Source organism: Litoreibacter ponti (genome assembly GCF_003054285.1).
GTDB lineage: Bacteria > Pseudomonadota > Alphaproteobacteria > Rhodobacterales > Rhodobacteraceae > Litoreibacter > Litoreibacter ponti.
On record NZ_QBKS01000002.1, the window covers coordinates 442649 to 498554 of the forward strand.

At 64.0% G+C, this 55906-nt stretch carries 56 protein-coding genes (2 of these 56 cut by a window edge); 17 read left to right on the forward strand and 39 right to left on the reverse strand.

Annotated features, from left to right (window positions below):
* The 3 genes in view from coaBC to C8N43_RS16090 are tightly spaced (at most 56 nt apart) and all read right to left on the reverse strand, a layout consistent with a single transcriptional unit that may run on beyond the window.
* Nucleotides 1-105 carry the 5' end (the start) of a bifunctional phosphopantothenoylcysteine decarboxylase/phosphopantothenate--cysteine ligase CoaBC gene (gene coaBC / locus C8N43_RS16080; RefSeq protein WP_107846769.1) on the reverse strand. The gene continues 1092 nt to the left of window position 1, outside the view, so only the first 105 of its 1197 coding nucleotides appear in the window; it begins with the start codon at nucleotides 103-105; its stop codon lies beyond the left edge, outside the window.
* Nucleotides 106-161: 56 nt separating this feature from the next.
* Nucleotides 162-953: a ChaN family lipoprotein gene (locus C8N43_RS16085; protein WP_245913059.1), complete on the reverse strand. Its 792-nt coding sequence runs from the start codon at nucleotides 951-953 to the stop codon at nucleotides 162-164.
* A 13-nt stretch (nucleotides 954-966) separates the two neighbouring features.
* Nucleotides 967-1851: an RNA polymerase factor sigma-32 gene (locus C8N43_RS16090; protein WP_107846771.1), complete on the reverse strand. Its 885-nt coding sequence runs from the start codon at nucleotides 1849-1851 to the stop codon at nucleotides 967-969.
* 95 nt (nucleotides 1852-1946) lie between these two features.
* Between C8N43_RS16090 and cobU the strand changes: the two genes are divergently transcribed.
* From cobU to C8N43_RS16110, 4 genes are read left to right on the forward strand one after another with little or no spacing between them, the layout of a single operon-like run.
* Nucleotides 1947-2504: a bifunctional adenosylcobinamide kinase/adenosylcobinamide-phosphate guanylyltransferase gene (gene cobU / locus C8N43_RS16095; protein WP_107846772.1), complete on the forward strand. Its 558-nt coding sequence runs from the start codon at nucleotides 1947-1949 to the stop codon at nucleotides 2502-2504.
* Complete coding sequence (locus tag C8N43_RS16100) at nucleotides 2501-3076, forward strand: histidine phosphatase family protein (protein ID WP_107846773.1); 576 nt, start codon at nucleotides 2501-2503, stop codon at nucleotides 3074-3076. Before cobU ends, C8N43_RS16100 begins: the two co-directional genes overlap by 4 nt.
* Nucleotides 3077-3136: 60 nt before the next feature.
* Nucleotides 3137-3817, forward strand: a complete 681-nt coding sequence (locus C8N43_RS16105) for a glutathione S-transferase (protein ID WP_107846774.1) — start codon at nucleotides 3137-3139, stop codon at nucleotides 3815-3817.
* Between the two features lie 57 nt (nucleotides 3818-3874).
* On the forward strand, nucleotides 3875-5380 hold the full coding sequence (locus C8N43_RS16110; protein ID WP_107846775.1) for a YifB family Mg chelatase-like AAA ATPase: 1506 nt from the start codon (nucleotides 3875-3877) through the stop codon (nucleotides 5378-5380).
* On the opposite strand, the gene gshB is transcribed toward C8N43_RS16110, so the two are convergent.
* The 3 genes from gshB to rsmI all read right to left on the reverse strand — a co-directional run bounded on the left by gshB (nucleotide 5377) and on the right by rsmI (nucleotide 7646).
* Nucleotides 5377-6318: a glutathione synthase gene (gene gshB, locus C8N43_RS16115; RefSeq protein ID WP_107846776.1), complete on the reverse strand. Its 942-nt coding sequence runs from the start codon at nucleotides 6316-6318 to the stop codon at nucleotides 5377-5379. The genes C8N43_RS16110 and gshB overlap by 4 nt on opposite strands.
* A gap of 105 nt (nucleotides 6319-6423) precedes the next feature.
* Nucleotides 6424-6780 (reverse strand): YraN family protein, encoded by a 357-nt coding sequence (locus tag C8N43_RS16120; protein ID WP_107846777.1) that lies wholly within the window; start codon nucleotides 6778-6780, stop codon nucleotides 6424-6426.
* A complete protein-coding gene (gene rsmI / locus C8N43_RS16125; protein WP_107846778.1) occupies nucleotides 6777-7646 on the reverse strand; it encodes a 16S rRNA (cytidine(1402)-2'-O)-methyltransferase in 870 nt (289 codons plus the stop codon). Before rsmI ends, C8N43_RS16120 begins: the two co-directional genes overlap by 4 nt.
* Nucleotides 7647-7755: 109 nt before the next feature.
* On the opposite strand from rsmI, the gene C8N43_RS16130 reads away from it, so the two are divergent.
* The 3 genes from C8N43_RS16130 to murJ all read left to right on the forward strand — a co-directional run bounded on the left by C8N43_RS16130 (nucleotide 7756) and on the right by murJ (nucleotide 13436).
* Nucleotides 7756-8931, forward strand: coding sequence for a penicillin-binding protein activator (locus C8N43_RS16130; RefSeq protein ID WP_107846779.1), 1176 nt, complete (start codon nucleotides 7756-7758; stop codon nucleotides 8929-8931).
* 7 nt (nucleotides 8932-8938) lie between these two features.
* A complete protein-coding gene (locus tag C8N43_RS16135) occupies nucleotides 8939-11710 on the forward strand; it encodes a [protein-PII] uridylyltransferase (RefSeq protein WP_425437099.1) in 2772 nt (923 codons plus the stop codon).
* Between the two features lie 202 nt (nucleotides 11711-11912).
* Nucleotides 11913-13436, forward strand: a complete 1524-nt coding sequence (murJ, locus tag C8N43_RS16140; protein ID WP_107846780.1) for a murein biosynthesis integral membrane protein MurJ — start codon at nucleotides 11913-11915, stop codon at nucleotides 13434-13436.
* An 18-nt stretch (nucleotides 13437-13454) separates the two neighbouring features.
* On the opposite strand, the gene C8N43_RS16145 is transcribed toward murJ, so the two are convergent.
* The 3 genes from C8N43_RS16145 to C8N43_RS16155 form a co-directional block, all read right to left on the reverse strand.
* Nucleotides 13455-14069, reverse strand: a complete 615-nt coding sequence (locus C8N43_RS16145) for a Hint domain-containing protein (protein ID WP_158269996.1) — start codon at nucleotides 14067-14069, stop codon at nucleotides 13455-13457.
* 112 nt (nucleotides 14070-14181) lie between these two features.
* Nucleotides 14182-14838, reverse strand: a complete 657-nt coding sequence (locus C8N43_RS16150) for a sulfotransferase family 2 domain-containing protein (RefSeq protein ID WP_107846782.1) — start codon at nucleotides 14836-14838, stop codon at nucleotides 14182-14184.
* Nucleotides 14835-15782, reverse strand: a complete 948-nt coding sequence (locus tag C8N43_RS16155) for a DMT family transporter (protein WP_107846783.1) — start codon at nucleotides 15780-15782, stop codon at nucleotides 14835-14837. Before C8N43_RS16155 ends, C8N43_RS16150 begins: the two co-directional genes overlap by 4 nt.
* Nucleotides 15783-15893: 111 nt before the next feature.
* Between C8N43_RS16155 and C8N43_RS16160 the strand changes: the two genes are divergently transcribed.
* Together C8N43_RS16160 and C8N43_RS16165 are read left to right on the forward strand one after the other, a co-directional pair.
* Complete coding sequence (locus C8N43_RS16160; protein WP_107846784.1) at nucleotides 15894-17519, forward strand: AMP-binding protein; 1626 nt, start codon at nucleotides 15894-15896, stop codon at nucleotides 17517-17519.
* A 118-nt stretch (nucleotides 17520-17637) separates the two neighbouring features.
* Nucleotides 17638-18654, forward strand: coding sequence for a hypothetical protein (locus tag C8N43_RS16165; RefSeq protein ID WP_107846785.1), 1017 nt, complete (start codon nucleotides 17638-17640; stop codon nucleotides 18652-18654).
* Nucleotides 18655-18657: 3 nt separating this feature from the next.
* On the opposite strand, the gene C8N43_RS16170 is transcribed toward C8N43_RS16165, so the two are convergent.
* From C8N43_RS16170 to cdd, 6 genes are all read right to left on the reverse strand, one after another.
* Nucleotides 18658-19536, reverse strand: coding sequence for a hypothetical protein (locus C8N43_RS16170; RefSeq protein WP_107846786.1), 879 nt, complete (start codon nucleotides 19534-19536; stop codon nucleotides 18658-18660).
* 68 nt (nucleotides 19537-19604) lie between these two features.
* Nucleotides 19605-20243 carry a uracil phosphoribosyltransferase gene (gene upp, locus C8N43_RS16175; protein WP_107846787.1) on the reverse strand — a complete coding sequence of 213 codons (639 nt, stop codon included), beginning with the start codon at nucleotides 20241-20243 and terminating at the stop codon, nucleotides 19605-19607.
* A complete protein-coding gene (locus C8N43_RS16180) occupies nucleotides 20240-21211 on the reverse strand; it encodes an adenosine deaminase (protein WP_107846788.1) in 972 nt (323 codons plus the stop codon). Before C8N43_RS16180 ends, upp begins: the two co-directional genes overlap by 4 nt.
* Nucleotides 21208-22344: a phosphopentomutase gene (locus C8N43_RS16185; protein WP_107846789.1), complete on the reverse strand. Its 1137-nt coding sequence runs from the start codon at nucleotides 22342-22344 to the stop codon at nucleotides 21208-21210. The genes C8N43_RS16180 and C8N43_RS16185 overlap by 4 nt, the downstream gene beginning before the upstream one ends.
* Complete coding sequence (locus C8N43_RS16190; protein WP_107846790.1) at nucleotides 22341-23651, reverse strand: thymidine phosphorylase; 1311 nt, start codon at nucleotides 23649-23651, stop codon at nucleotides 22341-22343. Before C8N43_RS16190 ends, C8N43_RS16185 begins: the two co-directional genes overlap by 4 nt.
* A 3-nt stretch (nucleotides 23652-23654) precedes the next feature.
* Nucleotides 23655-24044: a cytidine deaminase gene (gene cdd / locus C8N43_RS16195; RefSeq protein WP_107846791.1), complete on the reverse strand. Its 390-nt coding sequence runs from the start codon at nucleotides 24042-24044 to the stop codon at nucleotides 23655-23657.
* A 273-nt stretch (nucleotides 24045-24317) separates the two neighbouring features.
* Between cdd and C8N43_RS16200 the strand changes: the two genes are divergently transcribed.
* Nucleotides 24318-25901: a hypothetical protein gene (locus C8N43_RS16200; RefSeq protein ID WP_211308614.1), complete on the forward strand. Its 1584-nt coding sequence runs from the start codon at nucleotides 24318-24320 to the stop codon at nucleotides 25899-25901.
* Here the strand turns inward: C8N43_RS16200 and C8N43_RS16205 are convergent.
* The 11 genes from C8N43_RS16205 to C8N43_RS16255 form a co-directional block, all read right to left on the reverse strand.
* Nucleotides 25894-27786 carry a propionyl-CoA synthetase gene (locus C8N43_RS16205; protein ID WP_107846793.1) on the reverse strand — a complete coding sequence of 631 codons (1893 nt, stop codon included), beginning with the start codon at nucleotides 27784-27786 and terminating at the stop codon, nucleotides 25894-25896. The genes C8N43_RS16200 and C8N43_RS16205 overlap by 8 nt on opposite strands.
* Before the next feature lie 130 nt (nucleotides 27787-27916).
* Nucleotides 27917-28651, reverse strand: coding sequence for a DUF533 domain-containing protein (locus C8N43_RS16210; protein ID WP_107846794.1), 735 nt, complete (start codon nucleotides 28649-28651; stop codon nucleotides 27917-27919).
* Nucleotides 28652-28720: 69 nt separating this feature from the next.
* Entirely contained in the window at nucleotides 28721-29968 is a 1248-nt protein-coding gene (locus C8N43_RS16215) for a cation:proton antiporter (protein WP_107846795.1), read from the reverse strand.
* A 72-nt stretch (nucleotides 29969-30040) separates the two neighbouring features.
* A complete protein-coding gene (locus C8N43_RS16220) occupies nucleotides 30041-30493 on the reverse strand; it encodes an SRPBCC family protein (protein ID WP_107846796.1) in 453 nt (150 codons plus the stop codon).
* Nucleotides 30494-30643: 150 nt separating this feature from the next.
* Nucleotides 30644-31432: an XdhC family protein gene (locus tag C8N43_RS16225; protein ID WP_107846797.1), complete on the reverse strand. Its 789-nt coding sequence runs from the start codon at nucleotides 31430-31432 to the stop codon at nucleotides 30644-30646.
* Nucleotides 31429-32610 carry a vWA domain-containing protein gene (locus C8N43_RS16230; protein ID WP_107846798.1) on the reverse strand — a complete coding sequence of 394 codons (1182 nt, stop codon included), beginning with the start codon at nucleotides 32608-32610 and terminating at the stop codon, nucleotides 31429-31431. Before C8N43_RS16230 ends, C8N43_RS16225 begins: the two co-directional genes overlap by 4 nt.
* Nucleotides 32607-33482 (reverse strand): AAA family ATPase, encoded by an 876-nt coding sequence (locus C8N43_RS16235; protein WP_107846799.1) that lies wholly within the window; start codon nucleotides 33480-33482, stop codon nucleotides 32607-32609. Before C8N43_RS16235 ends, C8N43_RS16230 begins: the two co-directional genes overlap by 4 nt.
* Before the next feature lie 67 nt (nucleotides 33483-33549).
* Complete coding sequence (locus C8N43_RS16240; protein ID WP_107846800.1) at nucleotides 33550-35979, reverse strand: aerobic carbon-monoxide dehydrogenase large subunit; 2430 nt, start codon at nucleotides 35977-35979, stop codon at nucleotides 33550-33552.
* Nucleotides 35976-36470: a (2Fe-2S)-binding protein gene (locus tag C8N43_RS16245; RefSeq protein WP_107846801.1), complete on the reverse strand. Its 495-nt coding sequence runs from the start codon at nucleotides 36468-36470 to the stop codon at nucleotides 35976-35978. The genes C8N43_RS16240 and C8N43_RS16245 overlap by 4 nt, the downstream gene beginning before the upstream one ends.
* A 12-nt stretch (nucleotides 36471-36482) precedes the next feature.
* A complete protein-coding gene (locus C8N43_RS16250) occupies nucleotides 36483-37337 on the reverse strand; it encodes an FAD binding domain-containing protein (protein WP_107846802.1) in 855 nt (284 codons plus the stop codon).
* Between the two features lie 112 nt (nucleotides 37338-37449).
* Complete coding sequence (locus C8N43_RS16255; protein ID WP_107846803.1) at nucleotides 37450-38586, reverse strand: MHYT domain-containing protein; 1137 nt, start codon at nucleotides 38584-38586, stop codon at nucleotides 37450-37452.
* Between the two features lie 146 nt (nucleotides 38587-38732).
* On the opposite strand from C8N43_RS16255, the gene C8N43_RS16260 reads away from it, so the two are divergent.
* From C8N43_RS16260 to C8N43_RS16270, 3 genes are all read left to right on the forward strand, one after another.
* A complete protein-coding gene (locus tag C8N43_RS16260) occupies nucleotides 38733-39644 on the forward strand; it encodes an MBL fold metallo-hydrolase (protein ID WP_107846804.1) in 912 nt (303 codons plus the stop codon).
* Entirely contained in the window at nucleotides 39641-40585 is a 945-nt protein-coding gene (locus C8N43_RS16265) for an MBL fold metallo-hydrolase (protein ID WP_107846805.1), read from the forward strand. Before C8N43_RS16260 ends, C8N43_RS16265 begins: the two co-directional genes overlap by 4 nt.
* A gap of 88 nt (nucleotides 40586-40673) precedes the next feature.
* Nucleotides 40674-40862 (forward strand): YgaP family membrane protein, encoded by a 189-nt coding sequence (locus C8N43_RS16270; RefSeq protein ID WP_107846806.1) that lies wholly within the window; start codon nucleotides 40674-40676, stop codon nucleotides 40860-40862.
* Nucleotides 40863-40991: 129 nt separating this feature from the next.
* Here the strand turns inward: C8N43_RS16270 and hemA are convergent, their stop codons facing one another.
* The 13 genes from hemA to C8N43_RS16335 form a co-directional block, all read right to left on the reverse strand.
* Nucleotides 40992-42209: a 5-aminolevulinate synthase gene (hemA, locus tag C8N43_RS16275; protein WP_107846807.1), complete on the reverse strand. Its 1218-nt coding sequence runs from the start codon at nucleotides 42207-42209 to the stop codon at nucleotides 40992-40994.
* A complete protein-coding gene (locus C8N43_RS16280; protein ID WP_107846808.1) occupies nucleotides 42209-42646 on the reverse strand; it encodes a DUF302 domain-containing protein in 438 nt (145 codons plus the stop codon). The genes hemA and C8N43_RS16280 overlap by 1 nt, the downstream gene beginning before the upstream one ends.
* Nucleotides 42647-42737: 91 nt before the next feature.
* Nucleotides 42738-44012 carry an NAD(P)/FAD-dependent oxidoreductase gene (locus C8N43_RS16285; protein WP_107846809.1) on the reverse strand — a complete coding sequence of 425 codons (1275 nt, stop codon included), beginning with the start codon at nucleotides 44010-44012 and terminating at the stop codon, nucleotides 42738-42740.
* Between the two features lie 25 nt (nucleotides 44013-44037).
* Entirely contained in the window at nucleotides 44038-44727 is a 690-nt protein-coding gene (locus C8N43_RS16290; RefSeq protein WP_107846810.1) for a c-type cytochrome, read from the reverse strand.
* Between the two features lie 6 nt (nucleotides 44728-44733).
* The gene (locus tag C8N43_RS16295; protein WP_107846811.1) at nucleotides 44734-46065 is read right to left on the reverse strand and encodes a c-type cytochrome; all 1332 of its coding nucleotides are present in this window, start codon (nucleotides 46063-46065) and stop codon (nucleotides 44734-44736) included.
* Entirely contained in the window at nucleotides 46049-47311 is a 1263-nt protein-coding gene (gene soxC / locus C8N43_RS16300; protein WP_107846812.1) for a sulfite dehydrogenase, read from the reverse strand. Before soxC ends, C8N43_RS16295 begins: the two co-directional genes overlap by 17 nt.
* A 21-nt stretch (nucleotides 47312-47332) precedes the next feature.
* A complete protein-coding gene (soxB, locus tag C8N43_RS16305; protein ID WP_107846813.1) occupies nucleotides 47333-49030 on the reverse strand; it encodes a thiosulfohydrolase SoxB in 1698 nt (565 codons plus the stop codon).
* Nucleotides 49031-49123: 93 nt separating this feature from the next.
* Nucleotides 49124-49957, reverse strand: coding sequence for a sulfur oxidation c-type cytochrome SoxA (soxA, locus tag C8N43_RS16310; protein WP_107846814.1), 834 nt, complete (start codon nucleotides 49955-49957; stop codon nucleotides 49124-49126).
* A gap of 32 nt (nucleotides 49958-49989) precedes the next feature.
* Nucleotides 49990-50319, reverse strand: a complete 330-nt coding sequence (gene soxZ / locus C8N43_RS16315) for a thiosulfate oxidation carrier complex protein SoxZ (protein ID WP_107846815.1) — start codon at nucleotides 50317-50319, stop codon at nucleotides 49990-49992.
* A 61-nt stretch (nucleotides 50320-50380) separates the two neighbouring features.
* The gene (gene soxY / locus C8N43_RS16320; RefSeq protein WP_107847314.1) at nucleotides 50381-50803 is read right to left on the reverse strand and encodes a thiosulfate oxidation carrier protein SoxY; all 423 of its coding nucleotides are present in this window, start codon (nucleotides 50801-50803) and stop codon (nucleotides 50381-50383) included.
* Between the two features lie 23 nt (nucleotides 50804-50826).
* Nucleotides 50827-51303 carry a sulfur oxidation c-type cytochrome SoxX gene (soxX, locus tag C8N43_RS16325; RefSeq protein ID WP_107846816.1) on the reverse strand — a complete coding sequence of 159 codons (477 nt, stop codon included), beginning with the start codon at nucleotides 51301-51303 and terminating at the stop codon, nucleotides 50827-50829.
* Nucleotides 51304-51454: 151 nt separating this feature from the next.
* Entirely contained in the window at nucleotides 51455-52015 is a 561-nt protein-coding gene (locus C8N43_RS16330; RefSeq protein ID WP_107846817.1) for a thioredoxin family protein, read from the reverse strand.
* A gap of 19 nt (nucleotides 52016-52034) precedes the next feature.
* Entirely contained in the window at nucleotides 52035-52775 is a 741-nt protein-coding gene (locus tag C8N43_RS16335) for a cytochrome c biogenesis CcdA family protein (RefSeq protein ID WP_107846818.1), read from the reverse strand.
* Between the two features lie 79 nt (nucleotides 52776-52854).
* Between C8N43_RS16335 and C8N43_RS16340 the strand changes: the two genes are divergently transcribed.
* The 4 genes from C8N43_RS16340 to C8N43_RS16355 all read left to right on the forward strand — a co-directional run.
* Complete coding sequence (locus tag C8N43_RS16340; protein ID WP_107846819.1) at nucleotides 52855-53223, forward strand: thioredoxin domain-containing protein; 369 nt, start codon at nucleotides 52855-52857, stop codon at nucleotides 53221-53223.
* An 18-nt stretch (nucleotides 53224-53241) separates the two neighbouring features.
* Nucleotides 53242-53613 (forward strand): ArsR/SmtB family transcription factor, encoded by a 372-nt coding sequence (locus C8N43_RS16345; RefSeq protein WP_245913060.1) that lies wholly within the window; start codon nucleotides 53242-53244, stop codon nucleotides 53611-53613.
* Between the two features lie 38 nt (nucleotides 53614-53651).
* Nucleotides 53652-54704, forward strand: coding sequence for a YeeE/YedE family protein (locus tag C8N43_RS16350; protein ID WP_107846820.1), 1053 nt, complete (start codon nucleotides 53652-53654; stop codon nucleotides 54702-54704).
* A gap of 434 nt (nucleotides 54705-55138) precedes the next feature.
* Nucleotides 55139-55906, forward strand: partial view of a succinylglutamate desuccinylase/aspartoacylase family protein gene (locus C8N43_RS16355; protein WP_107846821.1) — the 5' portion only. 243 nt of this gene lie beyond the right edge of the window; 768 of the gene's 1011 nt are visible here — the first part of the coding sequence; the start codon lies at nucleotides 55139-55141; its stop codon lies beyond the right edge, outside the window.

Sequence of the window (55906 nt, forward strand, 5' to 3'; positions counted from 1 at the left end):
CACCACATCGGCCCCGCGCTCGCGCAGTCTGCGGATCAGGTCGAGCGACTTGAAGGCCGCGATCCCGCCGCCGATGATCAGAAGTATCCGTTTGCCTGCCAGCATCTTAGGCCCTCACATAACGCGCCCACAGTGTTAGGCCAGCGCGCGCGCGGCGGCAATCAGTTGCTTTTAAAGGCGGCGCAGGGATCGCCCGTGCCGGGATCGTAGGCGCCGGTGATAATCCAGCGGTCATAGGGTGGGTCGTCCTGCGCCTCCAGCAACTGGCCTACGGAGATCAGCGACAGCTCCGGCTCGGCGCGTTTGAGGTAACGCGGCATGCCCCAATCAGTGCGCGCGTGGCCGTTGCCGGTGATGACCAGCACCGGGCCGCCGGTCTGCTGCAAGGCATCCAGCGTGGATTGCGCGAAGCTGGCGTCGCGCAGGCGCTGAGCTTCGACCATGCCGCCGAGCATGTCTTCGGGTAGCGCGTTGCAATGGGCCTCGGCCTGTAGGGTTTCGCGGGTGGATTGCTCGTCATTGTCCAGCGGCGATGCCAGATCAAAGGCTTCGGGGCCGTCGAATTGCGCCGCGGCCCCCGTTCCGACAGCGGCACGCACGGTGTCGGGCGGCAGGGCTGCGCCGAAGATTTGCGCGTCGGGCGCGGCTTCGAAGATCGGAAAGTACATCGCGAAATCAGGCCAGGGGCTGTCTGACCAGCCAAGCGCCGCGTCAAGCTGGTCGATTGCGGACCAATCGGCCGCGTTGCCTGCGTCGGCTTGCGCCGGGCTGAGCATTTCGAACACCAGCGCCTTGGGCATGATCGCCGCCGCGATGGCCGCTTGGTTGATGTGGTGGGTCGGGTTGTCGTGCAATTCTCCCGCGATCACCACGTCTGCCCCGCGCAGAACGTCAAATGCCGAGGTCGCGAGGACCTCGGCATTGATGGGGGTCGTGGCAGCGACAGCCGCCACGCATGATATCAGGTTAGTGCGCCAGGAAATGATGCACTTCCTTGCTTTGGCCTTCGAGCGACTTGCGCATCTTGGTGAAGGCAGCGGCTTCCAGCTGGCGCACGCGCTCTTTCGACAGGCCCAGTTCATTGCCGAGGCTTTCCAGCGTGCGGGGCTGGTCGAGCAGCTTGCGCTCGCGGACGATAAACTGCTCGCGGGCGTTCAGCGCGGTCATGGCGGACACAAGCCACTGGCGCAGCGTGTCGATGTCGTGGGAATGCTCGACCAGCTCGGAGGCCTGCGGGCCATCATCTTCCAGAGCGTCGATCCATTCACGGCCCTCGTCCTCGGTCGATTGGGTCGCGTTGAGCGAGTAGTCGGAGCCGGACAGGCGGCCTTCCATCATCTCTACGTCATGCAGCGGCACGCCCACTTCAGTCGAAATCATCTTCCGCAGCTCATGGCGATCGAGGGTCTCGCCACGGGCTGCGGCCTCACGCTCCAGCCGCGCCTGCACCCGGCGCATGTTGAAGAAGAGGGACTTCTGGGAAGAGGTGGAGCCGGTGCGCACCATCGACCAGTTGCGCATCACGTGATCCTGAATGGACGCCTTGATCCACCACACGGCGTATGTCGAGAAGCGCACGCCACGGTCGGGATCGAACTTGTCAGCGGCTTTCATCAGGCCCAGACCGGCCTCCTGAATCAGATCGTTCATCGGAGCGCCGTAGCGCTTGAACTTGGCAGCCATGGAAATGGCAAGGCGCATGTACGCCGTGATCAGCCGGTGCAGGGATTCCTCACAGCGCTCGTCGCGCCACGCATAGGCCAATCTCAACTCGGTTTCCGCATCCAGCAGCTCTGCCTTCATCGCGGTGCGGGACAGTGTGTTGTCGGATGGACGTCCATCAAATGCCATTGGCTTACCCCCGGGTAAATTGTCGATTATGTCTTTGCGCAGACTGGTTCTTTGTGATTGTTACGGGCGGGTCTCAAAATCGGATCATTCTTTCTATGAAAAAAAATGTAGCCCCCCGGTCACAGCCCTTGCCAAGACTGTCGCTGGTGCTAGGCGGTGCTGCGTCGGGCAAGTCGGGCTTTGCGGAGCAGTTGGTCCAATCCGCCCCGGATTTGCGCCGGATCTACCTGGCCAGCGCGCAGGCGTTTGACGACGAGATGCGCGCCAAGATCGCCAGGCATCGCGAGATACGCGCCGCCGATGGGTGGGAGACCGTAGAGGAGCCCCTCGCCGTGGCAGAGGCCCTGAACGCGCGCCACGACGGAGAGATCGTGCTTTTTGACTGCGCGACGCTGTGGCTGACCAACCAGATGATGGCCGAGGCTGATCTTGCCGCCAAAACCGCCGCTTTGGCGAGCGCGCTCGCGACCTGCGCCGCGCCGGTCGTCATCGTCAGCAACGAGCTGGGCCAGGGCGTGGTGCCGGAGCTTGCGATGGCGCGCCGCTTCCGCGAGGCCCATGGGCGCATGAACCAGACACTCGCAGTACAGGCCGATCTGGTGGTCCATGTCATCGCCGGTCTGCCGCAGGTCCTGAAGGGCCAACTGCAGTGACGCGGCTTTGGTGGGTGCGCCATGGCCCGACCCATGAGAAGGCGTTTACCGGGCATCGCGACGTGCCGGCCGATCTGTCCGATGCCGCGAAGATCGCCCGGCTTGATGCGCATCTGCCGTCCGAGGCGGTGCTGATTTCGTCCGACCTGCACCGCGCGCGCGCCACGGCGGACGCCATCGCCGGCCGCCGCCGCCGCCTGCCCCATGATCCCGCGCTTCGGGAACTGGATTTCGGCGTCTGGGACGGCAAGCATTTCTCCGACGTGGCCAAGACGCATCCCGAACTGTCGCGCCAGTATTGGGAACAGCCGGGCGACATCCGCGCCCCCGGTGGCGAAAGCTGGAACGATCTGCACGCCCGGCTGACCCCGGCGGTGGAGCGGCTGATTGCCGACCATATCGGCGATATCGTCATCGTGGCCCATATGGGCGTGATCATGTCCCAGATCGAGCGCGCGATGGGCGTGACCCCCTACAAGGCGATGTCGCACCGGATCGAGCCGCTGTCGGTCACCCGGATCGACGTTGCGCGAACGGGCTGGCGGATCGGGGCGATCAATCACGAGCCGTGACGGCGCAAAACACAAATGTTCATTTCCGTGCGGACGCGCGCGCGGATTAGGCTCGCCCGCATGACCTATGATCTTCTTATCGGCGACCGGGCCTATTCCAGCTGGTCGCTCCGGGGTTGGCTTCTGTTCGCGAAGTTCGGCCTCGATGTGAACCTGTCGACGACCCGCATCTACGGGCCCGACTTCCGCGCTGACCTGGCCGCCTTTGCCCCGGCGCGCAGCGTTCCCGTGATCCGCCTGCCCGAGGGGCCGGTGGTCATGGATACGCTCGCGATTGCCGAGACGCTGGCCGAGCGCCACCCCGACCTGCCGTTCTGGCCCAGGGACCCGGCCGCCCGCGCGCTGGCGCGCGGGATCACCGCAGAGATGCATTCTAGCTTCACCACCCTGCGCAGCACCTGTCCGATGAACATGCGCAACGTCTGGACCGGCATAACCCCGGACGAGGCGCTGAAAGCCGATCTCGACCGGATCGAGATGCTTTGGAGCGCCGCGCGCGCCCATGCGCCGGAGGGCCCGTGGTTGTTTGGCGACTATTCCATCGCCGACGCCTTCTACGCACCGGTCGCGGTGCGCATGGTGGGCTTCAGCCTGCCGGTCAGCGACAAGGCGCGCACCTATTGCGAGACGGTGATCAGCGATCCAACCTTCCTCCAATGGCGGCGTCTGGCCATGAAGGAGGAGCCGCTCACGGTCTACGACCAGCCCTACGACAAGGCGCCTTGGCCCGGGCCGGAGTAACTCGGCGTTAACCAAAAGCGGTGCACCCTCCGGCGCAGCAAGTGAGTCGAGGGTGCCATGGTTGCGCGGACATACACAGTGGCATTCGAAGGGATCGAAGCCCGCCCGGTCGAGGTGCAATGCTCGGTCGCGGCGGGTCTGCCGTCCTTTTCGATTGTGGGGCTCGCAGATAAGGCCGTCAGCGAGGCGCGCGATCGGGTCCGCGCTGCTTTGACGGCGATGTCCATCGCGATGCCCACGAAGCGGATCACGGTGAACCTGTCCCCCGCCGACATGCCCAAGGAGGGCTCCCATTTCGATCTGCCGATCGCACTGGCGTTGCTGTCTGCCTTGGACATCCTGCCCAGCGAAGAGGTCGCAGGCACGGTGGCCTTGGGTGAGCTGTCGCTTGACGGCTCGCTGGTGCCGGTCATCGGCACTTTGCCCGCGGCGCTGACCGCTGCCGCCCAAGACCACACGCTGCTGTGCCCTGCGTCCTGCGGGGCCGAGGCCGCCTGGGTTGATGCGGCGCAGGTGTTCGGCGCACGCTCTTTGATGGAGGTCGTGCAGCACTTCACCGGCCAAAAGCCGCTGGCGGTTGCAGCACCCGGCGAGGTCGCGCGGGCGACACATTCTAAGGATTTGCGCGATGTGAAGGGCCAGGAGCGCGCGAAACGGGCCTTGGAAATCGCCGCGGCGGGCCGGCATCACCTGTTGATGGTCGGCCCGCCGGGATCGGGCAAATCCATGCTGGCCGCGCGCCTGCCGGGCATTCTGCCGCCGCTCTCACCGGAAGAGGCGCTGGAGACCTCGATGATCCATTCGCTGGCCGGGCTCTTGGAGGATGGCGGCATTTCACGCGAGCGGCCCTTTCGCACGCCGCACCACACCGCTTCGATGGCGGCCATTGTCGGCGGCGGGCGCGGCGCGAAGCCGGGGGAGATTTCACTCGCACATAACGGTGTGCTGTTCATGGACGAGTTCCCGGAATACGCGCGGACCGTGCTGGAGACCCTGCGCCAGCCCATCGAGACCGGAGACGTGGTGGTGGCGCGCGCCAATGCCCATGTCCGCTACCCGTGCAAATTCATGCTGGTGGCCGCGGCGAACCCTTGCAAATGCGGCTACATGACCGATCCGGCGCAGGCCTGCGCGCGGGTGCCCCATTGCGGCGAGGATTATCTGGGCCGCATTTCGGGCCCGTTGATGGACCGGTTCGATTTACGTCTCGACGTGCCACCCGTGGCCTTCACCGACCTCGACCTGCCCGCTTCCGGCGATACGTCCGAGCAGGTCGCGGCACGGGTGACGGCGGCGCGTGAAGTGCAGCTTGAGCGGCTGCGTGGGCATCCGGGGCTACGGTCCAATGCGGATGTCGAAGGCGAGGTGCTGAAGGAGATTGCGACGCCCGATGCGGAAGGCGCGGCCCTGCTGACGCGGGCCGCGGAGCATTACCGGCTGACGGCGCGCAGTTATCACCGCGTTCTGCGGGTCGCCCGCACGATTGCCGATCTCGAGGGCAGCGCGCAGGTTGGCGCGCGCCATATCGGCGAGGCAGTCAGCTACCGGATGCCCGGCGCTTAGGCGCGCTTGGCCTCGATGGCCTCCCAGATCTTGGCGGTGGCGTTGATCCCGTCGAACGCCTCAAGCTCCATCAGGCCCGTGGGCGAGGTTACGTTGATCTCGGTCAGCCAGCCGCCGATGACGTCGATACCCACGAATATCTGGCCGTGATCCTTCAAATCCTGGCCGATGCGGGCACAGATCTCGCGGTCGCGCTCGGTCAGGCCGATCTTCTCGGGCCGCCCGCCGACATGCATGTTCGAGCGGGTCTCGCCCTTTGCGGGCACCCTGTTGATCGCGCCCACCGGCGCGCCGTCGACAAGGATGATCCGCTTGTCGCCCTTGGAGACGTCGGGCAGGAATTTCTGCATGATCAGCGGCTCGCGGTTGATGCCGGAAAACAGCTCGTGGAGCGAGTTGAGGTTGCTGTCGCCGTCACGCAGGCGGAACACCCCGGCCCCGCCATTGCCGTAGAGCGGCTTCAGGATGACGTCCTCGTGGCGCGCCTTGAACGCCTTCAGCGTCTCAAGATCGCGGGCGATCGCGGTGGGCGGGGTCAGGTCGGGGTAGTCGAGGACCTTCAGCTTCTCGGGCCAGTTGCGCACCCATGTTGGGTCATTGACGACAAGAGTGTCGGGGTGCACCCGGTCCAGAAGGTGGGTCGTGGTGATGTAGCCCATGTCGAAGGGCGGGTCCTGGCGTAGCCAGACGACGTCGAACTCCGACAAGGGTTTGCGTGTGAGCGCGCCGAGCTTAAAATGATCGCCTTTAACCCGGCGTACCGTCAGCGGCCAGCCTTCGGCGTAGACCAAGCCCTCCTCGTAGGAGAGCTTGTCGGGGGTGTAGTAGAAAAGGCTATGACCGCGGGCCTGCGCCTCTTCGGCGATGCGAAAGCTCGAATCTCCGTCGATATTGATGCTGTCGATCGGGTCCATCTGGATTGCGACGTTCAGGCCCATGGCTCTTCTCCTGTCAGACGTGCCCGCCTCGGGCTTGGAGCCTTTACATGGGACAGCGCGCGGCGCGGGGCAAGACCAATGAGAGCTGCGGCGGCCACGACAAGGTCAGGCGATCAGTGCATTCTCCAGCACTTCAATCTCGCCATGGGCGTCGACCAGCGCAACGTCGAACCGCATGTCGGTGTCCTGTCCTTTCGGCTCGCCGGAGACGAACCGCGTCGCCGTCTCGAAGATGCGCGCGATCTGGCGGGGGCCAAGCGCGCTGGCCGCTTGCGCATGCGAGACGCTTTTCTTCACTTCGATGAAAATCACTTCGGCACCGCGACGCATGATCAGGTCAATCTCCCCGCGGCCCGCGCGAAAGCGGTGGGCGGCGAAGGTGTAGCCCGCGCGCAGGTAGCGGCGCGCCACAGAGCGTTCCGCTTCCAATCCCGCATGATAATTCACGGCACCGCGGCTCATGGATCGCCTGCCGATTTCGACAGCTCCAGCGCGGCCTGGTAGACTTGCCGTTTTGGCAGCCCCGTTGCCGCGACGACGGAGGCCACGGCATCCTTCACGCTGCTGGTCTTAAGGGCGTCTTTCAAAAGCAGTTGCATGTCACTTTCATCGAAAACCTGTGCATCGCCCCGGGCGATGAGCACGACAATTTCCCCCTTCAGCGTTTCACCTTCCAGCGTCGACACAAGATCCGACAGCGTGCCGCGCCGTACGTCTTCGAATTTCTTGGTCAGCTCCCGCGCCACCACCGCGGCCCGATTCCCGTAAGTATCCAACGCATCTTCTAACATTCGGTGAACGCGCTTCGGGCTCTCATAGAAGACCAGCGTGCCCGGCACCTCGCGCAGCGCCGCGAGAAATGCCCGCCGCGCGCCCTTCGCATTGGGCGCAAAGCCCGCGAAGAAGAACGCATCTGTCGCCAAGCCACCCACTGCCAGCGCCGCCAACAGCGCCGAAGCGCCCGGCGCCGCAGTCACCATCATGCCCGCCTCAGACGCCTCCCGACCGAGCGTATAGCCGGGGTCCGCGATCAGTGGCGTGCCGGCCTCTGACGCGTAAGCCACCGACTTGCCCGCCGCGAGCGCGGCCAGCAATTTGGGCCGGGCCTGCGCGCCGTTATGGTCGTGATAGGCCACCATCGGACGCCCCTCCAGAGCGATTCCATGGATGTCCATCAAGCGGCGCAGCGTGCGGGTATCTTCGGCCGCCAGCACATCCGCCGAGGCCAGAATATCGAGCGCGCGCAGCGTGATATCGCGCGCGGTGCCGATCGGGGTTGCTACAAAATAAAGGCCCGGGGCCAGATTTACGCGGTTTGCGGCTGTCATGGCGCCTGGCCCTCGTCTTCACATTTACTTGACCCGTCAGACCTCGTATTCAGAAGCACAAGTGTGGCTGAGCCGGCGGCCATTGGTGGGGACTTATGGAGTGAAAGACATGTTCAACCTTTTGGGAAGCGCCCGCAAGGGCATCCGCGCCCTCGCGGCGCTGGCAGCGGCGGCCACGCTGGCGGCCTGTGACGTCGACCTGACCGCGATCAATGCGCCCGGCGGCGGCAAGTCGGATGGAGGCGCGACCGAGGTGGCCCTGCTGGTGCCCTACGGATCCGTCACCCCCGGCGACGCGGGGCTGGCCCGCGCGCTGGAGAACGCGGCCCGGCTGGCCGCGGCCGATCTCGGCGAGGGCCGGGTCAACATCACTGTCTACAACACTGCAGGCCAGGCTGGCACGGCCGCAACCCAGGCCCGTGCGGCCGTGGATGCCGGCGCCGACATCATCCTTGGGCCGCTGCGCTCGGATGCGGCTAACGCAGCCGCCGTCGCGGTCTCCGGCTCGGGCACCAATGTCATCTCTTTCTCCAACAACACCTCCATCGCGGGCGGCAACCTTTTTGTGTTGGGCAACACGTTCGACAACATCGCCTCGCGGCTGATGGGGTATGCGGGCGCGCAGGGGCGCAATCGGGTGGTCGTCGTCTATCCGCGCACGCCGGTGGGCCAGATCGCGCGCTCTGCCATTGTGCAGGCCGCCTCCGGCACCAGTGTGCAGATCGTGGGCGACGGCGCGTTCGAATTTTCCGAGCAGGGCATCGTCTCGGCGGTGCCGCAGATCGCCTCGACCATCCAAAGCTCCGGCGCAAATGCCGTGATGCTGACCTCCGACAGCACCGGTGCGCTGCCGCTATTGGCGCAGCTGCTGCCCGAGCAGGGCGTGAGCCCCTCGGTCACCAAGTATATCGGCCTGACCCGCTGGGACGTGCCGCCCCAGACCCTGCAATTGCCGGGCGTCCAGGGCGGCTGGTTCGCCCTGCCCGACCCCGGGCCGGTCGCGCAGTTCAACAATCGCTACAATGGCCGTTATGGCAACGCCCCGCACCCGCTGGCCGGGCTCGCCTATGACGGCATCGCCGCCATCGGCGCCCTGCAGGCCAAGAAGCTGGCCATGAGCAAGGGGAACCTCACGCAAAATTCCGGCTTCAAGGGCGTAAATGGCGTCTTCCGCTTCCGCCCCAACGGCACCATCCAGCGGGCGCTGGCGGTGGCGCAAGTGTCCAACAATCAGGTTCAAATTATTGACCCAGCTCCTAAATCCTTCGGCTTCGGCGGCTTCTGAGCCGCCCCTGCCCGACCCCGAGGAGCTGCTGCCGGATGATCTGATCCTGCCGGCCGCCGATATCTTTGACGAGGCGGGCCTGCGCGCCCGGCTCGAAGAGGCTTTGGCCCCGCAGCGCGACGCGAAAGCGATCCGGGCGACCACGGTAACCTTGCTCAAGGAGGCTCAGCGCGACGGGCGCGCGGCGATTGCGGACGCCTTTGAGGCCAAGCCGATGGCCGCGCGCAGGCTGACGCGGTCCTATACTTTTCTCACCGACGGGCTGGTGCGCGCAGCCTTCCACGTGGCGCGCATGCACTTACACCCGCTGCCTAACCCCACAGAGGCCGAGCGCGTCTCCGTGATCGCTGTGGGCGGCTACGGGCGGGGCGAGATGGCGCCAAGCTCGGATGTAGATCTGCTGTTTCTAACGCCCTACAAGATCACGCCCTGGGCCGAGAGCCTGATCGAATCCATGCTCTACATCCTGTGGGATCTGAAGCTGAAAGTCGGCCACGCTTCACGCACCGTGAAGGATTGCCTGCGGCTTGGGCGCGAAGATTTCACCATCCGCACCGCCCTGCTGGAGCACCGCCTAATCGAAGGCGACGCGGAGCTGGCGCAAGAGCTGGAAGCGCAGCTGTGGGAGAAACTGTTCTCGAAGACCGCATCCGAGTTCGTCGAGGCCAAGCTCGACGAGCGCGCCGATCGGCTGAAAAAACACGGCGGTCAGCGCTACATCGTCGAGCCCAACGTCAAAGAGGGCAAGGGCGGCCTGCGCGACCTGCAATCGCTGTTCTGGATTGCCAAATACGTCAACCGGGTGAAAACCGCGGCCGAGCTGGTGAAGCTGAAGGTCTTTACCCAGGATGAGCTGGAAGACTTCAAGCAGGCCGAGCGGTTCCTGTGGGCCACCCGCGCGCATCTGCACCTGATTGCGGGCCGCGCGCAGGAGCAGCTGACCTTCGACGTGCAGGTGACCGTGGCCGAGCGGCTGGGCTACGTGGATCGCGGCGGCCGCCGCGCGGTCGAGCATTTCATGCAGGATTATTTCCGCCACGCGACCAAGGTGGGCGAGCTGACCCGTATTCTGCTGACCGATCTGGAAGCCCGCCACGTCAAGCAGGAACCGACGCTGTTCGGCTTTCTGCGCAATGCGCGCAAGAAGAAGCTGAAAGAGGGCTACAAGGTCCGGCAGGGCCGTCTGGATGTGCGCGGCCAGAAGAGCTTTCTGAAAGACCCGCTCAATCTGCTGCGTATCTTCGAGGAGGCGCTGCGCACGGGCTACCTGCTGCACCCGGACGTGATGCGGCTGATCTCGGCCAATCTGGACCTGATCCGCGGGCTGGAAGGCAACAAGGACGCGGCGCGGATTTTCCTCGATACGCTCTTGAAGCATGGCAACCCGGAGCGTGCCTTGCGCCGCATGAACGAGCTGGGCGTGCTGGGCGCATTCATCCCCGACTTCCAGACCATCGTCGCGATGATGCAGTTCAACATGTATCACAGCTACACGGTCGATGAGCACATCATCCAATGCATTTCGCATCTCGCCCAGATCGAGCGTGAAGAACTGATCGAAGAGCTGCCGGTGGCCTCCTCGATCCTGAAGCGCGGCGTGAACCGCAAGGTGATTTACGTGGCGCTGCTGCTGCACGACATCGGCAAGGGCCGGGACGAGGATCACTCGATCCTCGGCGCCAAGCTCGCGCGCTTCATCGCGCCGAAACTGGGCCTGAACAAAGACGAATGCGACACGGTCGAGTGGCTGATCCGCTACCACCTGCTGATGTCCGACATGGCCCAGAAGCGCGACATCGCCGACCCGCGCACCGTGCGCGACTTCGCCAAGGCGGTGAAGACCGTGAAGCGGCTGGATCTGCTTTGCGTGTTGACCGTGTGCGACATTCGCGGCGTGGGCCCCGATGTGTGGAACAACTGGAAGGCCTCGCTGATCCGCGCGCTCTACCGCCAGACCAAGCGCGGGCTGCAAGACGGGATGGAGGCGCTCAACCGAGAAGAGCGCGGCTCTGAGGCCAAGAAAAATCTGCGCGCAGCGCTGCCCGACTGGGACAAGAAAGACCTCGCCCGCGAAGTGGCGCGGCACTACCCGCCCTACTGGCAAGGCCTGCATGTCACAGCCCATGTGGATTTCGCCAAATTGCTGCGCGACATCCCCAATGACGAGATCCGCATCGAGCTGACGCCCGACGAGGATCGCGACGCCACCCGCGCCTGCTTTGCCATGGCCGACCACCCCGGCATCTTCGCGCGCATGTGCGGCGCGCTGGCGCTGGTGGGGGCCAATGTGGTCGATGCGCGGACCTACACCTCGAAGGACGGCTTCGCGACCGCCGCCTTCTGGATACAGGACGGCGAGGAAGGCCCCTACGACGTCTCGCGCCTGCCGCGGCTCAAGACGATGATCCACAAGACCCTGATGGGTGAGGTGCTGGCCCGAGAGGCGCTGGCGCCGCGGGACAAGATCAAGAAGCGCGAGGCCAAGTTCCAGGTCCCGACCTCGGTCACCTTCGACAATGATGGCTCCGAGATCTACACGATCATCGAGGTCGACACCCGCGACCGCCCCGGGCTGCTCTATGATCTGTCGCGCACCTTGTCAGAGGCCAACATCCAGATCGCCTCCGCCGTGATCGCGACCTATGGCGCACAAGTGGTCGACACGTTCTACGTGAAGGACATGTTCGGGCTGAAGTTCCATTCGGCCTCAAAGCAGGCGTCGATCGAGCGCAAGCTGCGCGCCGCTATCGCATCGGGGCGCGAACGAGCGCAAGGATGACGGGGCAAAGCCGTTCGAACGGCTTTGTGCGCGCGCCGTGCGGCGCGCGGGAGAAGCGATTTGCAAATCGCTTCAAGAAAGGTGCGTCGACGCACCTTGCGCCAGTTTCGCACACCTGCCCCCTTCTCGGACCGCGCGGAACGCGCTAGGGCTTGGGTCAAAACGAAGGAGCAGCCCGATTTCCAAGCCCGCCCCGATCCGGATGATGCGCGGTTTCGCGACCGTCGGCCTGTGGACCATGCTCAGCCGCATCCTTGGCTTCGTGCGCGATGTGCTGATCGCGGGCTTCCTGGGGTCTGGCCCCGTGGCCGAGGCCTTCCTGATCGCCTTCTCCCTGCCCAACATGTTTCGCCGCTTCTTCGCCGAGGGCGCGTTCAACATGGCGTTTGTGCCGATGTTCTCCAAGAAGGTCGAAAGCGGCGAGCGCCCGTTGGAATTCGCCCGCGATGCCTTTACCGGGCTCGCCACGATCCTGATCGCCTTTACCCTGTTGGCGCAGCTGTTCATGCCCGCGCTGGTGCTCTTGATGGCGTCAGGCTTTGCAGATGACGAAAGGCTGGGGCTCGCCACGCTCTTCGGGCGCATCGCTTTCCCCTATATCCTGTTCATCTCGCTCGCGGCCTTGCTGTCCGGCGTGTTGAACGCCACCGGGCGGTTTGTGGCCGCCGCAGCGGCCCCCGTCCTGCTCAACGTGCTGTTCATCGCGTCGCTGACCGGCGCGTGGTCTTTAGGGTTCGACATCGGCCTTGCGCTGGCCTGGACCGTTCCCGTCGCGGGCATCGCCCAACTGGCGCTGGTCTGGGTCGCGGCGTCGCGCGCGGGCTACAGGCTTGTGCCGCGCCGCCCGCGGCTGACGCCCGAGCTCAAGCGCCTCGCCATCATCGCCGCCCCCGCTGCGCTGGCCGGGGGTGTGGTGCAGGTGAACCTTCTGGTGGGCCGCAATGTGGCCAGCTGGACCGAGGGAGCAATCGCCTGGGTGAATTATGCCGATCGGCTTTACCAACTACCGCTGGGCGTGGTGGCCATCGCCATCGGTGTGGTCTTGCTGCCGGAGCTGTCGCGGCGTCTGCAGGCGGGCGATACCGAAGGCGGGCGCCATGCGCTGAGCCGCGCGGCAGAGGTCGCGCTGGCGCTGACCGTGCCCTGCGCCGTGGCGCTGATGGTGATCCCCGCGCCGATCATTTCGGTCCTGTTTGAGCGTGGGCGCTTCACGGCGGACGACACCGCCGCCACCGCGCTCGCTGTGGCGATCTACGGGCTCGGTCTGCCGGCCTTTGTGCTGCAGAAAATCTACCAGCCGCTCTATTTCGCCCGCGAGGACACCAAGCGCCCGTTCTACTTCGCCCTCGTCGCGATGGTGATCAACGCGGTCGTCGCCGTGGGGCTGTGGTTTTATCTGGATTATCTCGCGGCGGCGCTCGCGACCTCGCTGGCCGGGTGGGCGATGGCGTGGCTGCTGTGGCACTACGCCAGAGGCTTCGGCGATGCGGCGTCGCTCGATGCGAGGTTCCGCAGCCGCGCCCCGATGATCTTGCTGGCGTCGGGCTTGATGGGTGGGTTCCTGTACGGCGCGCATGTGGCGCTGGCCCCGCTGTTCGAGCTGGGCGGCTGGCGCTACGCCGCGCTGGCGTTGCTGCTGATCTCTGGGGGGATTGTCTACGGGCTACTTGGCCGGGTGCTGGGGGCCTTCACGCCGGGCGAACTGAAGGCCAGCCTGCGCCGCTGAATGGCGCGATAACCCGGCTTAGATCCATGCGCTGACCACGGGGCGTGCGCGGTTCTTGCGGTCCGCCTCGCCCATCAGGCGGCTCAGCTGGCGCGCCTGGCGGTCGCTGAGCGGGGTGAAGCGGTGGGTGCCTGTCGGCGATGGCAGGTCGATGTAGACACCGCCCTCGACCACCAGCGTCTCTTCGCCCGCAAGACGGAGGGTCACATGGCTCAGGTCACCGGAAATACGCGCGCGGGCGATGCCGCGATAACCGATCAAGTTTTCGGCGCGCAGGCTGACGCAGGGCTCGCCAAAGAGCGTTGCAGCAGCCTCATCCTCGATCACCAGCCGCATGTCGGGGGAAACCAGCATCGCGCGGGTATTGCCGATTGCGCCCTCGGGCACCAGCAGGGGCCATTGCTTGGCATTGGCGCGGGCCGCGGAGACCGACAGGGAGCGGTGTTCGATCGAGACGATCTCTTGCGCGCCGTGCTCTGCCGTCAACACCGTGTCGCCAACCTGCAGCTCTTCGACCGGGGTCCAAGCATAGTCTGTCGCCAGCCGTGTGCCTGCAAAAATCCCGGCGCTCGGTGCGGTTTCCAGCACCAGCGGCGTGGACTTGGACGTCTTCTTGCTCGATTTGAAAAACATGGTCCCACCCTTCGTTTCAAACTTGATTGGGGTGAGATTGCGCATCCGCCGGGGCAGAGGTTGGACCGCAAAAAGGTCATTTTGCGGCGAATTGTGTTCAAATTGAGAACAATCAGAAGTGGTAGTTGAACCGCGCGATATCCTCGGCGGCGATCTCGGCCACAAGGTCGCGATCCGCGTCGGAGTAGAGATCCCGCGTCGCGCCGCGCTCGGAGCGGTTGTCATGGGGGAACGGCCCGAGCTTGCAGCCGATCAGCGCTTCGAGCTTCGGCAAATCCTCTGAGAGATGCTCGAGACGAACAAAGAGGTCGCACCGCTCCGCCCCGGCCGCGGTGGTCACGTAAGAGCCATAGGGCGCGGCCTGCAGCGAGGCCCGCGTCTGCGGGTGATGCAGGAAGGCGCTGAACTCTAAACCCCGGGCCAGCTTGACCGCCGGGTGCTCAAAGCTCTGGGCGCGCAGCCAGTGGTAGTAGCTCGCGATCCGGTCCCACGGGTTGCGCACGAGGGTGAAAACCCGCGCCGCGTCGATTTGTGACTGCGGCACCAGCCCGACGATGTCGCGCAGGGTTGAATGTTTCCACAGCCGCCCAGTAGCCTCGACGCCTTGCACCCGGCGGCGGCGCTTGCGGGCCTTGGGGGTGTCCCCGATCAGGACGTCATCGGCCTTGGCCCGCGCCTCCAGCGCAAGCGCCATCGAGGTGCCGCCGGTCTTGGGGATGTGCACGAAGATGAAGTTGCGCCCGCGCGGCGCCGGATGCGAGATGATCATGCCGCCCCGCTGCGTTTGATGATGACGACCCCTGCGGCCATGATCGCCACCATGCCCAGCACCGCCAGAGCGTCGGGCACCTGCCCCCACAGCACGTAACCCCAGACGCCCGCGGCGATGAGGAAGGTGTATTCGAACACGGCGACGTGGCTCGCCTCGGCCAACAAGTAGGCGCGGAACAGCGCGCCGATCCCGATCATCGACACCAGCGCCTGCGCGGCGGTCCAGAACAGCGCGGGGCCGGTCCAGGGCTGCCAGCCGCTGGCAAAGAAGCCGTCGATTGCGGGCGGGCTGTCGCTGCCTGAGAGGACGGCCAAGCCCGCCACACCGCACAGACCAATTGCGCCGAAGAAGCCCGCGACCAGCGTCACTTCGCTCTCAGAGGCACAGTATTGCCGGGTGGCAACCGCGGCCGTCGCGTAGAGCGCGCCCGCGCCGACGGGCACGAAGGTCAGGACGGAGACGCCCTCTCCGCCGGGCCGCAGCACCAAAAGCACGCCCCCAAAGCCAAGGATCACCGCCAGCACGCGCCACGGGCCGATCTGCGCGCCGAAAAAGCCCCATGAGATCAGCAGGACGAAGATCGGGGCCGTCAAAAGCCCCGCCGCCACCTGCGCCAGCGGCAGCACCGCGACGGCGGCGAAATAAAGCAGCATCGAGCCCGCCACGAGGCACGAGCGGACCGCGACCGCGCCGATGCTGACCGGGCGGACCCGCCAGCCCAGCACCACTGCGGCGGGCAGAAGGCATGCCAGCACCATCGCAGAGCGGGTCGCGTGGAACTGCCACAGGCCCACATCGCGGGCGATCACCGGGACGAAGCCGTCGATGAAGGACAAAACCACCATGCCGAACACCGCCAGCAGCGCGGCCTGACGCGGGTCGTTCGCGCGGGCCGGTGCCGTCGCGGGGGCCGGTGTGGCTGATGTCAGATCAATTGTCATACATTTCCACCCGGCGCGCCCCGAATACCTCTTTTCATTGGCCCTTGCCTTAGGCACACTCCCGCCCCACATGGGCCAGTTAACTTAAGACTGCATTAGGGGAGGATGACAATGGGTTGGATGTCTGACGAGACCGGGCTGGAGCGCCGCGCCGCCAACTATGTCCCCCTGACGCCGCTGTCGCATCTCAACCGTGCGGCCCAGGTCTTCCCCGACCGCGAGGCGGTGGTCTACGGCACCACCCGGCTCAGCTACACGGACTACCACGCGCGGGTGTCCCGGCTTGCCTCGGCTCTGACGGCGCGCGGTGTCGGCGCGGGCGATGTGGTCGCCACCATCCTGCCCAACATCCCCGCCCAGGCAGAGGCGCATTTCGGCGTGCCCGCCGCGGGCGCGGTGCTGAACACGATCAACACCCGGCTCGACACCGGCACGGTCGCCTACATTTTTGATCATGGCGAGGCGAAGGTTGTGCTGTGCGACACGCAATTCATCGAGCTGGCCGAGGCCGCGAAAGCCGCCTGCGAGGGCGAAGGTCCCGAGATAATTGAGGTCCCGGACGAGCAGGCCGGCTTCCCCGCCACGGGCCGTTTCGAGACCTATGAGGACCTGATCGCGGGCGGCGACCCGAAGGCCAGCTGGAACATGCCTGAGGACGAGTGGGAAAGCCTTGCGCTGAACTACACCTCCGGCACTACGGGCCGCCCCAAGGGCGTCGTCTACCACCACCGCGGCGCGTATTTGATGACGATGGGCACGGTGATCTCTTGGCGGATGCAGCTTTACCCGCGCTTCCTCGCCATTGTGCCGCTGTTTCATTGCAATGGCTGGAACCACACGTGGATGATGCCGCTGTTGGGCGGCTGCGTGCATTGCTGCCGCGACATCACGGCGGAGGCAATTTATACAGCCGTCGCCGACGAGGGCGTCACCCATTTCGGCGGCGCGCCCATCGTCTTGAACATGATCGTCAATGCGCCGGAAAACGCCCGAAAACCGTTCGACCATGTGGTCGAGGTATTCACCGCAGGCGCGCCCCCCGCCCCCGCCACGCTCGAGAAGATCGAGGCTCTCGGCTTCAACATCACTCATGTTTATGGCCTGACCGAGACCTACGGCCATGTCAGCGAATGCCTGTGGAACCCGGATTGGGACGCGCGCCCGGCAGAGGAGCGCCCGGCCCTGAAGTCCCGACAGGGCGTGGCCTTCCCGATGATGGAATACGTCACCGTAGTCGACGAGAAGAACGCGCAAGTTCCGATGGACAAGCAGACCCAGGGCGAGATCGTGATGCGCGGCAACGCGGTGATGAAGGGCTACTACAAGAACCCTAAGGCGACGGAGGAGGCCTTCGAGGGTGGGCATTTCCACTCTGGCGATCTGGCCTTCCAGCACCCCGACGGCCACATCCAGATCGCCGACCGCGCCAAGGACATCATCATCTCCGGCGGCGAGAATATCTCGTCGGTCGAGGTCGAGGGCGTGCTGATGTCCCACCCCGCCGTCTCGCTTTGCGCCGTGGTGGCGAAGCCGGACGAAAAATGGGGCGAGGTGCCCTGTGCGTTCGTGGAACTCAAGGACGGGGCCGAGACGAGCGAGGCCGACCTCATCGCCCACGCCCGCAGTCAGCTGGCAGGCTTCAAGACCCCGAAGACGGTGATCTTCCAGGAGCTGCCGAAAACATCCACCGGCAAGATCCAGAAGTTCGAGCTGCGGACGAAGGCGAAGAGCCTTTAGTCGATACTCGGAAGTCGCAGGCCGAATGCGCCACGCCCGACGCGCAAAGGTGTTGAGCGGTTGCAGCGAAGTCTCTATCGTAGCCGCATACGTATAATGAGCAGGCACGCCGCATCAAATGACGGCATTGAAAGAGTACGAACGGCTGGAATCTTCAGGCATCTGGCGCGAAAGCCCCGATGCCCAAAGGCGTGACGTCACGGTCTCGTTCGGTGACGCGACCCTGATCATCCGCGACCAGACCGACACCGCCCTCGCCCATTGGTCCCTTCCCGCCATCGACCGGATCAACCCCGGCCAGCGCCCCGCCCTGTTTCGCCCCGGCGTGGATGCGGGAGAGATGCTTGAGCTGGAGGACGCGACCCTCATCGACGCCATCGAGAAGGTGCGCCGGACGGTCGCCAGGCGCCGCCCGCATCGCGGCCGGTTGCGGCTTTACATCTTCGCGGGGCTCATCGCGGGGATCGCGGCGCTTGGTGTGTTCTGGCTGCCCGGCGCACTTGTGCGCCACACGGTGCAGGTCGTACCCGACGCCAAGCGCGTGGCAATCGGCACGGCGCTTCTGGGACACATGACGCGGCTGACCGGCGACACCTGCCGCGCGCCATTGGGCACCGCGGCCCTCGCGCGGCTGAAGGCCCGGGTGCTGGGCGACCGGATCCGCAAGGCTTATGTGGTCCCGCAAGGACCGGACGCAGCCCTTGGGCTGCCGGGTGGTCTTCTGATCCTGAACCGTACCTTGGTCGAGGACCACGACGCGCCGGATGTGACCGCGGGCTACATGCTGGCCGCCGTCGAGACGATGCAGACCACCGATCCCTTGCAGACCCTGCTTGAGACCGCGGGCGGCAGGGCGACGCTGCACCTGCTGACCACTGGCCAGGTCGAAGACGATGTTTTGCGCGACTATGCCGAGACCCTGCTCGCCCAGCCTGCGCCAGAGCCCGACACGGAAATACTGATCGACCGCTTCGCCACCGCAAAGGTCGCGCTGAGCCCCTTTGCCTTTGCTGTCGATGTGACCGGAGAGACGACGCTGCCGCTGATCGAGGCGGACCCCTATCGCGGTACCGAGGCGCCGCGCCTGCTGTCAGACGGGGATTGGATCAGCCTGCAGGAAATCTGCGCCGAGTAAGCTCTAGAAGATACCGAGCACCCGCTTGCGCGCCGCCGTTGCCCGCTTGCCGGTCGCAGGATCGATCAGGTAGCGCGGCACAGTATTGGACCACACCAGCCCCATCTGTGCCTTACCCGACGAGGTGCCAACACCGCGAAGGGGGTTCAGACGGCCATCGTCGAATGCGGCCTTGTAGCCCTTGGGCGGTTTGATCGCGGCCTGCTTGATGCGGCGATTGACCCCTTGCGGGCCTTTGAGCTGCTCGCGGCCCACGGTGTTGCGGCTTTGCGGGGAGACCTCTTCGCGCACGATGCTGCGCGAGGGCGTGCCCTGCGGGCCGCAACGCGCGCCTTGGTTGACGAATTGCTGCGAGAAGCTGCTGGCACCCGAGCAGCGTTGCACTGTCCGGACCTGCGCGGTCGCAGCAGGAGCCGTTTGCACCTGACGGCGCACCACACGGGTCTGGGTTTTGGGCGCAGGCGCGGCTTTGCGGACGACCCGGGTGGTCGTTTTCGGCTTGGGTGCGGCCGGAATGACCTTGACCTCGCGCGAGATGACCTTGGCGCCCTTGGGCGGCTTGCCGCGGACAACCTTCGTGGCGGTCGGCTTTGGGGCGGCCTTCGGCGCGGCTTTCGCGGTCTGGGCTCTGGGGGCGACCGAGCTGCGCGCGCCGCAGACCTGCTTGCGGTCCCGGGTCACCCGAGGCACCCAGGTCACGCGCCCGCCATAGCCCGCACGGATGAACACGCAGCCACGGCTATCGACATATTGCTTGCCCTTGAAGGAGGCCGGTGGCTGCTCCGCCGGGCCGTTGGAGCCGCGGAAGCTCTGCGCCTCGGCCTGAAAGGATCCCAGCCCGAGCGCCAGCACCGACACGGATAGCAGTTGCAATAGTCGCATATCAGTCCCCACTAGATATAGCGGTCACAATGCAACAGCACCCCAATCAAGTAAAGCAGGGAAATACCTTATTTTGTGCCGAACATGCGGTCTCCCGCATCCCCTAGCCCCGGGACAATATATCCATTGTCATTCAAGTGGCTATCCACTGCGGCGGTGACAATCGGCACGTCCGGGTGGGCCTCTTTCATGCGCGCGATGCCCTCCGGCGCGGCCAGAAGGCACAAGAATCGGATGTTCGTGGCGCCCGCTTTCTTCAGCAAATCAATCGCCGCGACAGAGGAATTGCCGGTGGCCAGCATCGGGTCCACGGCGATCACCATCCGCTCGTCAAGGAATTCGGGCACCTTGAAATAGTATTGCACCGGCTGAAGCGTCCCTTCATCGCGGTAGAGCCCGACAAAGCCCACCCGCGCGCTCGGAATCAGCTCCAACATCCCGTCCAGCAACCCGTTTCCCGCCCGCAGTATCGAGATCAGCGCAAGCTTGCGGCCTGCCAGCGTCGGCGCGTCCATCGGCTCCATCGGCGTCTCGATCCGCTTCGTCTCCATCGGCAAGTTGCGCGTCACCTCGTAGGCCAGGAACTGGCTGATCTCGCGCAGAAGCTGACGGAACACCGCTGTGGGCGTGTCTTTCTCGCGCATCAGCGTCAGCTTGTGCTGCACCAGCGGGTGATCTACGACGGTCAGATGAGGCGTGTCGGTCATGTGTCTGGCTCCAGTTTTTTCAGCAGTGTCTCGCGGGTCGCGTCATCGCAGAAGGCCGCCTTGGCCGCGGTGACATTGACCTCCCGCACGATCTCGTCTTCCCAGCCGAACGTGTCGGCGAGGCGGTCGTATTCATCGCTCAGCGTGGTGTGGAAGAAGGGCGGATCATCCGTCGAGACCGTCACCGGCACGCCTGCCGCACGCAACCGCTCTATGGGGTGGCTCTTCCAATCTGGGTACACGCCGAGCACGACGTTCGAGCCCGGGCAGACCTCCAGCACGATGCCGTTCTCGGCCAGATGATCGACCAGCCTGGGATCATCAATGGCCTGCACCCCGTGGCCCACACGTTCGACCCGCAGGTCGCGCACCGCTTGCCAGACGCTCTGCGCCCCGCCCCACTCGCCTGCATGGGTGGTCAGGCGCAGCCCGGCCTCGCGCGCCATGTCGAAACTGTAGGCGAAGTCGCCTTGCGTGCCTTGCATCTCGTCGCCGCCCATCCCGAACCCGGTGATGAAATCGCCCACCGTCTCGGCGGCGCAGCGCGCGGCGGTCTTGGCCTGATCGGGGCCGAAATGGCGGATGCAGGTGACGATGCCGCGCATCTCAATGTCGTCGGCGCGGCTGGCGGCTTCCTGCATCGCATGCAGGTATTCGCGCCACGCGCCCAGATCGCCACCGCCACAGAAATCAGGGCTGAGGAAGGCTTCGGTATAGATCACGCCCTGCTCGGCGGATTGTTCCAGCACCGCCGTGGTCAGCCGCCCAAATTCCTCCGGGCCGGTCAGCACCGTGCAGGCGGCCTCGTAGACGCGCAGAAACTGGGTGAAATTCTCGATTCGGTAAGATCTGTCCTCGTTGAACACTCCGTCGAGATTGATACCCTTCTCCTGCGCCAACCCGCGAATAAAGGCGGGCGGCGCCGCGCCTTCGATATGCAGATGCAGCTCGACCTTCGGGATGCTCATAGGAAGCTCCGTCCGGGGCCGGATTGGCTCAGGCCCAAATGATCCGCGACAGAGGCCGCGACGTCTACGAACATCACTTGGCCCACGTCTTTTGGGCCGCCCCCCGCCGCCACAACCGGCACCCGCTCGCGGGTGTGATCGGTGCCCGTCCATGTCGGGTCATTGCCGTGATCGGCGGTGAATACCATCAGATCGCCGGGCCGCAGCTTGGCGAGGACCGGCGCGATTGCCGCGTCGAACCATTCCAGATGGGCGGCATAGCCATGCGGGTCGCGGCGATGGCCGAAATTGGTGTCGAACTCGACAAAGTTGGCGAAGACCAACGCACCGTCCGGGGCCTCGTCCACCAGATCGGACAGGTGGCCCATCAGCTCTGCATCCGGCCCCGTGCGACTTACGCCGACGCCGCGGCCCGAGAAAATGTCGCTGATCTTGCCGATCCCGTAGGTCGCGCGGCCCTCTGCCACGGCCCAGTCCAGCAGCGCCGGTTTCGGCACCTCGATGGCGAAGTCGCGGCGGTTCTTCGTGCGTTTGAAGCTGGCTGCGTCGGTGCCCAGAAACGGCCGCGCGATCACCCGCCCGACTTTCATCGCATGCAGTTGCGGCGCGATATGGCGGCAGAGATCGAGCAGCCTTTGCAGCCCGAACGTCTCTTCATGGGCGGCGATCTGGAAGACACTGTCGACCGAGGTGTAGCAGATCGGCTTGCACGTGCGCAGATGCGCCTCGCCCAACCCTTCGATGATCGCGGTGCCGGAGGCATGGCAATCGCCAAGGATGCCGTCCGTGCCGCAAAACTCCGCTACGGCCTGACTTATCTCCGGCGGAAAGGCGGGCTGCGTATTGGGGAAATAGTGCCACGCCCAGGGCACCGGCACGCCTGCCAGCTCCCAATGACCCGAGGGCGTGTCCTTTCCGACGGAGACCTCTTCGGCCACGCCATGAAGCCCCGTGCCGGCCGGCGCGATCCCCATCGCGGCCCCAAGACCGAGCCCCATCAGATTGGGCATCTTCAGCCCGACCGTCTCGTGGATATGGCCCAACGTGTTCGCGCCCTCGTCGCCGAAGGCGGCCGCGTCCGGGGCGTGGCCGCAGCCGACGGAATCGAGCACGACCAGAAAGGCCCGGCTCACACGGCCACCCTGTCGATGAACAGCTCTGGCGCGGGGACGGCAGCCGCGCCGATCTGGAAAGCCTTGCGCACCGCACGCTCCGCCTTGGCGGCGGCTTCTTCGGTCGCGGCGTGGACCATGGCGAGCGGGGTGGACTTGTCGACCTTCGCGCCGATCCGCGCGAGGCCCGACAGGCCGACGGAGGAGTCGATCCGGTCCATTTCCCGCCTGCGCCCTCCGCCCAGCTCCACCACCGCGACGCCCAGCGCGCGGGTGTCAATGGCGCGGATGTGGCCCGTCGCCAGCGGCAGCACTTCCCGCACGATGTTGGCCTCCGGCAGGCAGAAGCGCCAGCTTTCGTCAAAGTCCGTGGGCCCGCCCAAGGCCGCGACCATCCGGCAGAACTGCTCCATCGCGCGCCCCGAGGTCAGCGCGGTATTGAGCGCGTTCCACGCATTCTCCGTATCGGCCTTGATCTGCTTGTTGTTGCCCAAAAGCTCCGCGCCCAGCGCCAGCGCCACTTCGCGCAGGCGCGATTGGCCGGTGCCGCTGAGTGCTTCCATCACGGCGCGGATTTCGACCGCGTTGCCCGCGGCCGTGGCCAGCGGCTGCGACATGTCGGTGATCAGCGCCGTTGTGGGACAGCCCGCGCCCTTGGCGACCTCCACCAGCGAATAGGCCAAGCGTTTCGCCTGCGCCGGGTCCGCCATGATCGCGCCCGAGCCGGTCTTGACGTCGAGCACCAGCCCCTGCAGTCCGGCTGCGAGCTTCTTGGCGAGGATTGAGGCCGTGATCAGATCGATGCTGTCCACCGTCGCCGTTACATCGCGGATTGCGTAGAGCCGTTTGTCGGATGGCGCCACCGTGCCGGAGGCGCCGACGATGGCGCAGCCCACGTCGCGCGTGACCTGCTGCAGCTTCGATGCCGTTACGGTCGAGGTATAGCCCGGGATCGCGTCGAGCTTGTCGAGCGTGCCGCCCGTGTGGCCCAAGCCCCGGCCCGACACCATCGGCACATAGGCCCCGCAGACCGCCAGCGCGGGCGCGAGCACCATCGAGACCGGATCGCCCACGCCGCCCGTCGAGTGCTTGTCCAGCACCGGGCCGTCAAGCTTCCAGCGCAGCACATCCCCGCTGTCGCGCATCCCTTCGGTCAGGCCAACGCGCCCCTCGGCGCCCAAGCCCTCCATCGCGACAGCCATGGCAAACGCGCCGGCTTGGGCGTCAGAGATCCCGTCGCCCGCAAGCGCGCCGCCAAACCAGCGGCATTCGGCAGCAGTAACCGCCTCGCGGCGGCGAATTTTCCCTATGATCTGGGCAGCATCCATCGGTCAGGCCATATGCCCCGCATCGAAGGCTCCGGGCAAGAGGGCTTTCACCGTCGTCCACTCCATCGCGCCGCCGGTGGTGGCCATGGTAACCGGCACGTCACCTGTGGCAAACTCGGCGATCTTCTGGCGGCAGCCGCCGCAGGGCGGCACCGGCGTGGGCGAGCCCGCGACGACGCAGACCTCCACGATCTCCCGCTCGCCTGCCGCCACCATGGCGGCGATGGCGCCAGCTTCGGCGCAGGTGCCTTCGGGGTAGGCGACATTTTCGACATTGCACCCCACGAAAACCGTGCCCGCCTTGGTCCGGAGCGCGGCACCCACTTCGAAGTTGGAATAGGGCGCATGGGCGTTCTCGCGCACCGACAGCGCCGCGGGCAGCAGATCAGACATGTGGCGGTCCCCCAAAAATCACTCGGGCGATATTGAAGGTCCCTGTCAGGAGATTCAATGCCTGCGATGCGCCGCGATGGCTTCAGCAGGATTTTCCTCCGACATTTTCGTTTTCGCGAGCTCTTCGGGATGCATGTGAGAAAACCGTGAGCCTTATTGGAGGGGCGCAGTCCTGCAGATTAACCTTTTTTGTGAATATTTCTCTGAGGGTTAAGAGTGGGCAACAGATTAAGCATTTCTCTCTTCGGACCATGTGTCGTGCGGGTCAGCGGTATGCGCGGCGCGACACTGAAAAGCCAAAAGCAGCGCGCATTTTTCGCCCTGCTCGCGACAGCGCCCCTTGCACGCAGGACGCGAAACTACCTGCAGCACACTTTGTGGGGCTCTTACAGCTACGACGAGGGCCGCCAAAACCTGCGGCGCATGCTGTCTGACCTGCGACGCATCCTTGGCCCGGATTTTGACCGTTTCTTGACCTGCACCAACAGCGACATTGCCTTGGACCTGACGCGCGTCCGCTTTGAGGGCGGCCCAACGCACGGAAGCTTTCTGAAAGATATCGACCTGCGCGTTCCAAACTTCCAAAACTGGATCGCTTCGATCCGCGCGGATGAAAGCCAGATTGCCGGGCTGTATCGCAAAGCGCCGTGCCCTGGCCTCAGCCCGCCCATGCCCCGCATTGCAGTTCTGCCCTTCCGGCGGATTTGGGGCGACGAGAGTCTTTATGTCCTTGGCGATTGGCTCGCGGAAGAGATCTGCCGATCCTTGTCCCGCTCACGCGCCCTGTTTATCGTCTCGCATCTCTCCAGCCGCGCGGTCGCGTCACCTCAGCCCGATATCGCGGCGATCCGACGGACGCTTGGGGTCGACTACTTCGTCAGCGGGTCCGTTCGCGACATCGGCGGGCGCTGCGCGGTCGACATGGATTTCGTCGATGCGCGGGACGGAAGCATCATCTGGAGCCGGCAGATTTCTGCCTCATCAGCGCAAGGATTTTGTCTCGTCAGGACCGGTCTGGACGACGTGGTCCGTGCCATTGGCCGCTCGATCGCCGATGGATCGATTGCCTATGTGCGGGATCGCCCGCCCTTGGCGCTGGAAGATCACAGGCTGATCGTTGAGGGTGTATCTCTCATGCATCGCCTCGCATTTTGCCAGTTCGCGACCTCGCGCGCTCTGCTGCTGGAGGCCGTGTCCCGCGCGCCCAAGAATGCCGAAACCCATGCCTGGCTCGCCCGCTGGTACATGCTGAACGTGTTCAATGGCTGGACTGCAGACCGCCCGGGCGACACACAACGGGCGCTTGATGCCACGGCGCGGGCCCTTGATCTGGACCCCGAGAGCGCCTTCGCACTGGTGATCGACGGCTGCGTGCGGACCAACCTTTTGCGCAACACGGACGTCGCTCAGGATAGCTACGACGCTGCGCTGAAGATAAATCCGAATGAAAGCCTGTCCTGGCTGCTCAGTGGCGCGCACCTTGCGTTCCGCGATGAAGGGACCGAGGCCATTGCGGCCACCGTGCGAGCGCGCAGCCTGTCGCCTGCGGATCCGTTCAGCTATTATTTCGACAGCCTTTGCAGCTCGGCCTACCTGGCGGCAGAAGACTATGAGAGCGCCTTGGCGCTCGCGCAGGCGTCCTTGGCGAACAATGACAGGCACGTATCCACGCTGCGTGCGAAGATCGTTTCCCTGCATCACCTCGACCGCGGCGCCGAAGCCCGCGCCACCGCCGACCGATTGCGGCGCAGGTGCCCGGGCTTTCGGCTGGAAACCTATCGCAAGACACATCCCGCCGCACATTCCGTTCTTGGAACCAAGGCCGCAGCGGCCTTGGCGGCCTCCGGTCTCAGCTAGCGGGGTATCCCAGCTCCTTCAGCGCCTCGGCAATCTCGTCGAGGATCGCCGGATCATCAATCGTCGCGGGCATCTTGTAGGGCGTGCCGTTGGCGATGTTGACCATCGTGGCGCGCAGAATTTTGCCCGAGCGGGTCTTGGGCAGACGCTCGACCACGCAGGCCAGCTTGAATGCGGCCACGGGGCCGATCTTGTCGCGCACGCGGGCGACGACCTCTTTGACGATCTCCTCGTGCGGCCGGTTGACCCCGCTCGACAGGCACAAGAATCCCAAAGGCAGCTGGCCTTTCAACTGATCCGCCACGCCGATGACCGCGCATTCGGCCACATCCGGGTGGCCCGCCAGCACCTCTTCCATCCCGCCAGTGGACAGGCGATGGCCCGCCACGTTGATCACGTCATCGGTGCGCGCCATGATCCAGAGGTAGCCGTCTTCGTCCTTCATCCCCGCATCGCCGGTCTCGTAATAGCCCGGGAACGTGTCGAGGTAGCTTTTGCGGAACCTTCCTTCGGCATTCCAGAGCGTCGGCAACGTGCCGGGCGGCAGCGGCAGCTTGACCGCAATCGCGCCCAGCTCGCCATCGGGGACGGGGTGGCCGTCATCGCTGAGGATTTGCACATCGTAGCCGGGCATCGCCACCGTGGGCGAGCCGATCTTGATCGGCATCTGCTCGATCCCCCAAGGGTTGCCCGCGATGGTGAAGCCCGTCTCGGTCTGCCACCAATGGTCGATCACGGGCTTGCCAAGCTTATCCTGCATCCACTCAATCGTGTCGGGGTCGGCCCGCTCGCCCGCAAGGAAGATTTGGTCGAGCCCACTGAGGTCGTATTTCGCGATGAACTCGCCCTTGGGATCCACGCGCTTCACGGCACGGAAGGCGGTGGGTGCGGTGAAGAAGCTCTTCACCCCGTGCTCGGAAATCACCCGCCAGAATGTGCCCGCATCCGGCGTGCCGACCGGCTTGCCCTCGAACACGACCGTGGTGCAGCCATGGATGAGCGGCGCGTAGCAGATATAGCTGTGGCCCACGACCCAGCCCACGTCCGAGGCCGCCCAGAACACGTCGCCGGGGCCGACATTATAGATGTTTGGCATGGTCCAGTTCAGCGCCACGAGGTGACCCGCGGTGGGGCGCACAACCCCCTTGGGCTGGCCGGTGGTGCCGGAGGTATAAAGGATATAGGCCGGGTGGTCGCCGGAGACGGGCGTACAGGGGGCGGGCTCGACGCCCTCTTGCGCCTCGACCCAGTCGAAATCGCGCCCTTCGATCATGGAAGCGCGCGCCTCATTGCGCTGGAAGATCAGGCAGAACTCCGGCTTGTGCCCCGCCTCTTCAATCGCGCCGTCGAGCAGGGGCTTGTATTCCACCACGCGCCCCGGCTCGATCCCGCAGGACCCGGCGATGATTGCCTTGGGCGTCGCGTCGTCGATCCGCACAGCCAGCTCGTGGCTGGCAAAGCCGCCGAAGACGACAGAGTGGACCGCCCCAATGCGCGCGCAGGCCAGCATGGCCACGAGCGCCTCTGGCACCATCGGCATGTAGATAATGACGCGGTCGCCCGCCTCGATCCCCTTGGAGGCCAGCACACCCGCAATCGCGGCGACCTGCGATTGCAGCTCTGCGTAGGTAATGGTGCGCTTGGTGTCGGTGACCGGGCTGTCATAGATGATCGCCGCCTGCGCGCCCCGGCCGTTCTCGACATGGCGGTCGACCGCATTGTAGCAGGTGTTGACTTGTGCGTCCTTGAACCATTCGTAGAGCGGCGCGCGGTCGGCAAACAGCGCCTTGGAGGGGGGCGTGTCCCAGTCGATGGCCTGCGCCTGCTCCATCCAGAAGCCTTCGGGGTCGCTCAGCGATCTCTCGTAGATTTCCTTATATGCCATGGACGTCCCTCCTCACCGCATTTGGCGCGACTAAAGCGCCAAGGGCGCGGCGAGGCAAGGCACGTTATGCCACAGTTTGCGCTATCATCACCCGGCCCGGCAAAAGCCAGGCCGCGTGATGCCCGTCCTGTCAGCTGTAGAGCCGCTGCACGCCGAAGCTGTCATGGATCTCGTTGACGGTCGCCTGACCGAGGCCGAGCGAGGTCGCAAGCTCGTGGAGGAACTTCGCCTCCGCCGGGTGGTCGGGCTCGATGGCCATGACTGACATGGAATAGACCTGTGTCTCCATCCCTTTGGGGGTGTCGCGGGCCAGACTGGCTGCGTCGACCGGCTCGCCCATGGCGTCGCGCACAAAGGCCATGTCGGCCTCGGTGGCCTCTTCACCGATGGTGGCCATCAGCGTCTCTTTCTCGATATCGTCGATCTCGCCGTCGCAGCGGGCAGCCATGATCATCGCGCGGATCATCAGACCGGCGGAATCTTCTTCGGGTGGCTCCTCTTTCGGGTTGTCTTGGCTCAGCAGCGCCTCGAGGCTGTCGCCTTCGCCCCCGCGCGCCGTCGCCAGACCGCCGAGCAATCCGCCGATGCCGCCGAGACCACCAGCAAGGCCGCCCGCCCCACCTGCGCCGCCCAACAGCCCACCGAGCCCGCCGCCGCCAGAGCCATCCGCGCCGCCCGCCATGCCGCTGAGCATGCCGCCCAGCCCGCCCGTGCCACCGGGCTGACCGGTGCCACCGGTTCCGCCAGCAGAGCCCTTGAGGCTTTCCATCGCCTTACTCAGACCGCCCGATTGCTGGACCTTCTGCATGCCCTTCGCCACAGCGAAGCCAATCGCGACCTTGGTAACCATTCTCATCAGTGACATCTTGAATTCTCCCTCAGGTGACTTTGGGTCAGGTTGAAGCCTCGCGCCCCGCGCGTCTAGGGGGAAAGCTCACACAAGGTCCGGCTCACGGCCCAAGCGGCGCGATAGGGGGGCCACGGTAAGGCCCTGCACGATGATCGAGAAGATCACGACGACATAGGTCGCGGTCAGGATCAGCGGCTTCCACTCGCCCTCCGGCAAGGACAGCGCCAGCGCGACCGAGATACCGCCCTTCAGCCCGCCCCATGTCATGATCGGGATCACCCCGCGGGAGAACTCCCGGAACGGCTTGAGCAGCAGCACCGGCACCGACACCGCCGCGAGCCTGGCCAGCAAGGACAGCCCGATCGACAGCACACCCGCCGTCAGCCCGTCCATGGTGAAGGCGACCACGAACACCTCGAACCCGATCATCAGGAACAGCACCGCGTTCAGGATTTCGTCGATCAGCTTCCAGAAGCCGTCGACATATTGCCGGGTGGTCTCGGACATGCCGTGCTTGGTACCGATATCGCCGATGAAGAGGCCCGCACAGACCGCCATCACCGGGCCGGACAGATGGAACGCCACAGCCAGCGTGTATCCGCCGACCGCGAGCGCCAGGGTGATCAGCACCTCCAGCGAATAGTCGTCGATCCGGCGCATGACGCGAAAGGTCAGCCAGCCCGCGCCGACGCCAAGGAGCGCGCCGCCGACGGCCTCTTGCAGGAACAGCTGCGCCGCGCCCGACAATCCGCCGCCGTGATCGTCGCCATGGGGGAAGGCGATGCCCACCAGCACCAGAAAAACGACGTAGCCCACGCCATCATTGAACAGGCTCTCGCCCGCGATCTTGGTCTCCATGCTTTTCTTGAGGTTCGCCTGCCGCAAAACCCCCAGCACGGCCACGGGATCGGTGGGCGAGATCAGCGCACCGAAGACCAGCGCGATCATCAGCGGCATACCGGTGATCCAGGAAAAGCCGACGCCCGCAATGACCGTCGACAGCCCGACGCCCAGCGTTGCCATCAGTGCCACGATCCGCCACTCGCCGCGCAGGTCCGACAGCTTGACATGAAGCGCGCCGGCAAAGAGCAAAAGGCCCAGCATGCCTTCCAAGAGCGCCTCGGAGAAATCGACCGAGCTGACCACACCGCGTACGGTCTGCGCCACGCCAAGCCCCGGCGCGATCAGGTCGAGACCCAGTATCCCAAGGGAGGCCGCAAGCGCCACGATCAGGATACCGATGGCGGAGGGAAGCTTCAAAAACAGGTAGTTGATCGTGCCAAAAGCCGCCGCCAGCACCAGCATCAGTGCGGCGATTTGCAGAATGGTCATTGCGGAATTGCCCCTCGGGTTTTCGCCACCCTACCCTAACACACGCCAATGGGAAGAGCGCTTTGCGGGGCGTCACGCGGGCGTTCGTTCCTCCACCACCTCTGCAAAAGACTTGAAGAATTTCGCGGCGAGCTTCTTTGCGGTGCTCTGGATCAACCGGCTGCCCAACTGGGCGAGCTTGCCGCCGATCTCTGCCTTTGCGTCGTAGCGCAGGATCGTCTGATCCCCGTCGGCGGTCAGCGTGACATCGGCCCCGCCTTTCGCGTGGCCCGCCGCGCCGCCATTGCCCTTACCCGTCAGCGAGAACGCGTCCGGGGCGCCTTCGGTATCCAGCACGACATCCCCGCTGAACCGCGCCTTCACGGGGCCGACCTTCAGGACGACCTTCGCCTCAAGTTCGGTGTCGGAGTGCTTGATCAGCTCCTCGCAGCCCGGAATGCACTGTTTCAGAACCTCCGGGTCATTGAGCGCGGCATAGACCTGATCCTTCGGGGCGTTGATGACGATCTCGTCTGCGAGTTCCATTGGGGCATCCTTTTCTTAGCAACAGGGAAATCTGATGTGGTCGGCTTGGTCCGGCGTCAGCGCGGACTTTCCGCAAAGTCGGCGCCGGGCATTGAGCAGCTTTTTCATGCGCCCTGATCCTTGTCTGCGTGCGGCGCGATCCCGGCGATCTCAGGCATGGGCCGCCCCCACATGGGCGCGACGGACTTGGACGAGATCGGCGAGGATCGACAGGGCGATCTCTTCCGGCGTGACAGCGCCCAGATCGAGACCCGCCGGGGCCTTTACGCCGCGGACCAGCCCTGCGTCGGTGCCGCCTTCGATCAGCTTTGTGGCGAGCGTTTCGAATTTGCGGCGGCTCCCGACGAAAGCCACGTGCAGCGCGGGCAGCGCGAGGGATCGTTGCAATGCGTCGATATCGCCCTGCCCTTGCGTCGCGATGACGATGACCCGCTGCTGGTGGGCGGGCGCCTCGTCGTGGTTTGGCAGATCGCGAAGGACCGCCCAGTGAAACTGCACAGCGAGAGCCGCGAGCGCCTCGGCCACGGGCGAGCCGCCGAGGACCACCAGCTGCGGCATCGGCAGGCAAGGCTCGATGAAGATGTCCACGCTGCCCTTGGAGGGGCAACCGTTGCGGGCAAAACGCGTCCCGTCCACCTCGTCCCCGGCAGCGATACCCTTCTCGGCCAGAAGCTCTTCGGGGGCGACTGACACCAGCTGGGGCTGGCCTGTCGCGAAGGCTTCGAGCGCCGCCTTTTTCACCGCACCACGCGTGCAGCCCCCGCCCAGCCAGCCGTGCAGAATGGTGCCGTCGGCCCCCAGCAGCGCCTTGGCCCCGGGCTTGGCGGCGGTTGCGCCCGCCGTGCGCACGATGGTGGCAAAGGCGAAGGGCTCGTCGCGGATGCGCAGGCCTTTGGCCACATCGGCCAGATCTTCGGAGAGAAATTCGGCCGGAGTCATAGCGACGCCACCTCCCGGTCGAGCGCGGCCAGATCGGCCAAAGTATTCGCCGCGCGGAACAGGTCGAGATGCGGCAGTGCCGCCGCCATGCCGTCGGCCACGGGCGCGTAGTCGCGCCAACCTTTGAGCGGGTTAAGCCAGATGATCTTGCAGCCGCGCTTTCGCAGATCGGCCAGAGCCGCATCCATCACCGCGGGCGGTGCGGTGTCATACCCATCCGACAGGATCAGCACGACGCTGCGCCCGTCCACGAAGCGCTTTGCGTAGGTCTTGGCAAACCGCGCGATGGACGGCCCGATCTCTGATCCGCCGCCAAAACCGTCGGCCATCAGCGACATGCGTCCGATGGCGCGCATCGTGTCCTTGTCGCGCAGGGCCTCGGTAATGCGCACGAGGCGGGTGTGAAAGAGATACGCGTCGGCGGTCGGATCGCTGCGCATCAGCCCGGCCAGAAAGGCGAGGAACACCTGCGCGTAGACCGTCATCGACCCCGAAACATCGCAGAGCGCCACGATTTTCTGCGGGCGGTCGGGGCGGTATTTACGCACCAGGCGCAGCGGCTCACCCCCCGTCGCAAGGCTGGCGCGGATCGTTTTGCGAAAATGCAGGCGGTCGCCCTTGCGGGCTGCGATGCGGCGGCGAGAGCGGTGGTCGCGCAAGGCCGCGCCAAGGCGGCGGGCGACCTGCTCTGCCTCGGCGATATCCTCGGGGCGGACCAGATCGCGCAGGTCCTTGCGCATCAGATTGCGCACTTCGGTGGCGATCAGGCGGCCCTCGCCATCGCTTTCCGCCTCGCCGTCGCCGCCATCGGGCGCGTTCGCGGACCCGGACCCGCCTGCGTCCTCGCCCTTGGCGTCGCGCGACGAATGCACGCTGTCATCGCCTTTACTGGGCGGGGTCTGCACGATCTTCTGTTTCACCCGGCCCGCATCCATCCAAAAGCTGTCGAAGAGCGCGTCGAACTGCTCCGCCTCTTCCTTGCAGCCGGTGCAGATCGCCTTGAGGGCCCGGCGGCTTTGCGCGGGCTGGCTGGCGTCGATCTGGCACAGGGCCTCGAGCGCCAATTCGGTTTCCGCCACGCCCAGCCGCAAGCCGTTGTCGCGCAGATGCGCCATGAACCCCGAGACCCGCGCCGCCGGGCCCGGATCACGCGCAGCGAAACGGCTGACGCGGCTCATGCGGCGCGCCCTGCGATGCGGCCCGCGACTTCGGGCGTGATATGGGCGCGGTCGCTTTGGGTTTTCAGCAAGGTGCTGAGCGTGTGCTGCAGCGCCGCCGGATCAGAGGTGAGATCGGCGATACCAAGCCCCATCAGGGCGGCGGCGAAATCGAGCGTCTCGGCAATGCCCGGGACCTTCTCCAGCTCCTCCTCGCGCAGCTTCTGCACGAAGCCCACGATCTGCGCGCCCAGCCGCGCCTCGATCCCGGGGCACCGCGCGTTCAGGATCGCAAGCTCCGTCGCGCGGTCGGGGTAGTCGACGTAAGCATAGAGGCACCGGCGGCGCAGCGCGTCGGACAGATCGCGGGTGCCGTTGGAGGTCAGGATCACGATAGGCGTGGTGGTCGCCGTCACGGTCCCAAGCTCGGGGATCGTGATCTGGAACTCAGAGAGGATTTCCAGCAGGTAGGCCTCGAATTCCTCGTCGGCGCGGTCGATCTCGTCGATCAGCAGCACCGGGGGCGTGTCTTGCGTGATGGCCGCCAGCAGCGGCCGTTCCAGCAGAAAGTCGCGCGAGAAGATGCGCGCCTCGACGCTCTTGCCTGTCTCGCCATCCTCGGCGGCTGCGCGGATCGTCAGAAGCTGGCGTTGGTAGTTCCATTCGTAGATCGCCTGCGCGGCGTCCAGCCCTTCGTAGCATTGCAGGCGGATCAGCCTTGTGTCGCGCAGCGCGGCGAGGCCCGCGGCCAGCTGGGTCTTGCCGACGCCCGCCGCCCCTTCCAACAGCAACGGCCGCTCGAGGGTCAGGGCCAGATGCAATGCGACGGTCAGATCATCTGAGGCCACATATCCATCGGCAGCCAGGTCCGTCTGAAGGTCAGTCCACGTCATTTGATCTTCCCGCACTTTGGGCATCCGGCCAAGGCATAAAGCCCGCCGGATGCCCAAGAAGTGTCACCTAGTCATGCAAGCCCAGCTCATTGGCCGTGCGCCAAATCCGCCAGTGGTCATGGGGCATGTTGGTATGCGTGTTGCCGAACGGGCGGAACGCATCCTGCACCGCGTTCGAGAAGCACGGCACGCCGCCCACATGGGGGCTTTCGCCCACGCCCTTGGCCCCGATCGGGTGGTGCGGGCTGGGAGTGACGGTGAAGTCGGTCTCGTAGTTCGGGACCTCCCACGCGGTGGGCAGGAAGAAGTCCATCAGCGTGCCCGTCTTCACGTTGCCCATGTCGTCATAGGCGATCTCCTGGCCCAGGGCGACGGCCAGCGCCTCCGTCAGACCGCCATGAACCTGCCCTTCGATGATCATCGGGTTGATCCGCGTGCCGCAGTCGTCCAGCGCGTAGAAGCGGCGGATTTCCGTGACGCCCGTGTCCACGTCGATGTCCATCACGCAGACATAGGCCCCGAACGGGTAGGTCATGTTTGGCGGGTCGTAGTAGCTGACCGCCTCCAGCCCCGGCTCGATGCCCGGGATGGCCTGATTGTAGGCGGCGAAGGCGATCTCCTTCATCGTCTTGAACTTCTCCGGCGCGCCTTTGACCACGAAACGGTCCACGTCGAACTCGACGTCATTGTCGTGGACCTCCAGCAGGTAGGCCGCGATCATCTGCGCCTTGGCGCGGATCTTGCGCCCGGCCATCGCCGTCGCCGCCCCCGCCACCGGGGTGGAGCGGGACCCGTAGGTGCCCAAGCCATAGGGTGCGGTGTCGGTGTCCCCCTCTTCGATCGTGATGCTGTCGGCGGGAAGGCCGATCTCACTGGCCAGAATCTGCGCGAAGGTGGTCGCGTGCCCCTGCCCTTGGGAAATCGTACCAAGCCGCGCGATCGCGGAGCCTGTCGGGTGGATGCGGATCTCGCAGCTGTCGAACATGCCGAGGCCGAGGATATCGCAGTTCTTCACGGGGCCCGCGCCCACGATCTCGGTGAAGAAGCTCAGGCCGATCCCCATCAGCTTGCGCGTCTTGCCGGCCTTGAAATCCTCGACCCGCTGCGCCTGCTCGGCGCGCAACCCTTCGTAGTCGACCGCCTTCAGCGCCTTATCCCACGCCGTGTGGTAGTCGCCGCTGTCGTATTCCCAGCCCAGCGCGGCGGTATATGGGAATTGCTCCTTCTTGATGAAGTTGATCCGGCGCAGCTCGGCGGCGTCCATGTCCAGCTTGATGGCCAGAACCTCGATCATGCGTTCGATGAAATACACCGCCTCCGTCACCCGGAAGGAGCAGCGATAGCTGACGCCGCCCGGGGCCTTGTTGGTGTAGACGCCGTCGACCTCCAGGAAGGCGGTCGGGATGTCGTAGGACCCGGTGCAGATGTTCATGAAGCCTGCCGGGAACTTGGTCGGGTCCGCACAGGCGTCGAAACCACCATGGTCGGCGGTCACGTGGCAATGCAGGCCGGTGATCTTGCCGTCCTTGGTGGCGGAGATCTTGCCCGTCATGTGGTAGTCACGGGCAAACGCGGTGGTCATCAGGTTGTCCATCCGGTCTTCGATCCACTTGACTGGCTTGCCTGTCACGATGGAGGCCACGACCGAGCAGACATAGCCCGGATAGGCCCCCACCTTGTTGCCGAAGCCGCCGCCGATGTCCGGCGAGATGACGCGGATGTTGTGCTCTTCGATGCCAGAGATCAGCGAGACCACGGTCCGGATCGCGTGCGGCGCCTGGAAGGTGCCCCAGAGCGTCAGCTTGCCGTTCACCTTGTCCATCGACGCCACGCAGCCGCAGGTCTCCAGCGGGCATGGGTGGGTGCGGTGGTAGTACATCGATTCTTCGGCGACGACTTCGGCGTTTGCGATGACTTCCTCGGTGGGTGCCTTGTCGCCCGCTTCCCATGTGAAGATGTGGTTGTGGTGCTTGCGGGGGCCATGGGCGCCGTCCGGAATGGAGCCGTCTTCGGCCACAAGATCCTCGCGCAGCACGACGTCCGATTGAAGCGCCTCGAACGGATCGACGATGACGGGCAGCTCTTCGTAGTCCACCTCGACCAGCTCGATCCCGTCGGCGGCGGCATAGCGATCCTCGGCCACGACAAAGGCGACCTCCTGGCCCTGGAACAGCACCTTGCCGTCGGCCAGCACCATCTGCTTGTCGCCCGCCAGAGTGGGCATCCAGTGCAGGCCCAGCGGGCGCAGGTCATCGGCGGTCAGCACGGCCAGCACGCCCGGCACTTCCAGTGCCGCGGCCGTATCGATGCTCTTGATCCGCGCGTGGGCGTAGGGGGAGCGCACGAAATCGCCAAAAAGCATCCCGTCGAGCTTAATATCGTCGACATAGTTGCCCTTGCCTTGCGTGAAGCGCGCGTCCTCGACCCGCTTGCGCGAGCAGCCCATGCCCTTGAGATTGGCGACGCGGTCCTCGCGGCTTGTTACTTCGTCCTTCATTCTGCGGCCTCCTTGGCTGCATTCATCTCGGTCGCAGCCGCCTGAATGGATTTCACGATGTTCTGGTAGCCGGTGCATCGGCAGATGTTGCCTGCCATGCCGAACCGGATTTCTTCCTCGGACGGGTTGGGGTTTTCCTCCAGCAGCTTGGCGGCGCGGGTGATCATCCCCGGTGTGCAATAGCCGCACTGAAGCCCGTGGTGCTCCTTGAAGGCCGATTGCAGCGGGTGCAGATCGTCCGGTCCGCCGAGCCCCTCGATGGTGGTGACGGACTTGCCGCTGGCCTGGGCCACGAACATGGTGCAGGCCTTCACCGACTTGCCGTCGATGGTCATGGTGCATGCCCCGCAATGGGAGGTCTCGCAGCCGATATGCGGCCCGGTGATGTTGAGACGCTCGCGCAGCGTGTAGATCAGCAATTCACGTGGTTCAGCGAGGAACTCTTCGTCCTTGCCGTTCACGTTCAGCTTGATGTGCATCTTGTTGGACATGTGATCCCTCCCTTATGCGCGCGACCAGGCGCGCTCGATGGCGCGGCGCAGGATGACGCCAGCCACGTGTTTCTTGAATGCGATGGGGCCGCGGTTGTCTTCGGTCGGGTCAATGTCGCCCAACATTGCGGCCACCGCCACCTTCAACGCAGCATCATCGAGCGAGGTGCCCACCAGAGCCGCCCCGGCGGCGTCCGAGAAGATCGGCGTGTCGCTCAGGTTTGTCATCGCAATCGCCGCACTGGCGCAGCTACCGCCGTCCTTGGTGATTTGCACTGCTGCCGCCGCGGTCGCATAGTCGCCGATCTTGCGCTTTTGCTTCTCGTAGGCGTAGCCGCCCTTCGGCATGGGGATCGTGACGGAGGTCAGAACCTCGTCATCCTCACGCGCAGTCATATAAGCCGCCTCGTAGAACTCGCGGGCCGGAATGTCGCGCTCCCCGTCCGGGCCCACGACCGTGAAGCTCGCATCGAGGCATTGCATCAGGCCGGGCATGTCGTTGCCCGGATCGCCATTGGCGACGTTGCCGCCGACGGTGCCCATGTAGCGCACCTGCGGGTCGGCGATCTGCAACGCGGCCTCGCGCAGGATCGGGGCGGCCTTGGCGAGGCCCTCGTGGTCGATGATGTCGGCTTGCGTGACCAGCGCGCCGATGCGGATGCTGTCGCTGCCGAGCTCGATATCGGACATGCCGCCGACGTCCTGCAGATCAATCAGGTGAGGCACGTCGGCCATGCGCAGTTTCATCATGGGGATCAGGCTGTGCCCACCCGCCATGACGCGCGCATCGTCGCCATGCTCCGCGAGCACGGCGAGGACCCCGTCCATATCCGTGGGTCGATGGTATTCGAATGCCGCTGGAATCATCGGCTCTCCTCCCTAAAAGCGATTATTCTTGCTGAGGCGGAGGCTGGCATGCGTCCGCTTGCGGCCGCTTCCAAAATGTCATGAAATGAAGGGCTTTTGCACGAAATGCGCCTCAGCCTGCATGAATTGCGCCGGGCTGCGCGCTGAGCGCGTCCTGAATCATCTTCAGCTTCGAGCGGCTCACCGGGGCGGGCGGCAGAGCGTCGGAGGCGAAGACGCAGCGTCCCTTGTCCTTTTGCCGCTCGAACCGGGCGACCTTGCCGGGATTGACCAGGTAGCTGCGATGGGTCTGCAAAAACCCGGTCGACACCAGCCGCTTGGCCGCCTCGGTGATGGGCCAGACGCAGAAGAGCCGGTCCTGTTCAGTGTAGACTTGGGTGTAGTGGCCGTCAGCGCGCACGAGCGCGACATCTGCGGGCGAGATGAATATCCGCGCGCCGTCCCGCTCACACGGGATCTGCAAGCCTGAAAGCTGTAGCGGGGCCCCGGTTCGAGGGTCGGGCGCGGGCGCGCCTTCCGCATCAGCTGCGACCGGATCGGCCACGAGATACGTCACGCTGACCCACAGGAATGTACCGAACAACACGAAGCTCGACAGGATCACCCCGAGGGCGAGCACCTCGTTACTCATGGTTGGACCAAACTCGTTCAGGCTTGGCACCGGAACAAAGCCCGTCCCGGCCATTGCGAGGAAATGGACAGAGACCACCGCGACGGCAAAGCAGATCGTGCCCAGAAACACGTTGCGGTTCTCGCGCCGCCCGTAGGCCACCCAGAAGGCCACGATACACAGGCACACCGCCGCAATGGACGAGAAGCTGAGCCCGAATGGCGTGTAGACCGCCCGGCACAGCTGCAGCCCCGCCATGCCGATATAGTGCATCCCCAGAATGCCAAGGCCGACGAGCCCCCCGGCGGTGGTGATCAACAAAGGTGTCCGCTCCACAAAATGCAGGAGAAGCAGCGCGGCACCCACGATCAGGATGGCCGTGAGGGCCGAGACCAAGGTGATCGCCGCGTCGTAGTAGAACAGGACAGGCAGCTCCAGCCCCAGCATCGCGACGAAATGCATCGACCAAATGCCGCCGCCCAGAGCGATTGAGGCGAGGGCTATGGAAATCTGCCTTTGCAACACGGGCTTACGCGACAGATCACGTGTCAAAGACAGCCCCGTAAAGCCCGCAACAAGCGCGACGATGCCGGACATAATGACCAGCAGCGTATCGTGATTTGCCTCAAGCACTTCCATGCGCGTCAAACTGCCCCATAGCGCCAACCTTGGCAAATGGCGCGCGCGATGTCGCTAAAACTTCCCGTGTGCCTGCGACGTTCTGCGCTTGCTTTACTTCGCTTTCTCAATCATATTCACAAAATAGAATTTAATGGGAGGATATCATGTCGCTGACGCGTCGCAGGTTTGTTCAGGGGACCGCTGCATTGCCTTTGGCAGCCGCCATACCCTCCTTCTCGAAAGCAGAGCTGTCCCTGGGGTCGGCCACATTGACGACGGTGAGCGACGGCAGTTTGGTCCTGCCAGGCAGCTTCATCTTCGAGCCGATGCCGAAGGACGAGCTTGCCCCGATCCTGACCGAGTTTGACCTGTCCGAGGAGCGACTGACGCCCGAATGCAACCTCGCACTCTTTCGTGACGGAACAAACACCGTGCTGTTCGACGTGGGCTCCGGTCCTGACTTCATGCCGTCCGCGGGCACCATCGTGGACAGTCTGGAGGCGCTCGATCTGGCGCCAGAGGACATCACCCACGTCATCTTCACCCACGCGCATCCCGATCATATCTGGGGCCTGCTGGACGAATTCGATGATCCGCTGTTCGTTGAGGCGCGCTACATGATGGGCCGCGGTGAATGGGATTACTGGTGGAACCCGGAGACGGTCAACACCATCGGGGACGCCCGCGCGGCCTTCGCCGTTGGCGCGAAACGTCGGATGGAGGCAATCGAAGACGCGGTCGAGCTGTTCGACGCTGGCGACGAGGTCCTGCCCGGCATCGCTGCGGTCTCGACACCGGGACACACGCCAGGGCATATGGCCTTCGAGGTGCGGCAAGGCAGCGAAGCGGTGCTGATCGCGGGCGACGCCATTGGCAACCACCACGTGGCCTTCCGCAAGCCCGGCTGGGAGAGCGGCGCGGATCAGGATGCACCCAAGGCGGCGGAAACGCGCAAGATGCTGTTTGACCGGCTGGTGTCGGAAGACATGGCCCTGATCGGCTTCCACCTGCCACAGGGCGGCATCGGGCGCGTTGATACCAATGGCGACGGATACCGCTTTGTGGAGCAGGGATGATGCGGTGGCTCGTGGCGCTGGCGCTGCTCGCATGGCCGGTCGCGGCCAGCGAGGACATTGCCGACCAATATCCCGGCTCGCCACTGTACTCGAAACCCGTCGAGGTGATCCCACATGTCTGGTCCGCCATCGGCGCGACCGCGCCGCCGACCTACGAGAACTCCGGCCATAACAACAATCTCAGCTTCATCGTCACCGGCGATGGGGTCGTCGTGGTCAACGGCGGGGCCGCCTACATCTTGGCTGAAGCCCTGCATGATGAAATCAAGGCGATCACTGACCAGCCCGTCAAACTGGTGATCGACGAGAACGGCCAGGGCCATGCGATGCTGGGCAATTCCTACTGGGCCGAACAGGGCGTTGCGATCTTGGCCCATGTGGATGCCGCGCATGAGATCGAAGAGAATGGCACCCGCATCCTGGAGGGCATGAAGCGGTATAACCGCGACAAGGCCGAGGGCACGTTCGTGGCCCCGCCGACCGAGACATTCGAGGACAAGCGGGTGATCGAGATGGGCGCGTTTCGCATCGAGGTCCTGCATCTTGGTCCCGCGCACGGGCCGGGCGACACGCAGGTCTGGCTGCCCGAGCAGGGTCTGGTGATCGCGGGCGACATGGCCTTCCACCAGCGCATGCTGCCGATCTTTGAAGACACGATTGTCTATGACTGGATCGAAACGTGGGAGACCGGGTTCGAGGCCCTAGGGGCGACCTACGTCGTCCCCGGTCACGGCACCCCGACCAACATGGCGCAGGTGCGACGATATACGCGGGATTACCTGGTCTATCTGCGCGAGAAAGTCGGCGCGCATCTCGACGGTGGCGGGGGCTTGGCAGAGGCCTACTACGTCGACCAAAGCCCCTTTGCGCATCTCGATACGTTCGAAGAGCTGGCGACCCGCAACGCCGGGCGGGTGTACGAACAGATGGAGTTCGAATAAAGCCCGCGCCGTTATGTGACTCTGTCACTGACGGTGCCATGAAATCGTGATGTGCTGTGCGAGATCGCAAGCACAGGAGCACGTTATCATGACCCGCAACCTTGGACAGTTCGACCGCATCGCCCGCCTCATTCTGGGCGCCGTTCTCATCGCTCTCGCCCTCATGGGCACAATCGGGATTTGGGGATACCTGGGCCTGATCTTCGTCGGTACTGCCGTGGTGAATTTCTGCCCGATCTACCGGATCCTCGGCCTGAAGACGTGCCAGGACTGCTGATACGCAGGCTGCTTTGGGCTCTCGGAGCTCTGGCAGCCGCCACACTCATGTTCATCATCGCCACCGCCGCCGCGTTTGCGGTCCCGGCTCATGGTGTCTGGCTTGCAGACGGACAAGAGCAGGTGTCGATTACTGCGCAGCCATGGGTCGCCGCGCCAGTTGGCACCGTGTCCAGAGATCCTCCAGCGCATCGATCAAAGTGTCGATGTCAGCCGCACTGTGGACCGGCGAGGGCGTGATGCGAAGCCGCTCCGTCCCTTTGGGAACCGTCGGGTAGTTGATCGGCTGGATGTAGATCCCATGCTCCTTGAGCAGCGTGTCCGAGATGAATTTGCACTTCACCGGATCGCCCACCATCACCGGGATGATGTGGCTTGGGTTGTCGATATGTGGTAGGCCAATCGCTTCCAATCGTCTGCGCACGGTCGCCACACGGTCCTGTTGTGCAGAGCGCTCGGCCAAGCTTGTCTTGAGATGCTGGATCGAGGCCGCTGCGCCTGCGGCCACGCACGGCGGTAAGGCCGTCGTAAAGATGAAACCGCTCGCAAAGGAGCGCACGAAATCGCAAAGCTCGGCTGACGCTGCGATGTAGCCGCCCACCACGCCGAAGGCCTTGCCAAGCGTGCCTTCGATCACCGTCAAACGGTCCATGAGACCTTCCCGCTCCGCGATACCGCCGCCGCGCGGGCCGTAGAGCCCCACCGCGTGCACCTCGTCGAGATAGGTCATCGCGCCGTACCGGTCCGCCAGATCACAGATCTCCTTGATCGGGGCGATGTCGCCATCCATGGAATAGACGCTCTCGAAGGCGATCAGCTTTGGCGCGTTTGCGGGCAAGGCTTTCAGCTTTGCTTCGAGATCGGCCAGATCGTTGTGCCTCCAGATCACCTTTTGCGCCTTGGAATGGCGGATGCCTTCGATCATCGACGCGTGATTGAGCGCATCCGACAGCACGACGCAGCCCGGAATGCGCGACGCAAGCGTGCCAAGCGCAGCCCAGTTGGATACATAGCCGGAGGTGAACAACAAAGCGGCTTCCTTGCCATGCAGATCGGCCAGCTCCGCCTCCAAAACCACATGGTCATGGGTCGTGCCAGAGATGTTGCGCGTGCCGCCCGCGCCCGCACCGGAGCGATCGAGCGCAGTGTGCATAGCCTCCAGAACCTTGGGGTGCTGACCCATCCCAAGGTAGTCATTGGAGCACCAGATCGTGACATCCGCAGGGCCGTTGTGGCAGGTCGCAGACGGAAACGCGCCGCGACGGCGTTCCAATTCGGCAAATTCGCGGTAGTTGCCTTCATCCTTCAGGGCGGCAATCTCGCGGGCGAAAAAATCGTTGTAGTTCATTAGTCCTCTACGGCATCCGCCACGATTTCGGCCAAGAGCGTCTCGACCTTCTTCATCTCGCCCTCGGGGTAGGTGCGGTATCCGACAACCACGCCGTCGCCCTGATCGGCCACGAAGATACCGTAGGGGCAGAAAGCGATGTTCATCGGATCGGCCTCCATCACCTCGCGTGACAGAACCGCAGAGCAGAAAACAAAGATATCCGCTGCCTCGAACAAGGCTGCGTCGCTGCCCACATCGGCGCCGGTGCGGTTGAGCATGTCGCCCACATGACTGACGAAGTCGATCACCAAACCACGGTCCACGATCGCGCTTTCAACGGCGAAGGTTGCGTCGTCGAAACTACCGTCGAACGGTACGGTGACCGCCGTCTCGGCCTGGGCTGCAGTGACAAGGGCCGCGGCGGACAGCGCTGTGGCAAGCAAGAGATGTTTCATGTCGGGTCTCCCTTTTGTGGTTGAGACCGGTATAGGCGATCCCTGATCCCGCGGCCTTGAGCGATGTCAAAGCCGCGGGCTTTTTGCGGGCCTAGGCCTTCGCGCCGAACATGTCGGCCGTGATGCCCGAGTACCAGCCTTCGGATTCCTCGTAGGTGGCCTTGCGCAGCTCGGCACTCTCGCCCGTGGCGGAGATGAACCCGTCGACCTTGGCGATCTTCTCGTCGGTCGCCTCGTAGGTCGCGCCCACTTTCACACCGTCATTGGTGTCGATGAGCGACCAGCAGGTGTTGGAAAACTTCGCCGGGAAGACCTTGGAGCCGGTCAGGGCACCGCGCACCGCGTTGGCACAGACCTTCGCCTGGCTGTTGGCGGAGAAGCCGGATTTCGGCATATCGCCCTGCTGCGCGGCGTCGCCAAGCACATAGACATCCGGGTCGGCCTTGGTGGACATATCGACCGCATTGACCGGGGCCCAGTTGCCGTCGGTGACACCGGCCATATCCGCGATCTTTCCCGCCTTCATCGCCGGAATGACGTTGCAGACGTCGACCTTGGTCTCTTCACCATCAATCGTCAGCATCATGGCGTCCGGCTCGACGGAGACATTGCCACCGCCGAACTCTTCGCCGATCCAGTCCACCATGCCGTCATAGTGGTTCGCCCAGCCTTCCTGGAACAACGCCATCTTGGAGAATTTCGGCTTGGGGTCGGCCACGATGATCTTCGCGGACGGATTGTTGTTCTTGAGGAAGTGCGCCACCATCGAGACCCGCTCATACGGCCCGGGAGGGCAGCGATAGGGGTTCGGCGGTGCCACCATGGCAAAGGTGCCGCCCTGGGGCATTGCCATGAGCTTCGCCTTCAGAAGCTCGGTCTGCGAGCCTGCCTTGTAGGCATGCGGCATCGCGTTCTGTGCGGAGATATCCCAGCCCGGAACCGCCATGTCGACGAAGTCGATGCCGGGGCTCAGAATCAGCTTGTCGTATTTCAGCGACGCGCCGCCGGCCAGCGTGACCGTCTTCGTGTCGCGATCAACGCCCACGGCCCAGTCATGCACCACGTTCACGCCATTGGCGGCCATGTTGCCGTAGCTGTGGCCGATATCCTCGATCTCCTTGAAGCCGCCAAGATAGAGGTTCGAGAAGAAGCAGGTGTAGTATGTGCGCGTGGGCTCGATCAGCGTCACGTCGACCGCGCCCTTGCTGTCTTTCGCGATGTAGCGGGCGGCTGTCGCGCCCCCTGCCCCACCGCCAACGACAACTACGCGCGGTTTTGCGTGGCCATCGGCCAGAACCATCGGCGACGCCAGCGCAACGGATGCCGCCACGGATGTGCCGAGGAACGCTCTTCTATTCATCGTCATTATAATTCTCCTCCCAAATGTGGCCTCAGTTTTCGAGGCTCTTAAAATACGCCGCCAAGGCAGCGATTTCGTCATTGGCCAGACGGCCAGTGATCATTTGCATCACGGGATTGTCGCGATGCTTTTCGCGGTAGGCATGTATGGCCGTGACAAAATCAGCGGTCTCCCACCCGGTGATCCCGGGGATACCGTCATTGTCGCCATCGGGTCGGTGGCATGTCGTACATTCCGAGGCGAGGTATTCGCCGTATTCCATGTCGCCTTCGAGCGCGAGCACCTCAGCGGACACGGTAAACCCTTCGTCCACCTGTGCGGCCATGCTGCCCCCCGAGAACGTCGCAAGGTAGGCGATCAGATCGATCCGGTCCTCTGCGCTTTTCAGCCCCCTGAAGGTCATCTTGGTCTTCGGGATCATCGCCTTCGGCGTCTCGAGGAACACGGCCAGCGTGTCCGGCGTCCAGTGCAACCCATCTTCGGCGGCTTTTTTCAGCGCCGTGGAATACTGGAAATCAGCGACCGAGGCCGCGCGCGCCGCCATGATGTTGTTGAGCGGCGGGCCCACACGATTACGCGCATCCGCCCCGATCATATGGCAACTTGCGCATTTCTTGAAGACCTGCCGCCCGCGCTCCGGGTCCCCAACAGAGTCAGCCGCCACGCCCATGGCAACCATGGACGCAGCGACCGACAGGGAGAACTTCAAGAGGTATCGCATGGACGCCTACTCACCGGCAGATTTCAGATATTCCGTGATGGCGACGATATCGGCGTCTTTCTTGAGACCCGAGAACGCCATCTTGGTGCCCTTCATGTAGGATTTCGGCCTTGCCAGAAACTCCGCCAGCGCGGCCTCGTCCCAAACGCGGTCCTCTTCCATCGCAGCCGTGAACACCTTGGAGTAATTGAAGCCATCCGCCGATCCCATGGTCCGGCCGATCAGGCCATTGAGCTGCGGTCCCGACTTGTTTGTGGCACCCGCGCCGACCTGATGGCAGGCCTTGCACTTCTTGAAGACCTTTTCACCGGCCGCGACCAATTCGCCGCCCCCGTCCGCCGCAACTGCGGCAACCGGTTCTTCAACGTCAGGCTCCCCGCTTGCCTCCTCCTGCGGTTTGACGGCGGCGGCGGGAATGAAGGACGGACCTTCGGCCGAGAAGGTCGGCAGCCCGTCCGTGGTCGCGTGGTTCATCACGGAATTCGAGCCCCCCTCAGGCGGTGTCTCCACCAGGAAGACCGAACGCATCGTAATCTCGACCTCGTCCTTGCAGTTTTCCATGCACGGCTCGGCCCGCCACTGCGCGTATTCAAGCTCCGGGCGGTCATCGAGGACGAAGCCATCCTTGTTATACATCTCGAACTGGCCGAGATTCTCGTGGCTCAGCTCATAGTCGTCATCGATCAGATCGTTGGAATAGAGGATGTAGGCAACGATCGCGTAGGTCTCATCCGGCGTCAGCGTGCCGGCCTCGCCGAACGGCATGGAGCGGTAGATGTAGTCATAGGCGGTCGACAGGTAGGGCCAGTAAGAGCCGACCGTCTTGACCGGGTCCTCATCGGCCAGCGTATCGAAGCCACCGGCAAGAACGGGCCAGTTATCTACACCTTCGGCGAAATCGCCGTGGCAGGACGCGCATCTGTCAGCAAAGATCTCTTCACCATCATACGCGTTGCCGGACCCTTCGGGCAGGCCCCGCCCGTCGGGCAGAACATCCACGTCCCAGGCGGCAATCTCTTCGGGATGCGCGGCGCGACCGATCCCGAACCCGTCTTCGACGCTCGGTGCGGGCGCGGTCAAGTTCATGGCGCTGGCCATCCGCTCCTTCGCGGCGGCCTGAACTTTGGCGATCTGCAGCTCCAACGCGGCGGCGCGGTCTGCTTCGGCATTGGCCATTTCGCTGGCGGCAGCCGCGTTTGCCTCGACCTGGCCGACGCGCGCCTCGAGCAGTTCGATCTTGTCCGCGCCGTAGTCGCGCGACGCGATCCCGTATGCGAGGCCCACGGCCAGAGCGGTGCCGCCCAGGGCGGGAATGAAGATATTAGGAGACTTCGACATTCTCAGCGACCCCTTCTGCATTGACGTACCATGTCTGGATACAGTTGTTGTGATAGACGGAGTTCTCGCCGCGCTGCGCGCGCAGCTGGTCCTTGGTGGGTTGGACGTAGCCGGTCTCGTCCATCGCACGGGCCTGAAGCAGCATCGGCGCGCCATCCCAATTCGTATCGAGGTAGAAGCGCGTCAGCGCCTTGGTGTCGCCCTGCTTGCCAAGGCGCGCGGTCTCCCACGTGATGCCGCCATCCTTGGAGACATCGACCCGGGTGATCTGCCCGTGACCTGACCAGGCCAGACCGGAAATGACCAGCGGGCCGCGGCCATGCCGGATCGGCATCTGCGGGCTGGGCGAGGTGATGACGGATTTCGCATCCATCACCCACGTCCACTTACGGGCCGTGCCATCCTCGTAGACATCGGTATATTTGGAGGTCTCTTCGCGGCTTTCGACGGCGCGATCCACGACCTCGATCCGGCGCAGCCACTTCACCCACATGTTGCCTTCCCAGCCGGGCACCACAAGGCGCACGGGGTAGCCATGCTCCATGCGCAGCGCTTCGCCATTGGCCTTGAAGGCGACCAGAACGTCGTCGAGCGCCTTTTCCATCGGGATCGAGCGGCCATTGGAGGATGCATCGGCACCCTCGACATAGACCCACTTGTCCGGCGAGATGTCGGCGCCCGCCTCTTGCAGCAGCGTGCGCAGCGGCACGCCGGTATATTCCATGTTGTGGATCATGCCGTGGGTGAACTGCACCCCGTTGAGCTGCGCGCCGGCCCATTCCATGCCGGTGTTCGCGGCACATTCGCAGAAGTAGACGTGGTTTTCGCGCGGGAAGCGTTCGATATCCTCGTAAGTGAAGACCAGCGGCTTCTCCACGAGCCCGTTGATCATCAGCCGGAAGTCTTGCTTGCTCAGCTCGATCGCGCCGGAATGGTGCCGCTCAAACGCGCAGCCCTGCGGGGTGATCGTGCCGTCCAGCGCGTGGATCGGTGTGAAGTTGATCGACGAGATCGGCGAGGCGGTCAGCCATTCGACGTTGCGCCGCACCACGTGGGATTCGTAGCTGATCGGCAGGCCGTAGGGGGTCTCGTCGACACCGACCCCGGTGTAGGATGCCCAGTCCTGAAGCTCGGTGATCAGCGGGTCGGGCCCTTGTGCCGCAGCGGCCCCTGCGACGGATCCAGCGGCCATCGCGGCGCTGCCGCTCAAAAAGGCCCGGCGGGATGGTTTGAACATGTTATCCATGGATCAAAGTCTCCATTCTGCTCACACGCCGACGACGTCGACGCTGTTGTTGTCCTGCACCGTGACGGTGCCCAGCTTGCGGATGTGGCTTTCCACCACGTCCCAGATCTGCGGGCCTTCGGTCCCCTCGTTCACGCTGGCCCAGCCCGCGACCACGTAGGACCGCGAAGGATCAATCGCCTCGCCGGTGTTAAGGAGGGTCATGTTCGAAATCCGCTCGCCTTGCGGCTTCGAGACGTCGATGCGGTAGCCCAGCCCGCCGGTACGCACCATGTCGCCGCCCTGCTGGTAGTAGGGATCGGGATTAAAGATGTTGTCGGCGACGTCCTCGAGCACGACCTTGAGGAACTCGCCGGTGAACTCCGTCCGGTACGCCTGCCCGTAGCTCATCGAGGTGACGCCAAAGATATCCTCGCGTGTGATGTCCTGGCCGGGGATCAGCGACGGGCCCCAGCGCACGCCGGGGCTCAGCGCAATTTCCGCGTCGCGCTCACTGATCAGCGCATCGCAGATCACGTCATCCCACGTCCCGTTGAAATTGCCGCGGCGGTAGAGCGTGCTTTCGGTCTGGCCGATCACCTCGGCCATCTCGGCCTCGTAGGGTGCGCGTTGCGCGTCGATCAGGGCAGAGACTTCCGCATCCGGCGTGATTACGTCCGAGAAGATCGGGATCAGTTTCGTGCGATACCCCATCATCTGGCCATCGCGAATATCAAGGTCGATGCGGCTGACGAACTTCCCGTTAGAGCCGGACGGCACGATGATCGTCTGGCCGACGACGACGGGCTCCGGCAGGGCGTCATGGGTATGGCCCGACAGGATCACGTCGATGCCCGGCACGACGCTCGCCATCTTCTTATCGACGTCGAAGCCGTTGTGGCTCAGCACGACGACGCATTCCGCGCCGGCGGCGCGCACCTCTTCGACCATCGCGGCCATGTTTTCGTCCCGGATGCCGAAGGAGTATTCGGGGAACATCCAGCCCGGGTTCGCGATGGGCATATAGGGGAAAGCCTGACCGATGACGGCAATCTTGGTACCGCCCCGCTCGAACATCTTGTAGGGCGGGAACAGCTCTGCTGGCTCGTCCCATTCCGCGTCAAAGATGTTTTGACCTAGCGCCGCGAAGGGCAGCTGCTCCACCAGCTCGGCCACGCGGTCGCTGCCGAGCGTAAACTCCCAGTGGAAGGTCATCGCATCGGGCGCCAGCGCGTTCATGACGTTGACCATGTCCTGGGCTTGCGTCTTGTAGGTCGTATAGGAGCCGTGCCAGGTGTCCCCGCCATCCAGCAGGATCGCGTCCGGACGGTCCGCCCGGATCGCCTTGATCACGGTCGCGACCCGATCAAGCCCACCGACCCGGCCGTAGGCCTGCGCGAGGGAGGAGAAGTCGCCCGAGCTCAGCGCATAGTGGCTTGGGCTGCCATCGGCGATCCCATAGAAGTTGCGGAACTCGGCGCCGGTGATATGCGGCACCTTCCCCTTGTTCTCGCCCACGCCGATATTGACCGACGGTTCGCGGAAATAGAGCGGCTTCAACTGGCCGTGGATGTCTGTGATGTGGATCAGGGAGACATTGCCGAACGTGTCGAATTCCAGCAGCTGATCCTGGGTCAGGGATTGCTGGGCGGAGACACGCGCCCAATTGCCAAATCCGGAAACGCCGTAAATGGCAGAGGCCGCCATGCCGACCTGAAGAAAATCGCGACGCGAGATCATGTGATTACCGGCTCCCTAAGACATATGCGCATGTCTGAATATAAAAGAGGTGAAAAAAGCCCCATCGACGACGGGGCCTTTCCAAGAGTTTGCTTACTGACGGACCGCTGGGGTCTCGATATGCAGGCCGTTGGCGCGGCTTGCCACGTAGAGCTCCAGGGCGCGGAACTCATCCGAGCCTTCGGCGAACGTCTCCGCGCGCGTATCCCGGATACAGCCGCGGAAGCGGTTGTGGCGCGAGATCAGCTTGGCCTGCTTCAGACGATATGTCGGGAAGCCGTTGATCTGGCCCTGGCTCAGGTGGTCGGCCCGGATCATGCTGCCGTAGTTGTCCTCGTGGCAGCTCGCGCAGGACATCTCCAACTGGCCGTAGCGCGTGTAGTAGATGTCCTTGCCCTGCTCCCAGAACTCGGCGGCGTCCCCGTCAATCGCGACGTCCATCGGCATGCCGCGCGACTGAAGCCCGATCAGGGCGACCATCGCCTGCATGTCACCGCCAGACCATTTCCACGGCTCGGCGCCCATCGCCTCTTGGCGGTGGTTGTTGATCAGGTCTTCCATCACAACCAGCTTGCCATCGATCACCTTCGGCATGGAGGCATGCAGACCTGCGAACTCCTCCGGCCCGTTGGTGTGGCACGATGCGCAGGATTTGCCCTCGGTGCCATCGACCGTCTCGAACAGATCCAGCGCCTGGTCGACGAAGATCATCGCCGGGTTGTCGAAATCGTCGATCTGAAGCGCTTGCGTCTCCGGGGTCCGGAACCGCCAACCCGAGTAGATCGTGTCGAGGTTTTCCAGATGTTCCGGCGCCGCGGTCTCGGTCAGAAGCGTGGTGCCGTCAATCGTCAGGGTGTTGCTGTCCTGAGCGATTGCGGCCCCCGCAAAGGCCAGTGCTGCGATCCCGGTAATTGCTGCGATTTTCATTCTCGTCCCTCCCTGGCGAGCCTCACGTCTTCTTACGAGACGGTGATTTCTTTGCTTTCCGTGTAGACGTCGCCGTCATCGTCATACCATGTGAAGGTGAATTCACCGGTTTCCGGAACGACCGCCTCGAACTCGAAGAATGGGTTGGTCGAAATCGCGGGCTCGAGCGTCACGTCGATCACGTTTTGACCGTTAAAGTCAGCCGTGAAGCGGTTGATGATCGAGCGCGGAATGATGTTGCCATCGCTGTCCTTGCGCTGGCCGCTTTCCATCTTGTGGCTGATCAGCGTCTTGATGGTGATGGTTTCACCGGCGGCGGCTTTCTTCGGGACTTTGACCCGGGGTTTCACACCAGATGCCATGATGTCTCTCCTTTATCTGAGCTCTCGGCGCGCGGTGCGCGCGAGCGCCGTATTTCCTGGATCAGCCGCCGCAGCCGCCGATGGTCACTTTCACTTCGGTCTTGGCCATCTGGTACGAGCCGTCTTCCATCTTGGCCACCGCCACGACGTTTTGCGTCTTCGCCAGACGAATGCGGGTCGAGGCGCTGCGCGATGCGCTGAGCGGGCCGAAGTTGAAGGTCGCCACGCTCGGCACCGGATTGCCATCCGCATACAGCGTGATCTGCGTCGCGCCCGGCGCGCTGACCCCGATCGGAACGGTGTTACCGTTCTCGGCAATCTCGGGTGCGGTCAGAGTGATCGCGCCCTCGCCGATCTCCGCGCCGCCGGTCAGTGCCGCAATGGCTTCGTCCGTCAGGCTGGCAAATGCGGGCAGGCCCGTCAGGCTTGCGAAGGCAAGCGTGCCGGAGCCGAGTGCGAGAATTTTTCGCCGTGTCAGTTCCATGTTAAGCTCCATGTCTTGAAAGATTACTCTTCCTTGAGTGTCATCAGATAGGCGACCACGTCCTCGACCTCTTGGGCCGCAAGCAGGGGCTGCACCTCTGCGTCGCCATGTGCCTTGCCGGTGTATGCGTCACCCAGCCGGGTGAAGCCTTCGGTGCGGTAGAAGGACGGCATCATGCTGTCCTCGAACATCACCTTGGCGTTTGCGACGATGCCGCGAAGCTCCGCCTCGCTCCACCGATCGGCAACACCGTTCAGAGGCGGGCCAATCTCGCCGTGGAACGGCAGGTGGCTCAGGGCATCGACCTGATGGCAGGCGATGCAATTTCCCGCGCCCTTGTTCATGATCTCGGCGCCGTTCTGCGGATCCCCGGCGGTGCCGGACAGAGATGTTTCCACCGCGCCCTCGACGTAAACGACATCCGTGGGTTTCACGACCTCTGCCGTGGCGATTGTTCCGGCTAATGTGGCAGCCAGCCCCAGTCCCAATGCGTAATTCATGCGCCCTCCCTGCGTCGATTCCGTGCCTTGGCTATCTGCACACTACGGCACACAATCGAACTGACGCAACATCAAATTCAACTACATGAATTTTTTAATTCGTTCGCAGATGCAGCATATTTGATAGATTTATGTCGCAGGCGCAGCAATCTCAGCCCTTTTGTTCCTCGAACTTGCGCGCGTGGTACTTCTGGAACGGCTCATCGCCCTCGTAGCCCTTCTCGACGACCCAGCTCAGCATGTTGAGCGTGGTCCAGCGCCCGAACGCACCGGGCATGTTCGCCACCGCTGCCTGCGTGGCCGTCTTTTCGCCATCCACTTCTTCGGGGAAAAAGTAGATGCTCGGCGTGAAGAGCGCCCCCCAGCGCTTGACCATGTCCTTCTCCGGCAGCGTCGTTCCGTCGAAATCCGTCACCTCGACATCACCGAACATGTTGATCTGCACGACGAAGAAATTGTCTTCTATGTATTGCGCGATCTCGGGCACGACGAAGACCTCTTCGTGCATCTTCTTGCAGTAGATGCAGCCGCGCTGCTCGACGAGGACCATCAGCCGTTTGCCCTCCTCCGTGGCTTCGGCCAGATCCTCGCTCAGGTCCTTGAACGTATCACGCATCCAGGGCGCCTTGTGCAGCCCATCATCGCCGATCTCGGCCGCGCCAAGGCTCGTGGCACATAGAATTGCATACAGGGTCATCAGAAGTCGTTTCATGTCTCGTCCTCCCAGACTGTCAGCCGATGCTGCTGAACCACGGAATGGTTTCCAGCATCCATTGAGCGATGATGTTGATGGAATTGGTCGCGATGAGCACGCCAAAGGCAATGAGCAACAGGCCCATCAGTTTCTCGATCAGACCCAGATGGCGTCTGAACCGCGACATCCAGGACATAAAAGGACCGATGAACAGCGCCGCCGCGATGAACGGCAAGGTCATGCCCAGCCCGTAGGCGAACAGCAATACGGCCCCCTGCCCCGCGGTCTCTTGCCCGGCGGCGGTGAACAGGATGGCCGCCAGAACCGGCCCCACGCACGGGGTCCAGCCAAAGGCGAAGGCCAGACCGATCACATAGGCCCCAAGCAGGCTTACGTTGGATGTATCCCCGGCGTCCGCGCGCAACTGCCGGTACAGGATGCCGATGCGGATCACGCCCAGAAAATGCAGCCCCATGGCAATGATGATCGCCGCCGCGATCCAGCGCAGCACGTCAAAATATTCCCGGACCAGACTGCCGAAGGCGGTGGCGGTTGCGCCAAGTCCCATGAAGACCGTGATCACGCCCAGCGCGAAACAGCAGGCCGCGAGGAAGGCGCGCAGACGCACGGCGCGTGAGATCTCGGCCTCGGCAGAGATCTGGTTCATCCCCACGCCGGCAAGATAGCTCAGGTAGAACGGCACGATCGGCAGGATGCAGGGCGAGAGGAAAGAGAGAAGTCCGGCGGCCAACGCGCCCAGGAGCGTCACATCAAACATGGACCGACCGCCTCTTTCCTTGAGATATTCAAAAATTAGATTATGATGAAGTGACGGAACGCGTCAATGAGGGGATCATATGGCACTGCTCAGAGCACTCGCTGTCGTACTGGTCGGCATGCTGCCAGTGTCGGCACAAGCCGATCCCATCCTGCTCATGGCGGAAGAGGATGGCTGCGTCTGGTGCGCCCGCTGGAACGCAGAGATCGCGCATATCTATCCCAAGACCGCCGAAGGCCGCACCGCCCCGTTGCAACGCTACGACGTGCATGGTGAAGCGCCCGATGTCGTCTTCGTCAGCCGCGTGCGCTTTACCCCGACTTTCATTCTTGTCGAGGACGGCAAGGAGGTCGGTCGCATCGAAGGATATCCGGGCGAGGATTTTTTCTGGTCCGTGTTGACGATGATGTTTGAGAACGCAGATATTCCCTTGGATCAAGCGAGTTAACTCAATATGACGGTTCCCATGACAGCGAATGTTAACAGCGCGGCAGAGCCCGCATCGCGCCTGCCCGTGTTCGACAAGAATATGTGCGCCGACGACATGGAACGCATGATGGAGAACGCGCAGCGCGCCTCCAACTTCCTCAAGGCGATCAGCCATGAGGGGCGGCTGATGATCCTGTGTCACCTCGCCTCCGGCGAAAAGTCGGTCACCGAGCTTGAGGAACTGCTGTCAGCCCGGCAGGCCGCCGTCTCCCAGCAGCTCTCGCGCTTGCGCCTCGAAGGGCTGGTGACGCCCCGCCGCGACGGCAAGGCGATCTACTACAGCTTGACAGACGAGCGCCCGAAGCAAATCATGGAAGTCGTCTACGACCTGTTCTGCAGGGAAGACTGACCAGACGCCCAGCCAGCGTTTGGTTCGGGAGAGAACACATGCTGGAAATGCTCGGAGAAGCAAACGCGACGGCGCTCATCGGCCTGATGGGTGGGATTGCGCTTGGGCTTGCGGCCCGTATCGGACGGTTCTGCACCTTGGGCGCCATCGAAGATGTGCTCTACGGCGCCGATGATCGGCGCTTGCGAATGTGGGCGATTGCGATCGCCGTGTCGATCATCGGCACGCATATTGCCTTGTCCATGGGCACCTTCGACAGCGGCGGGACGGCTTATCTCGACCGGGTGTGGAACCCGATGGGCACGATCATCGGCGGCTTGCTGTTCGGATACGGCATGGCGCTGAGCGGCAATTGCGGCTACGGCGCGCTCGCGCGGCTCGGCGGCGGTGATCTTCGGTCTTTCGTCATCGTTCTCGTCATGGGGCTTTCCGCCTATTTCGTCATGTCGGGCCCCTTGGCGCATACCCGGGTCTGGCTGTTCCCCGTGGAAGAGAACGCCACGACCGCACAGGGGCTCACGCAAATGCTGGGAGGCGTCGGGATCTCACCGCTGACAACCGGTCTGGTGGTGGGCGGCGGATTGCTCGCCGCGGCATTGGCGAAATCAGAGATGCTGCGCTCAACGGGGCATATCTTCTGGGGGTGTGTCGTGGGGCTCGCCGTCGTCTCCGGCTGGCTTGGAACCTACTGGGTCGCAACCACTGGCTTTGACGCGGAGCCGATCGAGACCCACACCTTCGCCGCGCCCATTGGCGATACGATTTTCTACACGATGACGGCGTCGGGCAACGCCCTGTCGTTCAGCGTCGGCTCGGTCGTGGGCGTCGTGATAGGCGCGGCCCTTGGCTCTTATTCCAAGGGCCATTTCCGGTGGGAGGCCTGCGAAGATCCGCGCGAGCTGCGCCGACAAATTCTCGGCGCCGCGATCATGGGTCCCGGCGCGATCTTGGCTGTCGGGTGCAGCGTCGGTCAGGGAATCTCGGCCTTCTCCGTCTTGGCCTTCAGCGCGCCTGTCACCTTGGCCGCGATCTTCATAGGTGCCGCTTTTGGACTAAAGCAGCTCATCACCGGCTTCGCGCCTGCGCAGTAGCTTTGATGCGCATTCGCAGTGTCAGCACTAGACGGTGATAGGTTAGAGCCAATATTCGCCTGTCGGCACTCAACATACGCGGACACAGCTAAAGCTCTGAAACCTTCGCATTTCAAAAACCCCGATTGGAACAATGTACCATCGGAAAATTATTTACTTTCGGAAAACGGGGCAGAACCACGGGATTTGCAGACGACACAGACGAAAGTCTCTCCCCCGTGCGCTCAGGGCGAAAGCCGTGCAGATCAAAGCCAGTTGAGCCTACGGGATCGCGCGGGGTCGGACCATCCAGCCACCGTCTCGATACTCGAAAGTGAATGGCACACTTTGTCAGCAAAGGGCCAGATTGGACCGACAGCGTGAGTCAGGTCTTGCCACGAGCCAACACTGGAAAATCTTCGCTAGATCGGCATTGTTTGCGTCGGGAGAATTCCATGGCAGACACTTTGATCACTTCAGAAATCAACTTCGAAGCGGACGGTAAGCAGTCGGGCTATTTGCGTGTGCCGCACTCGGTCGACCGGTCTGCCTATGGGTGGCTGCCTGTCCCGATCACCGTCATTCGGAACGGGCAAGGACCAACTTTGGTCCTTTCGGCGGGGGTGCATGGGGACGAATACGAGGGCCAGATCGCAGTCAGTGAGTTGGCAAACAACTTGCAGGCCCGGGAGATTAGGGGGCGATTGATACTCCTTCCGATGTTAAACCTCCCTGCCGCGCAGGCGGGCCGCCGTGTCTCACCGATTGATGAGGGCAATCTGAACAGACTGTATCCGGGCGATCCCAAGGGAACCCCCACTGAGATGATTGCGCATTATCATGAAGAGGTCATCCTGCCGCTGGCCGATTACGCTGTCGAGCTTCATTCCGGTGGATCATCCCTGATCTATCCGGCAACGCTCTTGCGCGGCCCGGGACATACGCCCGAGGAGGAAGCGGGATTACAGACACTTACGGCAGCCTTCGATCTTCCCTATGCGTGGGTCTTCACAGGCGGCGGCGGCACGAAAAGCACCGCACGCACGGCAATGGGGGCCGCCAATCGCAAGGGCGTCGTCAATGTCATGGCGGAACTCGGCGGCGGAAATGCAGTGACGCCGGAGATTCTCGCCCAGACACGGCGGGGGCTGCGGCGTATCCTTCATGCGCTCGGGATGTTGCCTGATTACGTTCCTGATGCCCCGCGAGACACGCGCGCCCTA

Coding starts and splice junctions, on each gene's coding strand:
- soxC (WP_107846812.1), bottom strand. CDS start 47,311: ATGGATAACATGTTCAAACCATCCCGCCGGGCCTTTTTGAGCGGCAGC.
- C8N43_RS16215 (WP_107846795.1), bottom strand. CDS start 29,968: ATGACCATTCTGCAAATCGCCGCACTGATGCTGGTGCTGGCGGCGGCT.
- rsmI (WP_107846778.1), bottom strand. CDS start 7,646: ATGACAGCCGCAAACCGCGTAAATCTGGCCCCGGGCCTTTATTTTGTA.
- C8N43_RS16220 (WP_107846796.1), bottom strand. CDS start 30,493: ATGGAACTCGCAGACGAGATCGTCATCAACGCCCCGAAGGATCAGGTC.
- C8N43_RS16290 (WP_107846810.1), bottom strand. CDS start 44,727: ATGCGATACCTCTTGAAGTTCTCCCTGTCGGTCGCTGCGTCCATGGTT.
- C8N43_RS16340 (WP_107846819.1), top strand. CDS start 52,855: ATGGCACTGCTCAGAGCACTCGCTGTCGTACTGGTCGGCATGCTGCCA.
- C8N43_RS16345 (WP_245913060.1), top strand. CDS start 53,242: ATGACAGCGAATGTTAACAGCGCGGCAGAGCCCGCATCGCGCCTGCCC.
- C8N43_RS16285 (WP_107846809.1), bottom strand. CDS start 44,012: ATGACGATGAATAGAAGAGCGTTCCTCGGCACATCCGTGGCGGCATCC.
- murJ (WP_107846780.1), top strand. CDS start 11,913: ATGATGCGCGGTTTCGCGACCGTCGGCCTGTGGACCATGCTCAGCCGC.
- C8N43_RS16245 (WP_107846801.1), bottom strand. CDS start 36,470: ATGTCCAACAAGATGCACATCAAGCTGAACGTGAACGGCAAGGACGAA.
- C8N43_RS16200 (WP_211308614.1), top strand. CDS start 24,318: ATGCGCGGCGCGACACTGAAAAGCCAAAAGCAGCGCGCATTTTTCGCC.
- C8N43_RS16180 (WP_107846788.1), bottom strand. CDS start 21,211: ATGAGCATCCCGAAGGTCGAGCTGCATCTGCATATCGAAGGCGCGGCG.
- soxA (WP_107846814.1), bottom strand. CDS start 49,957: ATGAAAATCGCAGCAATTACCGGGATCGCAGCACTGGCCTTTGCGGGG.
- soxB (WP_107846813.1), bottom strand. CDS start 49,030: ATGATCTCGCGTCGCGATTTTCTTCAGGTCGGCATGGCGGCCTCTGCC.
- C8N43_RS16235 (WP_107846799.1), bottom strand. CDS start 33,482: ATGACGTGGACTGACCTTCAGACGGACCTGGCTGCCGATGGATATGTG.
- C8N43_RS16240 (WP_107846800.1), bottom strand. CDS start 35,979: ATGAAGGACGAAGTAACAAGCCGCGAGGACCGCGTCGCCAATCTCAAG.
- soxZ (WP_107846815.1), bottom strand. CDS start 50,319: ATGGCATCTGGTGTGAAACCCCGGGTCAAAGTCCCGAAGAAAGCCGCC.
- C8N43_RS16105 (WP_107846774.1), top strand. CDS start 3,137: ATGACCTATGATCTTCTTATCGGCGACCGGGCCTATTCCAGCTGGTCG.
- C8N43_RS16160 (WP_107846784.1), top strand. CDS start 15,894: ATGGGTTGGATGTCTGACGAGACCGGGCTGGAGCGCCGCGCCGCCAAC.
- C8N43_RS16190 (WP_107846790.1), bottom strand. CDS start 23,651: ATGGATGCTGCCCAGATCATAGGGAAAATTCGCCGCCGCGAGGCGGTT.
- upp (WP_107846787.1), bottom strand. CDS start 20,243: ATGACCGACACGCCTCATCTGACCGTCGTAGATCACCCGCTGGTGCAG.
- C8N43_RS16120 (WP_107846777.1), bottom strand. CDS start 6,780: ATGAGCCGCGGTGCCGTGAATTATCATGCGGGATTGGAAGCGGAACGC.
- hemA (WP_107846807.1), bottom strand. CDS start 42,209: ATGAACTACAACGATTTTTTCGCCCGCGAGATTGCCGCCCTGAAGGAT.
- C8N43_RS16090 (WP_107846771.1), bottom strand. CDS start 1,851: ATGGCATTTGATGGACGTCCATCCGACAACACACTGTCCCGCACCGCG.
- C8N43_RS16350 (WP_107846820.1), top strand. CDS start 53,652: ATGCTGGAAATGCTCGGAGAAGCAAACGCGACGGCGCTCATCGGCCTG.
- C8N43_RS16250 (WP_107846802.1), bottom strand. CDS start 37,337: ATGATTCCAGCGGCATTCGAATACCATCGACCCACGGATATGGACGGG.
- C8N43_RS16335 (WP_107846818.1), bottom strand. CDS start 52,775: ATGTTTGATGTGACGCTCCTGGGCGCGTTGGCCGCCGGACTTCTCTCT.
- C8N43_RS16130 (WP_107846779.1), top strand. CDS start 7,756: ATGTTCAACCTTTTGGGAAGCGCCCGCAAGGGCATCCGCGCCCTCGCG.
- soxX (WP_107846816.1), bottom strand. CDS start 51,303: ATGAATTACGCATTGGGACTGGGGCTGGCTGCCACATTAGCCGGAACA.
- C8N43_RS16155 (WP_107846783.1), bottom strand. CDS start 15,782: ATGACAATTGATCTGACATCAGCCACACCGGCCCCCGCGACGGCACCG.
- C8N43_RS16210 (WP_107846794.1), bottom strand. CDS start 28,651: ATGTCACTGATGAGAATGGTTACCAAGGTCGCGATTGGCTTCGCTGTG.
- soxY (WP_107847314.1), bottom strand. CDS start 50,803: ATGGAACTGACACGGCGAAAAATTCTCGCACTCGGCTCCGGCACGCTT.
- C8N43_RS16150 (WP_107846782.1), bottom strand. CDS start 14,838: ATGATCATCTCGCATCCGGCGCCGCGCGGGCGCAACTTCATCTTCGTG.
- cdd (WP_107846791.1), bottom strand. CDS start 24,044: ATGTCTGATCTGCTGCCCGCGGCGCTGTCGGTGCGCGAGAACGCCCAT.
- C8N43_RS16265 (WP_107846805.1), top strand. CDS start 39,641: ATGATGCGGTGGCTCGTGGCGCTGGCGCTGCTCGCATGGCCGGTCGCG.
- C8N43_RS16270 (WP_107846806.1), top strand. CDS start 40,674: ATGACCCGCAACCTTGGACAGTTCGACCGCATCGCCCGCCTCATTCTG.
- C8N43_RS16170 (WP_107846786.1), bottom strand. CDS start 19,536: ATGCGACTATTGCAACTGCTATCCGTGTCGGTGCTGGCGCTCGGGCTG.
- C8N43_RS16165 (WP_107846785.1), top strand. CDS start 17,638: ATGACGGCATTGAAAGAGTACGAACGGCTGGAATCTTCAGGCATCTGG.
- C8N43_RS16260 (WP_107846804.1), top strand. CDS start 38,733: ATGTCGCTGACGCGTCGCAGGTTTGTTCAGGGGACCGCTGCATTGCCT.
- C8N43_RS16280 (WP_107846808.1), bottom strand. CDS start 42,646: ATGAAACATCTCTTGCTTGCCACAGCGCTGTCCGCCGCGGCCCTTGTC.
- C8N43_RS16225 (WP_107846797.1), bottom strand. CDS start 31,432: ATGACTCCGGCCGAATTTCTCTCCGAAGATCTGGCCGATGTGGCCAAA.
- C8N43_RS16330 (WP_107846817.1), bottom strand. CDS start 52,015: ATGAAACGACTTCTGATGACCCTGTATGCAATTCTATGTGCCACGAGC.
- gshB (WP_107846776.1), bottom strand. CDS start 6,318: ATGGGCCTGAACGTCGCAATCCAGATGGACCCGATCGACAGCATCAAT.
- cobU (WP_107846772.1), top strand. CDS start 1,947: ATGAAAAAAAATGTAGCCCCCCGGTCACAGCCCTTGCCAAGACTGTCG.
- C8N43_RS16145 (WP_158269996.1), bottom strand. CDS start 14,069: ATGTTTTTCAAATCGAGCAAGAAGACGTCCAAGTCCACGCCGCTGGTG.
- C8N43_RS16110 (WP_107846775.1), top strand. CDS start 3,875: ATGGTTGCGCGGACATACACAGTGGCATTCGAAGGGATCGAAGCCCGC.
- C8N43_RS16255 (WP_107846803.1), bottom strand. CDS start 38,586: ATGGAAGTGCTTGAGGCAAATCACGATACGCTGCTGGTCATTATGTCC.
- C8N43_RS16205 (WP_107846793.1), bottom strand. CDS start 27,786: ATGGCATATAAGGAAATCTACGAGAGATCGCTGAGCGACCCCGAAGGC.
- C8N43_RS16295 (WP_107846811.1), bottom strand. CDS start 46,065: ATGTCGAAGTCTCCTAATATCTTCATTCCCGCCCTGGGCGGCACCGCT.
- C8N43_RS16230 (WP_107846798.1), bottom strand. CDS start 32,610: ATGAGCCGCGTCAGCCGTTTCGCTGCGCGTGATCCGGGCCCGGCGGCG.